The following is a 55,734-nucleotide window of genomic DNA, read 5'->3' as shown; positions in this document are numbered from 1 at the left end:
GATGCGGTGTGCAGCGCGACCACGTCGGCCGGCCGCATCCCGAGCAGCGCAGCCACCTCGGCCAGGTCGTCGCCGTCGTAGCGGACGGGAACCTCGACGACGCGTGCGTCCGCGGCGTGCGGCGGCTCAGGGACGGTGTGCGCGAGCCAGTTCGTGGCGACGCTCAGCGGGAGCACGGAAGGGTCGACGGTGACGCCGATGGTGCGGGCTGCTGGCACCAGGTCGATAACGCCGGCCGGACGGGTGCGTTCGAGCGCGCGGTAGAGGGCGAGCACCGCATCCAGGTCGTCGAGTTCGGCCAGGAGGCCGCGGTCTCCGTTCTGGAGGACGCTGACGGTCATCGCCACGCCTCGACGCGCACGCCGGCGTCGGTGAGCGCGGCCCGGACGGCGGCGGCCATGGCGACGGCTCCCGGGGTGTCGCCGTGCACGCACAGCGAGTCGACCCGCACGGCGATGTCCGTGCCGTCCGCCGCGACGACGCGGCCGTCGAGCGCGAGGCGCAGGGCGCGTTCGGCGATGGCGACGTCTCCGGACAGGACGGCGCCTGGCTCGGTGCGCGGCACCAGAGTGCCGTCCGCGCGGTATCCACGATCGACGAACGCCTCGTTGACGAAGCGGAGGCCGGCATCCTCTGCCGCGTCCGCGATGGCGGAGCCGGCGAGGCCGAGCAGAGGAAGCCCACGGTCGAAGGCCGCGACGGCGCTCGCTACTGCCCCCGCCTGCTCGCGGTCGGTGACGATGCGGTTGTAAAGGGCGCCGTGCGGCTTGACGTACGAGACGCGCGTACCCGCCACCCGCGCGATGCCGCTCAGCGCGGCCAGCTGGTAGAGCACCTCGTCGTGCAGGGTCTCAGGAGGCACATCCATGCTGCGGCGGCCGAAACCGGCGAGGTCGCGGTATGAGACGTGCGCGCCGATCGCGACGCCGTTCTCCGCGGCGAGCCTGCAGGTGGCGAGCATCGTGGATGCGTCGCCGGCGTGGAAGCCGCACGCCACGTTCGCGCTCGACACCAGGCGGAGCATCGCCGCGTCGTCGCCCAGGGTCCACGCGCCGAACGACTCGCCGAGGTCGCTGTTGAGGTCGATCGAACGTTCCACCCCTCCATTGTGTCGGCTGGTCGCGTCGCGCGTCACGCCTCCTGGTCGTCGTTGTAGCGCGAGAGCATGCCTGCGAAGGCGCGTAGTTCGTCGGCCGTCCAGCCGGACAGGCGCGTGGTGAGGGCCGCCTGAACCGTGCTCGCGGCGTCGCGCAGGGCGGCTGTGCCCGCATCCGTGAGGCGGAGCGCCAGGCCGCGCGACGCATCCGGTTCGGCGGAGACGACCAGGCCGAACTCGGCGAGCGCGGCGAGCTGACGGGAGACGGTGGAGCGGTTGAGCTGGAAGTGCGCGGCGATGTCGACGGCGCGGCAGCCGGGGTTGGCGCCGATGTAGTTGAGGAGCGACTGGTCGACGAAGGAGAGTGCCTCGTTCTCGCGGCGAACCCTCGCCGTGCCGCGGCGGGCGACGGTGGTCAGCTGGGCCCCGATGCTGGCGATGATGTCGTCCCGGTCGGGCTGCTGCTCTGGATGCGTGGTCACAGCTCCAGGATATCTGTTGCATTATGCAACGCTGATTGTGCAACAATGGATGTTGCATAGTGCAACTATGTATCTCCCGCTCTTCTCCCTCCCCCAGCAGAAACGAGACAGCACCGGTATGTCCACGCACCGCATCGCTCCCATGCCCGTCCACCAGCGACGGTCGATCTGGCCGCCTGCCTCGTTCTGGAAGGCCCTCGGATCGCACCTGCTCATTCCGCTGTTCCTGGCCGCAGGCATGGCGCTGGCGTATCTCGGCGCCTTCCACCAGCCGGAGCCGCACGACCTGCCTGTCGCCATCGTCGGCACGGGGCCTGCGGCGGACGTGTTCGCGCAGACCCTCAACGACAAGGCGGCGAAAGAACTCGATGTGACCACCGTCGCCGACGCCTCGACCGCACGCGCGAAGGTGAAGAGCCAGGAGCTCGCTGCCGCGTACGAGACGGACGCCACCCACGCCACGATCATCGTCTCGACGGCGAGCTCGGCGACCACGGCAGAAGCGGCGACCAAGCTGTTCCTCCCCATCGCCTACCAGCAGCACCTGCCCGTCACCATCGACGACGTGCGACCAGCCGCGGTCAAGGACGGCACGGGCCAGGGCCTGTTCTTCCTGCTCGTGGCCCTCAGCGTCGGCTCGTACGCCAGCGCCATCGCGGTCGCCGCCGTCACCGCCAAGCTCGGGATGGGCTGGCGCATCGGGATCGCCGCGGGCGTCGCCCTCGTGGTCGCCGGGATCGGCGTCGTGGTCGCAGGCCCGGTCTACGGCGTGCTCTCCGGGAACGAGTGGAGCATCTGGCTGCTCGGCGCCCTGTATGTGTTCAGCATCGTGACGATCGGCATCGGACTGCATCCGGTGCTCGGAAAGTGGACGACGCCCGCGCTCACGATGCTGTTCGTGATGCTCAACTTCACCAGCTCCGGCGGGATCTTCGCCGCGTCGCTGTCTCCCGCGCTGTTCGCAGGGCTCAACACCTTCTGGAACGGGGCGGCCTGGCTGGATGCGGCCAGGGCCCTGACCTACTTCCCCGGCCAGGCGTTCGGCTTCGACGGTCTCCGGCTCGCGCTCTGGGCGACGGCGGGGATGGCGCTGATCGGCGTGACCCACCTGCTCAGCGCGCGGAAGCGGCGCCTCGCCGACGAGCAGCGCCTCGTCACCGCCGCCGAAGAGGAGTCGGTCATCGCCGCCTGACCTCTGCCCCCCCTGACCCCGCAACCATCGAGCCCGGACTTGTTCAGGCGACACGCCGAGGTGTCGACGGAACAAGTCCGGGCTCGATTGCTTGGGGCCGGGCGGGGGTCAGGGGGTGGGGGCAGCAGCGGCGGCGCGGGCGCGGTGGGCGCGGACCTTGGCGCGGTTGCCGCAGCGCTGCATCGAGCACCAGCGGCGATTGCCGGAGCGGGACGTGTCGAGGTAGACGAGGTCGCAGTCGTCGGCGGAGCACTCGCGGATGCGACCGTCGGCCTCCGCGGAGAACAGGCGGACCGCATCCCTGGCCACTGTGGCGAGCGCCTGATGCGGGCGGGCGTTGGTGCGCCCGGCCTGACGGCCGCCGCCGGCCAGCACGGGCGGGATGTCCGGGGTCGCGGCGAACAGGTTGACGACGTCGACATCCTCAGGGCGAAGCGTCTCGCCGATGCTCTGCTGCCTGGCCAGGCGGCCGATCGCGGAGCCGAGGTCCGCCGCATCCCGGAACTCGCGGTCGCCTGCGGTCGGAGCGACCTCGGGGAAGCGGGCGGTCAGCCAGTCGTTCAGTTCTTTGGCATCATGGACTGTCTGCCATTCGCCGCCGTCCTGGTCGAGTCCTCCGGTGTAGGAGAAGTCGAGCGCCAACGCGCCGGAGTCGAACCAGAAGTGCTGGCCATCGGCCGAATCCATCCACTGTCCGGTGCCGTTGGGGAGTATCGCAGCGATCGCCATGTAACCAATATAGTCGGTTACGCGGTGCCGGATGGGATACTGAGCGGATGGCCGCCACACGCCCGGATCCGACCCACATCATCGACGGCAGCGTCGTGCGCCTGCGGGCGCTCAGTCGCGAAGACCTGCCCGACCTGTTCGACGCCATCGGGCATCCGGAGGTCTTCGCAGGCGGCTGGGGAGGCGGCCCGGCCGCATACCGCGACACCTACGAGGAATGGCACGAGTTCATCGTGAAGTACCTGCAGTGGGGCACAGGCAACGTGACGGCGGTCTGCCTGCGCAACGACGGCGACCGCATCGTCGGCACGACCACGCTCGGCGACTTCGACCTCGTGAACGAATCCGCCCACATCGGCTGGACGGCGTACGCACCGGAAGTCTGGGGCACCAGCGTCAACGCGGAGACCAAGCGCCTGCTGCTCGGAACCGCGTTCGACAACGGCTTCGAGCGCATCAAGCTGCAGGCCGACGTGCTCAACGCCCGTTCGCGCGCGGCCATCGAACGCCTCGGCGCGAAGCCGGAGGGCGTCCTCCGCCACATGCAGCGGCGCGCAGACGGAACCTGGCGAGACACCGCGGTGTTCTCGATCCTGCGCGAGGAGTGGCCGGAGGTGCGGGCCGGTCTGGATGCGCGACTCGCCGCGGCAGACGCCTAGGCGCCCTCAGCACCCCAGTGCGTCAGTGCCCCTGCTCGCTCGCCGCTGACGCCGCCATGCGGCGCTGCGCCGCCGAGACCTCGCGGTGCTGCCAGGAGATGAGGTTCGCCGCGTCGAAACGGCGAGAGCACGCGCCGCAGGCGAGCGCCCGCGCTGGTTTGCGGTAGCGGTAGTGCGTGTGGCCGCGCGGGCAGGTGCCGACCCAGGGCGCGAGGTCGTCCGCGATCGCTCCTCCGTGCAGCCGCTTGCCTTCGTAGCCGAGGTCGATGGCGGTCGAGCGCCAGCGAGGGCCGTGCCCGGCGCGGGAGCCGGCGAGCGCGTGAGCGACCTCGTGCAGCAGGATCTGGTGGATCTCGTCGTCGTCGTAGCGGGCGGCCAGGTAGCGGGAGACCGTGATGCGCTTCGCCGTGTAGTTGCAGAGGCCAGCACGCGTTTTCGCATTGTCGAAGTCGAACGTCCACACGGACGGGTCGAGATGGAGGGCGATCAGAGCGTTCGCCCAGCGCCTGACGCGTTCCAGATCAGCCATCAGTGCCCACCACCGGGTGGATGCGCTCGACGGCCGGACAACTCATGCCAGAATCCTACGCGCGTTTCGCGCCGCCCTTCCAGGGCAGGGAGAGCACACGGAGCCGTGCTCAGCGCGCGTCGTCGTGCGAGGTCTCCTGCGGCTCCGGCGCGCGGTTCGCGGCGTCCGGGCCGCGCCGCTCCGAAGCCGCAGCTGCCGCTTCGTCCTTCTCGCCGCGGTGTGCGTCGGCGAACGACTTGACCACCGCGACGGCGATCAGCGAGCTCTCGATGTCGCTCGGCGACGCCCCCAGCTTCTCCCGGAGGAAGACCGCTGCCGTCACATCGGCGAGCGCGTTGTCGTAGTCCTCAGCGTCGAAGTACGCCTTGCCGCGGTTCTGGGTGGCGAACGCCTCGAGCGCCGTCCACTCGTGCGCGTGCGCCTCGTCGACGCATCCGGTGAGCTCGGTGATCGCCTCGTCGAGCTTGCCCTGGAACTGCAGGACCTGCGCCCTGCGGACGCGCGCTCCGAGCAGCTGCTCCCTGTCGCCGGTGAACCGCGCCTGGCGCACCGCCTCGTTGCCGACCTGCATCGCCTCGTCCAGCCGGCCGAGCAGACGCAGCAGCACGGTCTTCTCGTTGAGCGCGCTGAGACTGCGCAGGCCGCCGAGTTCGTCGAGCCTCAGGCCGGCCGCACGCAGGTCGACGCGCTCGCGCAGGGTGGTCGGGTCGTAGCCGAGGATGATGCTCAGGGTTCTGCTCCAGGTCGTGTAACCATCCCAGACTAACGCGACACGTCGATCAGCCGGGGTGCTTGACGGATTGGGCAGGGGTCAGAGCGACCTGGATCAGCTTGTCGTCGCCGGAGCGGGGGTCGCCTCTGCCGTCGGTGTTGTTCGTGAGCAGCCACAGCGTGTCGCCGTGCGCGACAGCATCCCGCAGCCGTCCGAAGTCGCCGTCGAAGAACGGTTCGACGGTCACAGGCGCGCGACCGGCGGTCGACCAGATCGTCCAGAGCCGCTGGCCGCCGAGCCCCGCCATGAAGATCGTGTCGCCGACGATGGCCAGCCCGCTCGGGCTCGCCTGGTCGGTCGGCCACTGGTAGACGGGGTCGGTGTATTTCGGTTCTCCGCCGATGCCCTCGACGTTCGGCCAGCCGTAGTTCGCGCCCGGCGTGATGATGTTGAGCTCATCCCAGGTGTTCTGACCGAACTCGCTCGCCCACATCGTGCCGTGCGAATCCCAGCCGATGCCCTGCGGGTTGCGGTGCCCGTACGACCAGACGGGCGAGCCGGGGAACGGGTTGTCGCCTGGGACGCCGCCGTCCGGCGTGACGCGCAGGATCTTGCCACCCAGCGACGCGACGTTCTGCGCGTTCGCCGGGTCGGAGGCGTCGCCTGCGGTGATGTAGAGCATCCCGTCCGGCCCGAAGGCGAGGCGTCCACCGTCGTGGTTGGACGCCTTCGGGATGCCCGTGACGAGGTTCTCCGGCGCGCCGATCGCGTAGCTGCCTGGCACGCCGGTCAGCGGCATCCGCACGACGCGGTTGTCATCGGAGGTCGTCTCATATGCGTAGAGATACCGCGGCGCGGACTCCTTCTGCACGGCCAGGCCGAGCAGGCCGCCCTCACCGGAGTGGACGACGCCCGGCACGGTGCCGACGGTGCGCATCCCGCCCTGCGGCAGCCGTTCGAGCACGGTGCCGCTGTCGCGCTCGCTGATGAGCGCGGAGCCGCTGGCGAGCGGCACGACCGACCACGGCGCGTTCAGGCCGGTCTCGAGCACGGTCGTCTGCCCGGACGGCTGCCACGGGATCGCAGGGATGGCCGGGATGCTCGTGGTGGGCGACGGCCGAGGAGTCGGGGTCCTGGTCGCGGTCGGCTGCGGCACGGGCGCCGGCGCCGTGCACGCGACGAGCGCACCAGCGACGGCGACGACAACGGCGGCGAGCACCGCCCTCCGCCGGAGCGACCGGACACCTGCGGCTCGGTTCATGGCGCTGCCTCCCTCTCGACTGCGCGGACCGTGGGGTCATGGTAACCCCACGGTCCGAGCGGCCGTTCAGGCTGTGCGCTACGCCCTGGCGCGCCTGCGGCGGGCGACGAAGGCCGCGCCGATCAGCATCAGCAGCGCTCCCCAGGCGGCGACGAGGAGGTAGTCGCCTGCCGAGCCTGTCGCGGCCAGGCCGCCTGCCGCCGAGGTCGCGCCAGGGCCGGGCGCAGGGGCGGTGGTGAACGTCGGGTCGGGAGTCGGCTTCGGCGTCGGCGTCGTGCCTGGGCCGCCAGGCTCGCCGGGTCCCGACGGGTCGACAGGCTTGTTCACGACGACCTGCGAGCAGGCGGCGTCCGGCTTGCCCGTGCACGTTCCATCCGTCGTCGGCGGCTTCCACGGTCCGACAGGCGGCGTGCTGACGGTGGCGATGTTGGCGTACGTTCCCGCCTTCGCGAAGGTGAGCGTGACGTGCAGGTCGACGGATGCGCCCTGCTTCAGCAGCGCGATCGGCCAGCTCACCACACCGTTGCTCTCCGTGCCGCCCTGGTCGGCCGAGACGAAGGTCGATCCGGTCGGCAGCGTGTCCGTGACGGTGAACGCCGTCGCGTCGAGCGCGCCCTGGTTGGCGACGGTGATCGTGTACTCGACCGCGTCCTTCTCCATGACGCTCAGGGCCCTGGCCGTCTTGCCGATCGACAGCGCCCCGAACTCGTAGGTGTTCGTGATCGTCGTCGTCTGATCGGCGGGGACAGCGCCTGCCTGCTCGGTGGACAGGATGTGGATCGTGCCCGCCGAGATCGAGCGATCGGCCTCGCCGTAGCTACCCGGTGCTCCGTGCTCGGCTACCGTGCAGTCTGCGCCGAGCGGGATGCCGTCGATGCGGGCGGTGAGCCCGGTCGCGGTCGCGAGCGAGAGCTGAGCGGCGGCTCCGAGATCGACGGGCGCCCCGGCGACCGTGCAGACCACGTCGGCCAGGAACTCGGCCGGTGCTGCGGCTGCCGCCGACCCTGTGACGACCTTGTCGACCTGCAGCGGACCGGTGACGATCGTCACGCCGGCCTTCACGGGAGCACGGCGCACCGTCCCTCCGCCGGTCAGCGCTGCCGTCGCACCGAACTGGTTCCACGCGTACGAAGCGCCGGACGCGATCGAGACGGGAGCCCCATCCGGAGCCGCGGCCGTCGCCGGGCGGTTGATCGTGCGGTACGTCGCGCCGACGGTGGCGCCGGGCGCCAGCGTGCCTGCCGCCGTCGTGGTGAAGTCGAGCGTCACGCGGATGCCGGTCACGGCCGACCAGTCGCCGGTGTACGCGGTGGACGGCGTCCACTCGGACGCGACGGGGTTCGCAGAACAGGTCGGGTCGCTCGGCCAGGCCGTCGCCCCAGCGCCGACGCAGACGTCCGGCGCGGTCGTGACCTCCCAGGTGGTGATCGTGCCGACCGGCGCGTCGGCGACGAGTCCGTATGCGGGGTCGAAGACCGGGCGGTAGGTGGAGCCGCGGCTGGAGCCGGTGGCGAGCATCCGGTCGCCGGGCGTCGGGAGCGGTTCGACGAACACGAGCGCGTCGTACGTCACCGTGCCGCTGTTGATCGCGCGCAGCCGCCACTGGTCCGTTCCGCCGACCACGGTGTTCGCCGCACACGGGGACACGTAGTATCCGTCCGCATCCGGGGTGCAGGTGGCGCCGGAGTTGGTCACGTTGACCGCGCCCGTGACGATGCCGTCGACCACGTCACCCTTCACGCCCTTGCTCGTGTAGAGCGACGGGCCGGAGATCGGCTGTACGTAGTTGCTCGTGCCGCAGGCGTCGGCCGCGAGGCCGGAGAGCACTCCCTGGCCGTTGCCCGAGGTGTTCGTGCACGCATCCAGGGTCTGCGCCGTGCTGACGGAGAACTGGTTGACCGCCTGCTGCGAGCCGGTGAGTCCCGGCTGCAGCATGAGGTTCAGCTGCACGGTGAACCGCTCGCCAGGAGACATCCGCGCACCACCGGCAGGCCAGGTGAGGATGAGCTCTCCCGTCGCGGGGTCGATGGCGGCCGCCGGGGTGACGGAGAGCGTTCCGCCCGGCGTCGTCGCGTACGTCGGAGCCTCGCCGTCCCAGACGAGCGAGCTCGGCAGGGTGTCGACGAGCTTCGTGACGTCGACGAAGCCTGTGCCGGTGTTGGCGAAGGTCAGCGTCCAGACGTTCGGGTCGCTGACGCTCACCGTGTGCACGCCATTCTCCGGCGTCTTCGAGACGTCGAGGTTGTGCGTTCCGGTCAGCAGGGCGATGCTCGCGGAGGCGTCGTCCGTCCTGTCCGCGTACACGGCGGGGTTGTCCGTGCGGTGCGTCAGAGCCGTCACGGTGTCCGCCACCGTGCTCGGGAAGACGATCGCGGAACCGTCGCGTGCCGCATCCCGCAGTTGCACGTGCAGGACGGCGCTTGCGGTGAAGTTCGCCGGGATCGTGCTGCGGCTGAACAGTCCGCCGTCCGCCCGGCTGAACACGAACCGGATGCCTGTGATCTGGTCGACGGCGGTCGTCGGCAGCGAGGCCGTCGCGGCGGTCGTGCCGGTGATCCAGGTGGCTGTCCCTCCCGTCTGCACATCCACCCGTACCTGATCGGCCCCTGCCGGCAGCGCGACGTCGCCTGCGGCAAGGCCGGTGAGCGCGAACTCGTTCCAGAACGCCTGATCGACATCCGCGATGGTGAGCTGGTGCGTTGCGGCGGTCGCCTGACCCTGGTTCGCGGTGAGCGTGACGGCGACGGGTGCGTGCCTGTCCTTCTCCAGCACGGACGGCGTCGAGAAGCTCTTCGACGCCTGGACGTCGAGCGTGGCGGTCGTGAGCGTCAGGCCGGCGTTGTCGCTGTCGCTCGGCTGCGAGCCCTGGCCGGTCGGGTAGAGCACGGGGTCGTAGCCCTGCGCGAAGGCGTAGTTGTCGACACGGAACGCCTTCACCTCCGCTGAGGGGACGCTGCGCTGAGTCACCCGCACCTGCGTGCTCAGGATCATCGAGAGCTTCTGACCGCCGGCGATCGACCCGCCGTCCGCCGCGGGGTCCGTGCCCTGGTAGACGACGCTGACGCCGACCACATCCACGAGGTCGGCTGCCTGCAGCACCACGGCCTGGATCATCGGGATCGACGTGGTGCTGAGCGTGCCGTCTGCCGCTCGGTGCCACAGCGTCACCCGCGATGCGGAAGGGTCGACCTGACCTGCCGGGATGGCGAACGCGATCTTCGTCAGATTCAGCCGCTCGAACGGGCTGGCCGCGCTGTAGCTCGCACCCGCGAACGGGTCGGTCGCCCAGGCGTTCGCAGCGGAGAGGCAGTCGCCCATGGATGCGCTGTCGCACGGCGAAGGGTCCGTCACTCTGATGTACGAGGCGCGGGCTGCTGCGGCGTTCGTGGCCGTGATGGTGAAGTCGTTGCGCGGGTAGTCCCCCGCATCCACGTCGCCTGCCTTCGGAACGACCATCGTCGTGTGCTCACTCGTCTTCGCGACGTCCACCAGCGGCGGCTGGTCGATCAGGGCGATGTTGTCCGCGGCGTTCACCGGGCCGACCGGCGTCCCGTTGTGCACGCCGGAGGCCGAGCTGCGGTTCCAGACGGTGCCTGCGGTCGGGTCGTTGAACTCCGTGTTCGCTGTCGCGAACGGGTGGGCGAGGTCGGCGGGGTCGCGCTGCAGGTTGCGGAGCTGCCAGACCAGGCCGAAGCTGCGCGACTGACCGAAAGCGACGGTCGCGATGCCGGAGCCGACCGGAGGAGCACTCGGGTCGGTGGACGCTGCGCGGGCTGCGTCGTTCGGGGCGACGGTGATGCGGACGCCGGTGGTGTCGCGCAACTCGGTCTGGCTCAGGTCGTATCCCTTGAAGCCGGTGCCGTTCATCCAGGTGCCGCCGGGAGCAGCCACCAGGTTCCATGCGTTGTCGTGGTACAGCCAGACCTCGGTGACCGCATCCCACTTCAGCAGGGGCTGGGAGGCGAAGCTGACCGGCGCGATCCGCACCAGGTCGAACGCCTGGAACACGGTCTGCGACGGGTCGGTCTCGTTCGACGCAGGGTCGGAGATCGTCACAGAGCTGTACCCGGTGTCCGTGACACCCCAGGAGAGCACGGTGCCTGCCCGCTGACCGGACTGCGACGGCAGCTCTGTCAGGTCGCCGGTGAGATCCTGCTTCGTCCACTTCTTGGCGGTGCCGAGCGAGCCGGTTCCGCTCGTGCTCCTGATGGCGGCGTTGGCGTTTGCGGTCAGCACGTCGCTCACGACGGGAGGCGCACCGGTGATGACGCCGGACGCGTGCGACTTCGCCTGGTTCTGGTAGGTGCTTGCTGCGGCGTCGGCGACCGACGTCGTGCCTGTGCCGTCGCGCAGGTCGGCTCGCGCCTGGGCGGTGACGTTCGGGCTCACCGTCGTCCCCTGCGCGAAGCCGGCCGGGTTGGCGAAGGTGAAGCGCAGGCCGGTGATGCTGCCGACGAGTCCGGCGGGAAGGGCGGCGCTGTAGTTCTGGGCGGCGGCCGTCGCATCCACCACGGTCAGGACCGTGTATGTCGTGCCGCCGTCCGTCGAGTACTCGACGGTCATCGTCGAGCCGAGCGGCACCTGCGTCGGAGCGATCGCGATCGGATTGAACGCGTTGTAGAAGTCGTTGGCCGTTCCCTGACGCCAGGCGTCCTCGACCACGATGGTGTTCGGCCGCACGTATGCGGAGTCCGTGGACGTGGTCGCCGGGAGCTTAGCCACGACGGTCGAGCCAGGGGACACGGCGCCGGACGGCGAGATCGACTTCGCCAGCTTCAGCGAGATCTCCGGGTAGAAGATCTTGAGGGGCGCCGTCGCTGTCTTGCTCGCTGTTCCCGCCGGGTTCGTGCCGGTGACCTTCACAGTGTTCGTCACGTCCGCGGGGCTGTCGCTCTCGGCGACGTAGTCGGCGGCGGGGGCGATCAGGAACTGCGCGCTTGCGATGGCGCCGACCGCGACGGAACCGGTGTACGTCAGATCGAGGCCGGTGAGGTGGGCTCCGCTGGGAGCGGCGGGAGGAACGGGTGTCGCGCCGTCGAGGAACGGAACCGCGGCGCTGCTGCCGTCGGAGTAGAACCAGACGACGGATGCGCCCGTCGCACCGGACGGGTACGACAGCGGCGCCGCGAAGCCGCCGAAGCCGAGCGAGGCGGTGAAGAAGTCGCGGTCGCCGAGGGTCAGCGAGGTGAGCGGGCCGTTCGAGTCGTTCTTGCCCGTGATCGAGGCGGTGGCTGTGGTGCCGGCGGGGATGCGGCTGGGCGCGATGGTCTTCCCAGCGCTGACGACGACGTTCAGGCCGCCGGTGGTGAACGGTGCCTGCGCAGTCTTTGAGACTTCCGGCTTGCCGGGAACGGTGACGGTGCCTGTGACCCTGTTGGTGACGGTCGCACCACCCACCAGGGATGCGGAGGTGATGCGGTTGTCTGCGCGCTGGGCGACGGCGATGCCGACGCTGCCTGGTGCGCCGTTCGCGGCGATCGTGGCGCCGGTGCTGCTGGCGTAGCTGAACCGGAGGCCGGCCACGTCTGCCTGGGCGATGCCGGCGGGAAGCTGGATGTCGGCGGCGGAGGTCGGAGGGCCGGTCTGCCACTTCCAGGCGTTGGAGCCGCTGTCGTACACGTATGCGTCGACCTGGACCAGGTCGGCGCCCGCCGGAAGACTCACAGCGCCGAAGCCGGCGAAGTCGACGATCGCGAACGGGTTGGACGTGTCGAGGCCCGTTGCACCGTCCTGGGCGGTGGTCGGGTCCTGCACGGCGAGCTTCTCGGCCGGAACGTTCGAGGTGTTCTGGCTGGTCAGGGTGATGGTCGAGGTCGCGCCAGGCGCGAACTGCTGGTTCGCAGGGGCCCAGGTCTTCCCGACCTTCTCGTCCACGGAGACCGGGATGTTCACGGTCACGTCGGCGGAGCCACGCGCATCCGGTGCTGTCGAGGACGTGCCGAGTGCGGTGTTCGTGACCGCGACGCCGTTGTACGCCCAGTCGGGCGCGAGGTTCTGCGGCGCCTTCATGGTCACCGTCACGCGGTACGTGCCGCCTGCCGGGATCCCGACGCCGCCGGCGACCGTGTCGGTGAAGAGCACGGTGAGGACGCACGACGAGGTGACGGTGTTCGTGCACCCGGTGAGCGTCTTGGTGAACGGCTTCGAGCTCGGGGAGACGCTGGTCTCCAGGATGCTGAACCCGGCGAACTGGGCGGGGAGCGCATCCACCAGCTTGGCGTCGACGCAGTCGTTGTCGTCGCAGCCGACCATCACCGTGTATGTGAACTCCGACCCGTTCGTCACGGCGACCGCAGCCTTGCCGTCGACGGACTTGTCGACGGTGAGGGATGCGGTCGCCGCGAACGCCGGCCCCGCGACCACGCTGCCGCCGACGAGGGCGACGACGAGTGCCACGGAGACCGCACCGAGGCGCTTCAGTCGCCCGAAGGCGAGAGCGCTGCTGTCTCGATGCTTTGCTGTGGAGCTGCTGAACGGAATTCGGGCATGACGGAAGGCGCGACGAATCACAGAATCGGGTCTCTGTTCCGCGGAAGCCGGGTAAGCACGCGCGATCGAGCCGATTCGGGTCAGCTCGGGCGGCGCGACCCCCGGTTCGGGTTCCGGGAGTTTCTTCCGCCCTTCATGTATATCTACTCAGGCCGTGGAGTGGAAGGACCGTTGTACCCCACTTTCTGGGTACAGTCCCCCTAAATGCGGACACCGCCGGGGCGTGTGTCCCGGCGGTGTCGTGGTGTCGTGCTGCGCTGGATGCGCCGTGTCGTCAGTCGACGACCTGCACGTCCTTCCAGAACGCGACGTAGTTGCTGAAGTCCGAACCGACCCGCTCGAACGAGCTCGGGTACGGCGTCGGGTAGCTCCACGCGCGGTCCTGCAGCAGGGAGTCGCCGTCCTTCACGGAGAAGTACTGGCACTCGCCCTTCCACGGACAGGTGTACGGAGTGTCGCTCGGAACCAGCAGGTCGGCGTTGACGCTCGCCGGCGGGAAATACCAATTGCCCTCGATGCGGATCAGCTCGGATTCCGGAGCCTCGGCGATCACGGTGTCGTTCAGAACAGCTTTCATGGGATCAAACCTCCTGATGAGCCGAACACGGTGTCCTGCTGGATCATTCCGCGGCCGGCCGCCCTCGGAGCACCGTCACAGCCGTCTCGCTGTCGAGGCGCCCGAGTGGGGCGATGTCGGCCGGGGTGCGTCCGGCGGCGACGTGCTCCTGACCGGAGGCGGACGCCGTCAGCAGGTGCGCGACCGCGCCGCGCAGGCCGGTGAACGCTGCACACGCTGCAGCGGCCTCCGGCGAGCTGTAGTCGATGCCGACGCCGGCGAGTGCATCCACGATCGCCCCGGCGGCGAGCTGATCCTCGACGGCGAATCGCACGGCGCCCGAGGTGGTGGTCCCTCCCGCGGCGACGATCGAGACCATCGCGCGTCGTCCGAGCCTGACCTGCTCGGCCAGCACCCAGGCGGCGACGGCGGAGGCGGTGGTGAGGCCGCCGAGGATCACGGAGGCGGCGTCGGGGAGTGGTGGGAGTGCATCCAGGGTGGGTGCGGCGGCGGGTGCGGCGGCGGGCGCCGCGCCCGCCGCCGTCGCCGGCGGGAGGACGTCGACCCAGATCACGATGTCGGCGTCGGAGGCGACGGCGGTCGCGCCGTCCGCTGCCCAGTCGAATCGGATCTGATACTTGGCCTGCGCGTGGGCGGGGCTGATGGCCGGTTCGGTGGATGCGGTGGATGGGGTCGCGAGCTCGGTCACCGGGACATCGTAGCCCGGCGGCCGAGCGGTTTCGCGTGTGGGTCGTCCGGTGACGGGCGGCGCATCTGGCGGCGGATCAGCTCGAAGTCGTGGCGGGTGATCTCGATGAGCCCGCGACGGAGCTGATAGCCCCAGTCCGGCTTGTCCCTGGTGAAGTCGAGCACGGGAAGCAGCGGGCGGATGGGTGTGGCCTCTGCGTCGTGCTCCCACTCGACGCGGCGGCGCCACGGCTTGAAGTCGGCGGCCGGTCCCCGCATCGACGGGCCCTGGGTGGTCTGGTAGATCTCGTCGTCGGCGATGCGGCCGATGGCGGTGAACTGCTTGAGCGGCTCGCCGTCCGGGAAGGCGGTCTTGGGCGAGTAGTAGACGAAACCGTCCGCCTGGTGCATGCGTTCGAGCGGCGCCTTGGCTCCGTGGTTGACCTGGGCGATGCCCGCGGCGACACCCCGCAGCACGTGGTCCTGCTGCACCACACCCAGCCAATAGCGGATCGCCATGTTCCAGTTGTAGCGCACGCCCCCGTCAGCGCTCCTCCCCCGCCGCGCCAGCCGTCGAGTTATCCCCAGTTTCCCGGGTGCGCTCGACGCACAGGGGACGGTCCCGCGAGACTGGCACGGAAGAAAACCCCCGCCGATGTCGATTCCTGGCCAGGTCGTTCGACGTGGAGGTAGAGGGCGGAACAGGCCGCCGGAACCGACGCGGATGCGCCGGAGAAACGAAAGGGACACCATGAAGTACATGCTCATCCTCAGCGCGGACGAGAACACCGAGGCGGGCGGCACCCCGAGCGAGGACGACCTCAACGCCATGGGCGCGTACAACGACGAACTCGTCAAAGCGGGCGTGATCCTCGCCGGCGAGGGTCTCCACCCCAGCTCGGAGGGCGCACGCATCGAGTACGCGGGCGACGAGCGCACGGTCGTCGACGGCCCGTTCACCGAGAGCAAGGAGCTCATCGCCGGGTTCTGGATCATCCAGGTCTCCAGCAGGGAGGAAGCGCTGGAGTGGGCACGGCGTATCCCGCTGACCACCGGCAGCGTGCAGGTGCGCAAGGTGGTCGACATCGCCGAGTTCGATCAGGACAACGTGTACGTGCAGAAGGAGAAAGCCTGGCGCGAGGCCGGCGGCGAGCCGCGGACGGCATAGCGGATGACGGACGGGGGCAGAACGCTGGACGGAGACGGAGCGCCGGCCGCGGCAGGCGGGACGGCGCGTGACGACGCGCTCCGCACGGTCGAGGCGGTGTGGAGGATCGAGTCCGGCAAGCTGGTGGCCGTGCTCACCCGGCTGGTGGGCGACGTCGGGCTGGCGGAGGAACTGGCTCAGGATGCGCTGGTCGCCGCGCTCGAGCAGTGGCCGGAATCCGGCGTGCCACGCAACGCCGGTGCGTGGCTCACGGCGGTCGCCAAGCGCAGGGCGATCGACGGCTGGCGACGCCAGGAGCGCCTGGGCGACCGGTACGCCCAGCTCGCCCACGACCTAGAGACCGAGCGTGGGGCTGACGATCCTGCCACGCTCGCGGAGGAGACCATCGACGACGACCTGCTCCGGCTCGTCTTCATCTCCTGCCACCCCGTGCTCACCAAGCCGTCGAGGGTCGCGCTCACGCTCAAGCTCCTCGGCGGGCTCTCGACCGAGGAGATCGCCCGCGCCTTCCTCGTGCCGCCGCCCACGATCGCGCAGCGGATCGTGCGCGCCAAACGCACGCTGAGCGCGGCTCGGGTGCCGTTCGAGGTGCCGGACAGGTCCGAGTTCCCCGCCAGGCTCGGCTCGGTCCTCGAAGTGATCTACCTGATCTTCAACGAGGGATACTCGGCGACGGCAGGGGACGACTGGATGCGGCCGAGCCTCTGCCAGGAGGCGCTTCGCCTCGGCCGGGTGCTCGCCGAGCTGACCCCGCGAGAGCCGGAGGTTCACGGGCTGGTCGCGCTCATGGAGTTCCAGGCGTCCAGGCTCGGCGCACGCACCACCCCGACTGGAGAGCCCGTGCTGCTGCAGGACCAGGACAGGTCGCGCTGGGACCGCATCCTGATCAGCCGCGGCGTCGACGCGTTGCGTCGGTCGGAACGGCTGGACAGGGGGCGCGGTCCGTACGCCCTGCAGGCGGCCATCGCGGCCTGCCACGCGACGGCTCCGACCGCGGACGCCACGGACTGGGAGGAGATCGTCGCGATCTACAGCGCGCTCTCGGAGCTGCAGCCGAACGCGGTCGTCGAATTGAACAGGGCCGTGGCGCTGTCGATGGCGTACGGGCCGGAGGCAGGACTCGACGTTGTCGACCAGCTGGTGATCGACGGGGCGCTTGGCAGCTACCACCTGCTCCCCACCGTGCGGGCGGACCTGCTCTTCCGGCTCGGGCGGAGGGCGGAGGCCAAGCAGGAGTTCGAGCGGGCCGCGGCTCTCACGGGGAACGAGCGGGAGCGCGCGCTGCTGCTCGCCAGGGCCGAGGAATGCTGACGGGAGCTGCGGCGAGCTCCAGCGTGCTGACGGGAACAGCGGAGTGCTGACGGGCTCTGGATGCGCGACACTGGGGGGATGAGGGTCCTCCTGAAGTTTCTCCTCGACTGCGATCCCGATGCTGCGTGGCGCGCACTGCAGAGCCCGACGGCGTTCCGCGAGGTCTCTCTGCCCTGGGTGGACTTCCGGTCTGACGAGCCGACGGGGTTCCCCACCGTGTGGGGAACGGGTGAGCACCGCGTGGCCGTGCGGGCGTTCGGGGCGTTCACGGTCGGCACGCAGGCGATCAGGCTGAGCGCCAGCGAGGTGCGCGAGCCGCTGCGCGTGGCGAGCGGCGGGCGCGTCCGCATCCTGCGGGACAGCGGGGGCGGAACGGGCGGGCTGCTCTCGGCCATCCCCCACCTCGACCACCGGATGGCGATCGCACCGGACCCAGCCGGTCCGGACGCCGACGGCAGGCTGCGCACCCTCTACCGGGATCAGCTCATCGTGAAGGCCGGCGTCCTCACGCCGGTCGCGTGGTACACCATGTGGGCGTTCTGGCAGTGGCGCGGGGTGCGGCTGCGTCAGCTCGCGCCGACGTGGGCGTACGACCCGCCGATGCACGATGCCGGGGCCGCAGACGTCGACGCGCGAGATGATGATGGTCCGGAGCATCCGGGGAGCGAGCAGGAGGAACAGCCATGACGATCGAGACACCGCAGGCGGCCAGGGCCGTGACCGCTGTGCAGACGGCGGACTGGCGGCGGCGGGTGTTCGGGATGTACGCATCCGTGCGGCGGATGGCGGCGACGGACCCTGCGACGGCGCACGCGCACTGGATCTCCTGCCGCAACGACCTGTTCTCCTCCCACCCGGCCACACCGCTGCTCCCCGAGGACAGGGACACGTTCACCGGGCTGCCCGTGGTCGCGTACGACCCGGACTGGCGGTACGAACTGCCGATCATCCCCGCGACGGACGCTCGACGGATGGACGTCGAGACCGGCACGGACGGCGTCGTCCCGTTCGACCTTCTCGGTGCCGTGCACGTGCCGTTCGTCGGATCCCTCGACGTGTGGCGGCTCGCGTCGTACGGCGGTGGGATCTTCGTGCCGGTGAAAGACGCCCTCGCCGGAAAGCCGGGCGGCACGTACGGCGGAGGGCGCTACCTGATCGACACCGTGAAGGGCGCCGATCTCGGCATCGACGCGGACGACGAGGCGACGCTCGTCCTCGACTTCAACTTCGCGTACAACCCGTCCTGCGCATACGACCCGGCCTGGGCGTGCCCGCTCGCGCAGGCGGGCAACACACTCCCCGTCGAGGTCCCCGTCGGCGAGCGCTACAACGCCGAGCACTGACCGCGAAGGGCGACGCCGCCTGCTACGCCCTGGTCACCATCGTGAGCCGCTGGGTCGGGCGGGTCATCGCCACGTACAGCGACGCCGCACCGCGCGGAGACTCCCCCGCCAGCGCGTCAGGATCGGCAAGCACCACCGCGTCGAATTCGAGGCCCTTCGCCTCGTAGCCGGTCAGCACCGCGATCGGCTTCGACAGGCCGGCCGCTCCCCGTGCCGCCTGGTCGCCGAAGCGGTTCGTGACCGCCGCTGCCACCGCATCCACTGTCGCCGATGTCGCGATCACCGCCACCGTGCCTGCCGCGTCGATGCCGCGGTCGTGGCCGACAGCGTCCGCCACCGCATCCGGGAGCAGGTGGGCCGCCGCGGAGACCCTGCGGATGGGCCAGTCGCCCTCGCGCACGGCCCGCGTCGGAGTGATCGGCAGACCGGCCTTCGTCGCCAGGTGCTCCGCCTCCCTGGTGATCTGGGCAGGCGTGCGGTAGTTGACCGTCAACTCCTCCAGACGCCAGGCGTCCCTGAAGGACGGCTGCAGCGCGTCCGCCCAGCTCGTCGCGCCGGATGCCGACGCCACCTGGGCGATGTCGCCGACGATCGTGAACGACTTCATCGGGCAGCGGCGCACCAGCATCCTCCACTGCATCGGCGAGAGCTCCTGCGCCTCGTCCACCACCACGTGCCCGTACGTCCACAACCGGTCGGCCGCCGCACGCTCCGCCGTGGTGCCCGTGTCCTCGCGTTCGGCGAAACCGTCAGCCAGCTGCTCGGCGTTGACGAGCCCCTTCACGCCCATGTTGCGGATCGCGGCCTTCGCGTTCTCGATGTCGCGCTTGCGCTGCCGTTCCCGCTCCCTCGCGCTGTTGTCCGGTCGTCCGGGAAAGTCGCCGAGCAGGTCCGCCGCCTCGTCCAGCAGCGGGATGTCCGACACCGTGAACGGCGCGCTGCGCTCGCGGAACAGCGCGGCGCGCTGCGCATCCGACCAGCGCGTGGTCAGCTCAGCGAGCCAGGCAGGACGCGCGTACAGATCCTGGAGGAACTTCTCGGGGGTGAGTGGCAGCCAGGCCGTATTGAGCAGCACGCGCACGTCGTACGACGTGCGCAGGTCTTCGTGCAGCACCTTCAGATCGGCCTCGTCGATGGTCGACCCTCCTGCACGGAGCTGCGCCGCGAGCTGGTCGACCAGCTCGCCGAGCGCGTGGCGCACGAACGTGACCCTCGCCACGTTGTGCGGCTTGCCCGTGCGCTGGGCGCGGGCGATCGCGCGCTGGATCAGCTCCGGCTGCACCGTCAGCCGCTCGTTGTCGACCACGACCACCTGCTCGGCGTCCGGCGCCTTCTGCCGCGAGCGCACAGCGCGCGACAGCAGCCGCACCATCTGCGATGAGCCCTTCAGCTTCGCCGCCTCCGGTTCGTCGTCGCCGACCGCATCCACACCGGGATAGATGCCGCCGAGCGTGCGCAGCACGACGCCCGTCTCGCCGAGCGAAGGGAGCACCGCCTCGATGTAGCGCAGGAACGCCGTCGACGGGCCGACGACCAGCACACCGGATGCGCTCAGCCGCTGCCGGTTCGCGTACAGCAGGAACGCGGCGCGATGCAGCGCCACGGCGGTCTTGCCCGTGCCTGGGCCGCCCTGCACCACGAGCGCGCCGCGGAGGTCGGAGCGGATGATGCGGTCCTGCTCGGCCTGGATCGTGGCGACGATGTCGTGCATCCGGCCGGTGCGCTGCGCGGTGAGGGCCGCGAGCAGAGCACCCTCGCCCTGCACCTGCTCGCGGTCTGCCCCATCGCCGTCGAGCAGGGTCTCGTCGAACACCTCGTCGTCGACGCGCACGACCTCGCGGCCGGTCATCGTCAAATGCCGCCTGGCGCGGACGCCCATGCGCTCGCTCGCCGTCGCCTGATAGAACGCGCTCGCCTGCTGGGCGCGCCAGTCGACCAGCAGCGAACGCTGGTCGTCGTCGCGCAGCCCGATGCGGCCGATGTAGCGGTGGGCGGAGCCGTCGACCGGCTGGTCGAGCAGCAGCCTGCCGAAGACCAGGCGGGAGTCGACCTCCCGGAGCTGGGTCAGCTGGTCCTCGTAGAGGCGGGCGAACGCATCCCGTTCGCTGCGCGCCTGATGGTTGCTCCCCACGCTCTCACGCCGCACCCGAGTGAGTCGATCCTCGGTTTCTGCACGAAGCGCATCCAATCGCTCATACAGTCCGGAGACCACGGCGCGCTCACGTTCGAGTTCCGATTCCTGCACGCAGACCACCCTCTCGATTCGGGCCGAAAGTCTACTTCCTCCAGCCGAGAAGTCGCCTGTGCGTGATTCCCAGGCTGGTCAGGTAGGCTTTCAGTACTTGCGAGTCCGTGTCGGACTCCCTGCGTCGCAGAACGCACCACGCACAGCGCCGGGCAGCAGCCCCGCCTGCGTCACTTTCTACGGCGAACGATCGTGCCGCTCGGCACCTTCGCCACTACTGCCCCGAACCCGCATCGCATGGATGCCCGGGGTCCTGATGCCCGAAAGGCACCACCTTTGTCTCAGAACACTTTCGCCGGTCTCGGCGTGCCAGCTCCGCTCGTCGCCGTGCTCACGGCAGACGGCAAGATGGAGCCGTTCCCCATCCAGGCCGACACCCTGCCTGACACCCTGGCCGGACGCGACGTCCTCGGCCGCGGCAAGACCGGCTCCGGCAAGACCATCGCGTTCGCGCTGCCCATGGCTGCGCGCCTCGGCACCAAGCTCGCCGGCGGCAAGCGCCGCTCCGGCCGCCCGCTCGGCCTGGTGCTCGCACCGACCCGCGAGCTCGCCACCCAGATCTCCGCCACGATGCAGCCGCTCGCCGACGCGTACGGCCTGAAGACCACCACGATCTTCGGCGGTGTCTCCCAGCAGCGCCAGGTGGCGGCGCTCAAGGACGGCGTCGACATCGTCGTCGCCTGCCCCGGACGCCTCGAAGACCTGATGAAGCAGGGCTTCGTCTCGCTCGACGCCGTGGAGATCACCGTGCTCGACGAGGCCGACCACATGGCCGACCTCGGCTTCCTGCCGGTCGTCACGCGCATCCTGGACAAGACGCCGACCGGTGGCCAGCGCCTGCTGTTCTCGGCGACCCTGGACAACGGCGTCGACAAGATCGTCAAGAAGTTCCTCAGCAATGAGGTGCTGCACTCGGTCGACGACGCCACCAGCCACGTGGATGCGATGACCCACCACGTCTTCGAGGTCGACTCCCTCGAAGCCAAGAAGGACCTGGTCGAGAAGCTCGCCTCCGGCGCGAGCCGCCGCATCCTGTTCACCAGGACCAAGCACCACGCGAAGAAGCTCGCCAAGCAGCTCACCGCCTCCGGCATCCCGGCCGTCGACCTGCACGGCAACCTGTCGCAGGTCGCCCGCGACCGCAACCTCGCCGCGTTCGGCGCAGGGGATGTGCGCGTGCTGGTGGCCACCGATGTCGCCGCCCGCGGTGTGCACGTCGACAACGTCGAGCTGGTCGTGCACGTCGACCCGCCGATGGAGCACAAGGCATACCTGCACCGCTCCGGCCGCACCGCCCGGGCAGGAAGCTCCGGCGACGTGGTGACGGTGATGCTGTCGTCGCAGAAGTCCGACGTGAAGACGCTGCTCCGCAAGGCGGCCATCGACGTCTCCCCGCAGACGGTCACCGCAGATTCTGCCGCGGTCGTCACCCTCGTCGGTGAGACGGCCGCGTACGTGAAGCCCTCTCCGAAGGAGGCCGTGCAGCAGCAGCGCGGCGGCGGTCAGTCCCAGGGCGCGAACGCGCAGCGCAAGCGTGCGCAGCGCGACGGCGGAGCCGACGGCGAGCGCGCTGGACGCGGCGGCGGTCGTGGTCGCGGAGGACGCGGCGGCGACGCAGCGCGCGGCAGCGACGCTGGACGCGGCGACGGTGGACGCGGTCGCGACGGCCAGGTCCGTGACGGCCAGCGCAGCGCATCCGGCGAGGCCGGGCGTCCGCGCCGCGACCGTTCAGGGCGCGCCGCCGGCGCACGCGGCGCAGCGGCCACGACCTCCCACGGGTCGGGCGCCGGCGCGTCTGGCGGACAGCGTTCCGGCAGCGCATCCGGCGGCCAGCGCTCCGGCGGCGGCCAGCGTAGCGGCAACGGCGGCGGCCTGCGCGTCGGCAGTCTCGTCGGCGGCAGCACGCAGCGCGGCAACGGCACGCGCCGCGCCCGCGGCTGATCACCCGCAACAGGCTTGGATCGAGCCCAGCCTTCTCGCGGTCCTGAGGTCCACTGAGAAGGCTGGGCTTTGTTCGTTTACCGGGGTCATCCCCACGACGGACAGGGTTGCATCCCTGGGCCGACTCGGGGCGGACCGGACGCGGGAGAGGCTGGAAGCCGACCCGAAAGGACCCCGTGAACCGGAGAACCATCATCACCACACTCGCCGCCGTCGCGCTGGCCGCCACGATCGCCGGATGCACGTCCGCAGGTCCTGGCACGGCAGCCGGCCTGGGATCCGTGCCGCCGGTCACGAACCCCTCGGAGCTCGGGCCGGACGACGGCTACATCCCGGTCGGCGAGACCGTTGCGCTGACCGACGATGTGCCAGCCGTCACGAAGCTCGACCCTCAGCTCCGGGATGCGCTCGACCGCGCCGCAGAGGACGCCGCCGACCGCGACGTCGCCTTCACCCTCACCGACGGCTGGCGCAGCGAGCGCTACCAGCAGTACCTCTTCGACCAGGCCGTCACGAAGTACGGCAGCGAGGAGGAGGCGAGCAAGTGGGTGAAAAGCGGCGACCAGTCGAAGCACCTCCGTGGCGATGCCGTCGACATCGCCACGGCGGACGCGATGGACTGGCTCAGCCGTTTCGGCGCGGAGTACGGACTCTGCCAGGTGTACGCGAACGAGGCATGGCACTTCGAGCTGCTCGGTGACGGGTCTGGGGAGTGCCCCGCGCAGCTCACGGACGGGACCGCCGGCTGACGCAGCACCCGCATCCCGAGCGATAATCGTGCAATGCGCACCTTCGAGACCGACCGCCTCGCCCTCCGCGGATGGGAGGCCGCTGACGGCGACTTCGCGTTCGATCTCTACTCCCGGTGGGAGGTGCAGCGCTACATCGGCCGTGAGCCGAAGGTGCTGACGGACCCGGCGCAGGCTGTCGCCCTGATCGAACGCCTGCGCGGCCACGAGCATCCGGTGCACGGCTACTGGGTGATCGTCGAGCGGGATACGGGTGCGCAGGTCGGCACCGTCCTGCTCAAAGCGATCCCCGCATCCGTCGGCGTCGAACGGGACGACACCGAGATCGGCTGGCATTTCCACCCCGACGCCTGGGGGCAGGGCTACGCGACAGAGGCGGCGGCGGTCGTGCTGCGTCACGCGCTCGACTCCGGCATCGACGAGGTGGTCGCCGTCACCGCGCCGGACAACGTCGCCTCGCAGGGCGTGTGCCTGCGACTCGGGATGCACGCCCACGGTCTCAGTGACCGCTACTACGACGTGACCTGCGCCCTGTACTCCACGCGCGCCTGAGGCGCCAGAGAACCGTCAGGCGAACGACGGCCGAATTCTCGCGAATCGCCCTATCCCTCTGCGCGCATCCGGTCGTATCGTCGGAGCTGGCAGCACCGTCGCCGTCGTCCTGCAGCGAGTTCGCACAGCACCGAACCCAAGGAGAGCGCACATGCCGTACATCACCACGTCAGACGGAACCCAGATCTACTACACCGACCAGGGCGAGGGGCAGCCGGTCGTCCTCAGCCACGGCTGGCCGCTCAGCTCCGACGCCTGGCAGGTCGAGCTCAAGCTCCTCGCCGACAACGGCTACCGCGCCATCGCCCACGACCGCCGCGGACACGGGCGCTCGTCCCAGCCGTACACGGGCAACGACATGGACACGTACGCCCGTGACCTCGCCGAGCTGGTCGAGCAGCTCGATCTGCACGACCTCGTCGTGATCGGGCACTCGACCGGTGGGGGCGAAGTCGTCCGCTACGCTGCGCAGCACGGAGTCGGCAGGGTGGTGAAGGTCATCACCGCGGGGGCCGTGCCGCCGATCATGGTCAAGTCGGACAGCAACCCGGACGGCACCCCGATCGAGGCGTTCGACGAGATCCGTGCCGGTGTGCTGAAGGACCGGTCGCAGTTCTACCTCGACCTGGCGATCCCGTTCTACGGAGGGAACCGCGACGGAGCGCAGGTGTCGAACGGAGCGACATACGACTTCTGGCGCCAGGGGATGCTCGTCGGCCTGACCGCCGCGTACGACTGCGTCAAGGCGTTCTCGGAGACCGATTTCACCGACGACCTGAAGGCGCTCGACGTCCCCATCCTGATCGCGCAGGGCGACGACGACCAGATCGTGCCGATCGCCGACGCTGCGCACAAGGCGATCGACCTGGTGGCGCACGGCACGCTGAAGGTGTACCCCGGCGCCCCGCACGGCATCTACGGCGCGTACCAGGAGGCCCTCGACAAGGACATCCTGGCGTTCATCGCCGGGTGAGTCCCGCCGCGCTGACCTGTGCCGGTCGGCGCGGCACAGGTCAGGTGTGCGGCCCGTCCTGCGACTGAACGATCTCCAGCCAGTTCTCCGGCACCCGGCCCGCGGGGCCGGGGACCGGCTGGGACGCCGGCCTGCTGTCCGGCGGCGCGAGCCGCGGGCCGGAGACGAACCGCTGCTCTGTGTAGTCCCAGAACCAGTCCTCGCCAGGCTCGAAGCTCTGGATGATCCTGTGTCCGGTCTGCTCAGCGTGCGCGGTGGCGTGGCGGTTGATCGAATCGTCGCAGCAGCCGATGTGCCCGCAGGCTGCGCAGCGGCGGAGGTGCACCCACCAGCTGCCGTCGCGGTCGCACTCCACGCATCCCGTGCCGGACGGCGGAACGCTCTGGTCGATGGCTTGAAAGCCGCCGCTGCCGTCGTGATCGTCCCTCGTGCCGTGGCTGTCGCTCATGCTGCATCCCTTCGCTCTGTTCCGCTCTTGACGCTGCCCGCTCTCGACGCTGCCCGCTCTCGACGCCGTCCCGCTCTAGACGATGCGCCCCACCGAGGCAAGCGCGGCCTTGAGCAGCACTCCCCTGCCGCCCTCCATCTCCTCGGACACCGTGGGAGACATCGCCTCCTCCGGGGTCATCCAGGTGAGTTCGAGCGCATCCTGCCGCGGCTCGCAGGTGCCCGTGACGGGTACGACGTACGCCAGAGACACCGCGTGCTGCCGGTCGTCCGTGAACGGCGTAACGCCCGGCATCGGGAAGTACTCCGCCACCTGGAACGGGATGGGGCTGGCAGGGAGCTGCGGGAACGCCATCGGCCCGAGGTCCTTCTCCAGGTGCCGGAACAGCGCCTCGCGCAGCGTCTCCCCGTACATCACGCGGCCGGACACCAGGGTGCGGGTCATCTCCCCCACCGCGTTGGCGCGCAGCAGCACTCCGAGCTCTGTGACCTGCCCGAGCCCGTCGACGCGCACGGGCACGGCCTCCACGTAGAGCAGAGGGAGGCGGCGACGCACCTGCTCCAGCTCGATGTCGCTCAGCCAGGCCGGCCCATGCTGCCGGCCATCGTCCGGCAGCGGATCAGGTGTCGGGTCTGGGGTGCGCACGCTCATGCACCGATCCTACGGAGTCGCACGATGCACAGACACCCACGCAGCCGGATGCTGTGGAAAAGGCACGAGATCGCCGCGCTATGGAGGAATCGCGCGTGCGATCACGCCAGAATGAAGGATGCCATTCCCGACCCCGGAACTCCGCATCGACAGGGACGCGGTGCTGTGGTCCGCGTCGGAGCGCGACAGAGCCGGCCGCCCGCTGCTCGTCCTCCTGCACGGCTACGCCTCGGACGAGGCCGACCTGTTCGGCATCTCCGCCTACCTGCCGCTCGAGCCCGTGATCGCCTCTGTGCGCGCACCGATCCCCGAGGGCCAGGGGTTCGCGTGGTTCTCGCGCTACACGAACGTGCCTGGCGACCCGCTCGCCGCGAACGCGGACGCCGCCGCCCTCGCCGTTCTCGACTGGCTCGACGAGCAGCCGCAGACCCCGACGGGGCTGCTCGGCTTCTCCCAGGGAGGGGCGCTCGCGCTGCAGCTCCTCCGGCTCGCGCCGGAGCGCTTCGAGTACGCCGTTCAGCTCTCCGGCTTCGTCGTCCACGGCGAGCAGGCGGGGGATGCGGAGCTCACCGATACCCGAGTCCCTGTGTTCTGGGGGCGCGGCACCCTCGATGAGGTGATCTCGTCCGACGCCGTCGACCGCACCTCCGACTGGCTGCCGGAGCACTCGACCCTGGATGCGCGCATCTACGAGGGGATGGGGCACAACATCTCGTCGGCGGAGCTGGCGGACGTGTCCGCGTTCATCCGGAGCGTCCTGCGGGGCTGACCGCGCGCATCCATTGGTTCGGACAGTCCACGTCGGCGGTCCACGATGTCGGCGGTCGGGTGTTGGATGGAGGGATGAGCGACGTGCTCGAACGGTTCTCCCCCGCCACCCGTGAGTGGTTCAGCGGGGCCTTCGACGCGCCGACGCCCGCCCAGATCGGGGCGTGGGATGCGATCTCCCGCGGCAGGCACGCGCTCGTCATCGCGCCGACGGGCTCCGGCAAGACGCTCGCAGCGTTTCTCTGGGCGATCGACAGGCTGGCCGCCGCCGACCGCGCGGCCGATGGCACAGCATCGAAGGGCACGCCCGGCCCAGCCAAACGCGGCACCCGCGTCCTCTACATCTCACCGCTGAAGGCGCTCGGCGTCGACGTGGAGCGCAACCTCCGCGCTCCGCTCGTCGGCGTCACGCAGACCGCCAAGCGGCTCGGGGCCGAGCCGCCGCACGTCACGGTCGGCGTGCGCTCGGGAGACACCACCTCCGCCGACCGTCGCGCACTCGTCTCCACTCCGCCGGACATCCTGATCACCACGCCGGAGTCGCTGTTCCTCATGCTCACCTCGGCGGCGCGCGAGACGCTGGCCGGCGTCGAGACGATCATCATCGACGAGGTGCACGCCGTCGCGGCCACCAAGCGCGGCGCCCACCTCGCCCTGTCGCTCGAACGACTGGATGCGATGCTCACCACCCCGGCGCAGCGGATCGGGCTCTCCGCCACGGTCCGGCCGCCGGAGGAGGTCGCCCGCTTCCTCGGCGGGCGCTCGCCTGTGGAGGTGGTCGCGCCTCCGTCCGGCAAACGGTTCGATCTGCGCGTCGTGGTCCCCGTCGAGGACATGAGCGAGCTCGGCACGTCGACGTTCGCGAGCGACAACGACGACGGCTCCGCCCCGCAGGCCGGTTCGATCTGGCCGCACGTCGAGGAGGCCATCGTCGACAGGGTGCTGGAACACCGGTCGTCGATCGTGTTCGCCAACTCCCGTCGCCTCGCCGAACGACTGACAGCACGTCTCAACGAGATCTACGAGGAGCGCATCCTGGGCGGTCGAGACGCCGGGATGCCGGACGGCTTCGTGCCGCAGACCCGGCCGCCTGCCGAGCTGGCGGGCGCGTCCGGCCAGACCAGCGGATCGCGTGGCCAGCAGGAAGCTCTCGCCGACGAGCCTGGCTCGCTCGTGCTCGCCCGCGCGCACCACGGGTCTGTCAGCAAGGAACAGCGCGCCATCATCGAGGACGACCTCAAGGCGGGGCGGCTGCGCTGCGTCGTCGCGACGTCGAGCCTGGAACTCGGCATCGACATGGGCGCCGTCGACCTCGTGGTGCAGGTGGAGTCCCCGCCGTCCGTCGCGAGCGGGCTGCAGCGGGTCGGTCGCGCCGGACACCAGGTGGGCGAGGTGTCGCGCGGCGTGGTGTTCCCCAAGCACAGGGCCGACCTCATCCACTCGGCCGTCGCCAGCGAGCGGATGACCTCCGGCCTGATCGAGACACTGCGGGTCCCGGCGAACCCGCTCGACATCCTGGCGCAGCAGACCGTCGCGGCGACGGCGCTCGAACCGATCGACGCCGACGAGTGGTTCGACACCGTCCGCCGCAGCGCGCCGTTCGCCACCCTGCCGCGCAGCGCGTACGACGCCACGCTCGACCTGCTCGCCGGACGCTACCCGTCCGACGAGTTCGCGGAGCTGCGGCCGCGCATCGTCTGGGACAGGGATGCCGGAACCCTCACCGGCCGTCCAGGAGCGCAACGGCTGGCGGTGACGAGCGGCGGAACGATCCCGGACCGCGGCCTGTTCGGCGTGTACATGGTGGGCGAGAAGGCCAGCAGGGTCGGCGAGCTCGACGAGGAGATGGTCTACGAGTCGCGCGTCGGAGACGTGTTCGCGCTCGGATCGACGAGCTGGCGCATCCAGGAGATCACGCACGACAGGGTTCTCGTGACACCAGCGTTCGGGGAGCCTGGGCGGCTGCCGTTCTGGAAGGGCGACGGGCTCGGGCGGCCGGCGGAGCTCGGTCGCGCCGTCGGCGAGTTCGTGCGCGAGGTGAGCAGCGCGTCCGACGCGGACGCCGAACTGCGCTGCGTGGAGGCGGGGCTCGACAACTGGGCCACCGGCAACCTGCTCGCCTTCCTGAAGGAGCAGAAGACCGCCACGGGGCACGTGCCGACCGATCGCACGCTGGTGGTCGAGCGCTTCCGCGACGAACTCGGCGACTGGCGCGTTGTCCTGCATTCCCCGTACGGAATGCAGGTGCACTCCCCGTGGGCGCTGGCGGTGCAGTCGCGGGTGCGCGACCGGTACGGCATCGACGGAGGGGCGATGGCGGCGGACGACGGCATCATCGTTCGTATTCCCGACACGGAATCCCAGCCGCCGGGCGCCGAGCTGTTCGTGTTCGAGCCGCAGGAGCTGGATGCGCTGGTCACCGAGGAGGTCGGCGGCTCCGCCCTGTTCGCCGCCCGCTTCCGCGAGTGCGCGGCCAGGGCGCTGCTGCTGCCCAAGTACAACCCCGGCAAGCGGTCTCCGCTCTGGCAGCAACGGCAGAAGGCGTCGCAGCTGCTGGATGTGGCGCGCAAGTATCCGAGCTTCCCGATCATCCTCGAGACGGTGCGCGAGTGCCTGCAGGACGTCTACGACCTGCCGGCGCTCGACGACGTGACCCAGCAGATCGCTCAGCGCCGCATCCGGCTGGTGGAGGCGAGCACGGAGTCCGCGTCGCCGTTCGCCCGCTCGCTGCTGTTCGGGTACGTCGCGGCGTTCATGTACGAGGGAGACAGCCCGCTCGCCGAGCGCCGCGCCGCCGCGCTGTCGCTCGACGCCGGACTGCTCGCCGAGCTGCTCGGACGCGCCGAGCTGCGCGAGCTGCTCGACCCTGCCGTGATCGAGCGCGTGGAGCGCGAGCTGCAGCGGATCGCGCCCGAGCGCAGGGTGCGCGGGATCGAGGGCGTCGCCGACCTGCTCAGGATGCTCGGACCCCTGTCTGCGGAGGAGGTCGCAGAGCGGCTGCAGGGCGCTCCGGCGGCGGAGGTAACCGGTGCAGCGGTCGCCGCTGCAGCGGTCGCCGCTGCAGAGGTAGTCGGAGCAGAGGTCGCGGCTGCCGAGACCGCCGGTGCCGGTGACGCCGCCGACGAGCCGCCGTCCCCTCCCCCAGCCGACGTCGCGACAGCGGCCGCTCACCTCGCCGCACTGGTCGACGCCAAGCGCGCGCTCTCCGTGCACATCGCCGGTGTGCAGCGCTTCGCCACGATCGAGGACGCCAGTCGACTGCGCGACGCGCTCGGCGTCCCGCTGCCGATCGGCGTGCCCGTCGCGTTCATCGAGCCGGTGGACGACCCGCTCGGCGACCTGGTCAGCCGGTTCGCGCGCACGCACGGCCCGTTCGTCACGGCGGACGTCGCGGAGCGGTTCGGGCTCGGCACCGCCATCGTCCACGACGCGCTCCGCCGCCTGGCGCACGACAGGCGCGTGGTCGACGGCGAGTTCCGTCCGCACGCGCACGGCTCAGAGTGGTGCGACGCCGAGGTGCTCCGCCGGCTGCGGCGCATGTCCCTCGCAGCGCTCCGCCACGAGGTCGAGCCCGTCGACACCGTCACGTTCGCCCGGTTCCTGCCCGACTGGCAGCACATCGGCGGAACCCTGCGGGGCGTGGATGCTGTGGCGTCGGTGGTCGAGCAGCTCGCCGGGGCGCGCATCCCGGCCTCGGCGTGGGAGTCGCTGATCCTGCCCAGCAGGGTGAGCGACTACAGTCCGGCCATGCTGGACGAGCTGACGGCGACCGGCGAGGTGATCTGGGCCGGAGACGGCGCTCTGCCCGGCAGCGACGGCTGGATCAGCCTCCACCTCGCCGACTCGGCGCCGCTCACGCTCGCCCCGGAGGGCGACCACGAGACGGACGAACTGCAGCGGGCCGTCCTGGACGCGCTCGGGTTGGGCGGCGGCTACTTCTTCCGGCAGCTCTCCGACGCGCTCGGCGCCGCCGCTGGATCGCCGGTCGACGACACGGCGCTCGTCACCGCGCTCTGGGATCTGGTGTGGGACGGGCGGATCACCAACGACACGCTCGCTCCGCTGCGCACGATGACCGGCGCATCCGGAGCCCACAAACGGCCGAAGCAGGCGCCGAGGTCGCGCCTCTACCGAGGGCGCACCGCCGCCCGCTCCGCGATGGTGACCAGGATGGGCCCGCCGACCGTCGCCGGTCGCTGGTCGCTGCTTCCGGAGCGCGACCTGACCTCGACGGTGCGCGCGCACGGGCAGGCGGAGACGCTGCTCGACCGCTACGGCGTCGTCACGCGCGGCTCGGTGATGAACGAGGGCTCCCCCGGCGGCTTCGCCCTGGCGTACAAGGTGCTGAGCGGGTTCGAGGAGACGGGGCGGGCGCGACGCGGCTACTTCGTCGAGACCCTGGGCGGCGCACAGTTCGCGACGGGAGCGACCGTGGACAGGCTGCGCTCGTTCGCCAGGGACCACACGCAGGATGCTCCCCTCGAGGCCGTCGCGCTGGCCTCGACGGACCCGGCCAACGCCTACGGGGCCGCGCTGCCGTGGCCCGGCGTGCCGGGAGACGCAGGCACCGGCCATCGGCCAGGGCGCAAGGCGGGCGCGCTGGTCGCGCTGGTCGACGGCGCGCTGACCATCTACGTCGAGCGCGGAGGCAAGAGCCTGCTGTGCTTCGCCGACCAGGAACAGCCGGATGCGCGTCCCGTGCTGCTCGCTGCCTCCCGAGCTCTGGCGGGGCTGATCACGCGCGGCCGCGTCGACAAGCTCGCGATCGAGACGGTGAACGGGGCGTTCGTGCTCGGCACCCCGCTCGGCGACGCCCTCGGCGAGGCGGGTTTCCTGCCGACGCCGCGCGGGCTGCGGCTGCGGTCGTGACGGGGAGCGCTCATGCCTGAGGGCGACACCGTCTGGCGTGCGGCCAAGCGGCTCGACGCGGCGCTGGCGGGAAAGCTGCTCACCGAGACGGACTTCCGGGTGCCTGCGTACGCGACCGTGGATCTGTCCGGCCGAACCGTCGACACGGTGGTCAGCAGGGGAAAGCACCTGCTGATGCGGGTGGGGGACGCGACTATCCACAGCCACCTCAAGATGGAGGGGTCGTGGGAGCTCTACGCACCTGGCGCGCGCTGGCGGCACCCGGCGTTCGAGGCGAGGGCGGTGCTGCGGACGGAGGACGTGGCCGCCGTCGGCTTCCTGCTCGGCATCCTCGAGGTGATCCCGCGCGACAGGGAGGACGACGTGGTCGGCTACCTCGGCCCCGATCTCCTCGGGCCGGACTGGGACGCCGACGAAGCCGTTCGGAGGCTCGCCGCGCATCCTGAGCAACCTGTCGCCGTCGCCCTGCTGGACCAGCGCAACCTCGCCGGGCTCGGCAACGAGTACGTGAACGAGCTGTGCTTCCTGCGCGGAATGCTGCCGACGCGGCCGGTGGCCGAGGCCGACATTCCCGCCGCGGTCTCTCTGGCGCGACGGCTCATCCTCGCCAACCGCGACCGCTCCACGCGGGTGACGACGGGCGACACCCGCCGCGGCCGCACGAGCTGGGTATACGGCAGGCGCGGCGAGCCGTGCCGTCGCTGCGGCACGCGCATCCACCGGTCGGCGCTCGGTCGCACCGACCTGGAGGAGCGCGTCACCTACTTCTGCCCGTCCTGCCAGACCTGAGCCGGCCACCCACACCGCCGAGTCCGAAGTTGTTCAGGCTGGGCGCGGCGTGTCGCGCGAACAACTTCGGACTCGATGGTTGCGGGGCTAGGGGGGGCTAGGCCGCGAGGGACTCGGCGGTGCGGAGGGTGGAGAGGGCCTCCGACCAGGACTCGACCTGGTCGAAGAGCGGGGTGAGCGCAGCCTCCTGCTGAGCCGTGGGGTTGAGCGACCAGTTCTCGAAGTCGTGCGCGAGGCTGAGGCCGACGTGCGCGCTGACGGTCGCGACCTGGAGCTGCGACAGCACCAGGCGCAGGTGCTCGACGGCACGGGCGCCGCCGAAGACGCCGTAGCTGACGAAACCGGCCGCCTTGTTGTTCCACTCCGCGCCGACGAAGTCGATCGCGTTCTTGAGCGCGCCCGAGGTGCTGTGGTTGTACTCGGGGGTCACGAAGATGTAGCCGTCGAACTCGTCGATCTTCGCCGCCCATGCCTTGGTGTGGTCGTTGGCGTACTGTCCCATCGCGGCGGGCATCGCCTCGTCGAGGTGCGGAAGGTTCCAGTCCTTGAGGTCGACCAGCTCGTACTCGACGCCGTCGCGCTTGGCGGCGTGGTCGTAGACCCAGCGGGCGACGGCCTCGCCGTTGCGTCCTGGGCGGGTGCTGCCGATGATGATCCCGATCTTCGTCATGTCAGGCCTTTCGTGTTGATGACGTGTCACCTAACGCGAACCCGGGATGCGCGCAGAACATTCCCGGACCTGACACGAATTGCCGGACGCGGCCGTCGCTGAGACGGTATCGGCGTCTTCGCCTAGAAGAAGTCGCCGCCACCGCCGAAGTCGCCACCGCCGCCGAAGTCGCCGAAACCGCCCCCGTTGTCCCAGCCGCCGCCGTCCGCGGAGACCGTTCCAGCGTCGCCGCCCCAGCCACCGGCGTCGGAGGAGCCCGCGTCGCCGGAGCCAGGATCACCCGAGCCGGTATCGCCAGAGCCTGCATCGCCGGAACCGTCACCGCTGTCGCCCGAACCCGCATCCGCCTGCTGGTCGGCAGGCGACGGCAGGAACGCGCTCATGATCGTGGAGCCGATGACGTAGCCCGCGACGCTTCCGAGCAGCGAACTGGCGAACATCCCGCCGAAGCCGATGCCGCCGCGCCCTCCGCCCATGCTGCTGCCGAGCGAGCGTTCGAGTGTTCCCGGCTGGCGCAGCTCCGCGCGGGTGGCGGACTGGGCGAGCGACCGCGGGTCGTCCGCCCGCGGCTGCTCGCCGGCCGGGGCGTTCTGCGACAGCTGCTGGAACAGGAGCTGTCGCTGCTCGGGCGTCAGCTTGGTGAACGCCTCCTCGTGCACCTGCTCGATGGTCTCAGGCGGAGCCGTGCGCAGCAGGTAGCGGTAGCGCTCCACGGCGATCTCGTCGTCGGAACGCTGGGCGGTCGCCGCCGGCGCGGCGGTCGCAGCCTGCGCAGGGGATGCGGGCGCCGGGTATCCGCCGGCGGTCGGACGCTGCGCGGGAGCCTGATGCTCCTCGCGGCCGAAGAGACGGTCGAGGAATCCCATGGTGATCTCCGTTCGAGGCGACGCGGGTACGTCGACGGGTGTGTGTGAATCCGTACAGAAAGTGTCCTGGCATCGGCTGTGCGGCGGCTGTGTCCCCCTCCGTCCCTGCCACGCCGGCCCGCACCGGGGCCCGGATATGCTCGACACGCACGACCGCACGCGAACGGTGCAAGCGGGAAAGACGAGGGACGGCATGGCCAGGCGAGACGAACCGAGCGACACCCGACTCCCCGACGACGCCACCCCCGACGAGCGCAGGGAGGCCGGCGACCGGCTGCGCGAGCGCATCTACGCCACCTTCACCGCCCTCGCGATCCTGATGGCACTGAACGGGCACGGCGACGGTCTCGATCCGCTCAACGTGCTGCTGACGCTGCTGATCTCGGTCGGCGGGGTGCTCCTCGCCGGTCTCGCCTCCGATCTGATCTCGCACATGATCGTGCACAACACGGTGCCGAGTGCGCGGGAGTTCCGGCACATGGTGGCTGTCGCATCCAGAGCCCTGACCGTGATCGCCGTTCCCGCCATCATGCTGCTCATCGCGGCGGGCGGCGCGGTCACCGTGCACACCGCGATGACGGTCGGGGTGGTCGCGCTCATCGTCTCGCTGGCGGTGATCGCGCAGCTCGCGGTGAAGCGCACGAACCTCAGCTCGGGGAAACGCATCCTGGTGCTCGCCGCGATCGTGGCGCTCGGCGTCGCGGTGGTCGCGTTGGAGCAGTTGGCGCACTGAGCCGCGCCGCGCCGCGCCGACCGCGCGACGACACGAGGTGGCGCACTGAGCCGCACTCCCCGCCGCAGCGCGGGCGTGGGAGGATGACGGGTATGTCCTCCGTCCGCCAGAGTCCCGACCCGCGGAAGCTGAGCGACGACGAGATCGAGCTCTTCAACGCGTTCTACGTGATGCGCAGAGGCTTCGATCGCACCCTCGACGCCCAGCTCCAGCGCGATCACGGCATCTCCATCTCGGAGCTCGAGGTGCTCATGGCGCTCGTGCGCGCTCCCGGCAGGCGGCTCCGCGTGCGCGAACTGGTCGACGTCACGGGCTGGGAGAAGAGCAGGGTCTCGCACCAGGTGACCAGGATGGCCGCCCGCGGCTTCGTCGAGCGGCAGGAGTGCGCGGAGGACAGGCGGGCGAGCTACATCCACCTCACCGGGGACGGCCGACGCGTGGTGGTCAGGGCACTCCCCGAGCACACCGCGACCATCCGGCGTGTGCTGTTCGACGCGCTCACCGATGCGCAGCAGGCCGAGTTCCTGCAGATCTCGCGGAAGATGATCGCCGCGAACGAGGCGGAGAACCCTGGCGTAGACGACTGCGCAGGAACGGACGCGGAGGAGTCGCATCCCGAGCCAGCTGCTGAAGAGGTTCGCAGCGCCGCGGCGTCCTGATCGGCGCCGGACTGGGAGGCCGTCGCAGAAACCCTGACGATTCGTCGAGAAATGCATGGATAGCCAGGGCTCTCGCAGGGTTCGCCCCCTAGCGTTTCCGTGTGCGACGCCCAACCTTCCCCAGCCCCGAGGAGCCCCGCGGCCCTCGCGAGCCCCACGATGACCGCGAACCGGCCACCGAGGTCTTCGGACGCGTGCCCCAGCAGGACCCGCGGCGACCGGTCCGCGCGACGCGTCCGGCCGACAGCAGGTACGGCGGCAGCGCTGCGGGAGGCGCAGCCGGCGGCGGGATGGACGAGCTGTTCGGCGGCGCGAACGGCGGGTCGGGCCGCGGTCGTGGCGGCTCTGGCGATGGCGGTTCAGGCGGCAACGGCTCAGGCGGCGACGGCGGCTCTGGCGGCGATGGCCCGGGCGACGGCGCCCAGGGCGGAAGCACCCCCGGCGGCCGCAAGCCGCGCAAGCGCCGCAGCCGCACCAAGCGCATCATCGGCTGGACCGCTTTCGGCCTCGCGGTGGTCCTCGTCGTGGTCGGCGGATACGCCGCATACAGCTACTTCCGCTTCGTCAACAACGTGAAGCACGTCGACGTGATCTCCGAGTCGAACAAGCCGAAGAACGACGTCGACGGCTCTGCCCAGAACATCCTGCTCGTCGGCGACGACCACCGCCCGGACGGCGCATCCCAGGCCGAACTCGACCAGCTCGGCACCACCGACGACGGCGGGGGCACGAACACCGACACGATGATGGTCCTGCACATCCCGGCGGACGGTAAGTCCGCGACCCTCATCTCGCTGCCGCGCGACTCCTGGGTGGATGTGCCCGGCCACGGCATGAACAAGCTGAACGCCGCCTTCTCGCTCGGCGGAGGGGCGACCGATGCGACGAGCGGCGCGAAGCTCCTCATCCAGACGGTGCAGAACCTCACCGGTCTGACGATCGACCACTACGTGCGCATCTCCCTGCTCGGCTTCTACGACATCGCGCAGGCGCTCGGCCCCATCCAGGTGTGCCTGAACGCGGCGGTCGACGACCCGTTCTCGCAGGCCAACTTCCCGGCAGGGGTGTCCACTCTGGATGCGCACCAGGCGCTCGCGTTCGTCCGCCAGCGTCACGGTCTGCCGCAGGGCGACCTCGACCGGGTGGTGCGCCAGCAGTACTTCCTGTCGGTGGAGGCGCACAAGTTCCTCTCGGCCGGTACCCTGCTGAACCCTGGCAAGCTGTCGAAGGTGCTGGATGCGGTCAGCGGCTCCCTGGAGACAGACCCCGGCCTCAACTTCCTCTCCCTCGCGGCCCAGATGCAGGGGCTCACCGGCGGCAAGATCCAGTCGGCGACCATCCCGATCTCCGGCACCCCGACGATCACGGTCGACGGAGAGGATCTGTCGATCGTCGAGGTGGATACGGCGGCCATGCCCGCGTTCATCCAGAGTCTGATGGGCACGCCGGACGCCTACGACAAGGCGACGGCGGCGAAGCCGGCAGACACCACCGTGACGGTGCTGAACGGCGGAAGCACCAACGGCGCGGCCGGGACCGCGACGGCCACCTTCGCCGCGGCGGGCTTCAAGACAGGGACGGCAGGGGATGCGAACACCCAGCAGACCACGGTGATCCAGTACCCGAGCGGCCAGGAGTCGCAGGCGAAGGCCGTCGCGGCCTACCTGCCGGGCGCCTCGGTGCAGCAGACCTCGTCGGTGTCCGGTGTCACGGTGGTGCTCGGCGACGACGGGATCATGCCCGCCGCTCCCGCCGCGGGCGGCGCACCGGCGTCTGGCGGAGCGCCTGCGCCCACCCCGTCGTCGCCCGCGAAGAACTACAGCGACACGGTCTGCATCAACTGACCCCTAGTCGAACAGCCGCCGGAAGACGTTCGTGTCGGCCAGGTCGACGAGCTCGTCGCCGCGGCCGGACATGATCGTGCGGAGCGCGTAGAGGGTGAAGCCCTTGACCTGCTCCGCGGTGATCGCGGGCGGGATGGACAGCTCCTGGCGGGCGGTGACCACATCCACCAGGGCTGGGCCGTCGTGGTCGAATGCGGCGCGGAGGGCGCCGGGCAGGTCGTCCGGCTTCTCGACCCGCTGGCCGTGGATGCCCATCGCGTTTGCGACGTCGGCGAAGTTCGGGTTGTCGAGCCCTGTGCCGAAGTTGACGAAGCCAGCCGCCTTCATCTCCACCTCGACGAAGTTCAGCGACGAGTTGTTGAACACCACGATCTTCACCGGCAGCTTGTTCTGCCGCAGCGTGAGCAGTTCGCCGAGCAGCATCGCCAGGCCGCCGTCTCCGGCGAGCGCGACCACCTGTCTGCCGGGGAACGCAGCCTGTGCGCCGATGCCGTGCGGCAGGGCGTTGGCCATCGTGCCGTGCGAGAAGGAGCCGATCAGCCGGCGCTTGCCGTTCATCGTCAGGTAGCGGGACGCCCACACCACAGGGGAGCCGACGTCGGGGATGAAGACTGCGTCGTCCGTCGCGAGCTCACTGATCAGCTTGGCGACGTACTGCGGGTGGATGGGCGTGCGGTTGCGGTCGTTCGTCGCGAGGTCGTCGAGGCTCTTGCGGGTCTTGACGTAGTGCGCGGTGGACGAGTCGAGGTGCTTGGTGTCCGTGCGGTCCTTCAGCAGCGGGAGCAGCGCATCCACGGTGTCGCGGACGCTGCCCACCAGCCCGAGGTCGACCGGCGTCCGCCTGCCGAGGTTCTCTCCGCGGATGTCGACCTGGATGATCTTCGCCTTCGACGGATAGAACTGCTGGTACGGGAAGTCGGTGCCGAGCATCAGCAGCACGTCGCAGCTCTCCATCGCCCGGTAGCCGGAGGAGAACCCGAGCAGGCCGGTCATGCCGACGTCGTACGGGTTGTCGTACTCGATGAACTCCTTGCCGCGCAGCGCGTGCACGACGGGTGCCTTCAGCTTCTCGGCGATGGCGACGAGCTGTGGATGCGCGCCCTCCACCCCCGCTCCGCCCAGGATCGTGACCTTCTTGGCCGAGTTCAGCAGATCGGCCGCCGCGCTGAGCTCCTGGTCGGTCGGCCGGGTGACGCGCGGCGAGAAGGTGATCGGTGCGGACTTGCGCCGCCCCGTGCTGTCCTTGAGGAAGATCTCGCCGGGGATGACGACCACCGCGACGCCTCTGCGCTCGATAGCGGTGCGCATGGCGATCTCGAGCACGCGGGGCAGCTGCTCTGGGACGCTCACCAGCTCCGTGTACACCGCGGCCTCGCGGAACAGGTCTTGCGGGTGGGTCTCCTGGAAGTATGTGCTGCCGATCTCCGGACCGGGGATCTGCGCCGCGATGGCGAGTACGGGCACTCTGCTCCGGTTGGCGTCGAACAGCCCGTTGATGAGGTGCAGGTTGCCAGGCCCGCAGCTGCCGGCGCACACGGCCAGCTCACCGGTCAGCGCAGCCTCGGCCGCGGCGGCGAACGCTGCCGCCTCCTCGTGGCGCACGTGCTCCCATGCCACGGACCCGTCCCTGCGCAACGCATCCGTGAACCCGTTGAGCGAATCGCCCGGCAGCCCGTAGACCCGTTTCACCCCCGCATCCTTGATGATCTCCACGATGGTGTCGGCGACGGTCGGCATAGTGCGCTCCCTCGGAATCGGTCGGATGACTCCAACGTACGCCGGGCAGGGGTGGATGCGGGAGAGGGGCTGGGACGATGTGCAGCGACGGTGGCAGCGACCGCCTGAGCGACCGCCCGAGCGACCGCTCCAGCTCGGCTCAGCTCAGTTCGCCGGTCGGCGCCACCCGCACCAGACCGGCCGCGGCCTCGGCGAGCGCTGGGTCGAGGGCGATGAGCGCATCCGCCTGGAGTTGCGTCACGGCGATGTACTCGGCGTTGAGGGTGTCCGGCAGGCCGAGGCCATCCGCGATCTTCCAGGCCGTCGCCTGCGAGACGCGGTCGCTCAGGTAGCGGATGCGCAGACTGCGCAGGTGGTCGAGGCGTCGGGAGGCGTCCGCCCTGGTGAGGTCGCCGCGCGCGACCGCCTGGTACAGCGCCGTCAGCACCTGAGACTTGAGCAGGGCGGGAGCGACGAGGCTGTGCGCCGCACCGACCGCTGCAGCGCGCTCCGCGAGGTCGAGCGCGGCCGGAGCGTCGATCACGTACCTGGTCACGGCCGCAACGCTAGGACAGTGGATGCGCGGGAGCAAGATCCCGCTTCCATCGCCCCCGCATCCGTTGCCCCCGCATCCACCCCCATCCATTGCCCGCGGGCCCGGTTGCGCGCACAATCACTCCATGAGCAACGACGTGGATTACTTCGAGATCGGGTCGCTGGACCCGGAGGCGAGCTCCGCCTTCTACTCCGGCCTGTTCGGGTGGCAGATCGGGCCGCCGTCTTCCGCCGGATACCGCATGGTCGGCGGAGACGCCGGCGGACTGTGGGACACCAGCGCGGTCGGCGGCGGATCGTGGGCGGTGTTCTACGTGCACGTGGACGATGTCGCCTCGGCCGTCGAACGCGCGGAAGGCCTGGGGGCGACCGTCGTCCTGCCGCTCGTCGACAACGGGTCGATCCAGTTCGCACACCTGCTCGATCCGTCGGGTAATCGGTTCGCCGTGTGGAGGCCGAACAACACCGAGTGAGGAGCGGCGGGTCCGACAGACAGGTCGTTTCGCTAGACGAGCCGGTCCGCGCGGACATCCGGTCGATGCACGTAAAACTCGATTACGGTGTGCATACCCCCGTCACTCCCCTCGCGAATCCTCGTCGAGGTCCTCATCAGGAGACCCTCATGGTCAAACAGGCGCGCGCCCAGGCAACCAGAGACGCCATCATCCTCGGAGCATCAGAGACCTTCGAACGCTCCGGATACGGCCTGGCCTCGATCGCGGACATCGCAGCGGCGTCGTCGGTCACCAAAGGCGCTCTGTACTTCCACTTCCAGTCGAAAGACGACATCGCGCGCGCGGTCATCGAGGAACAGCACGCCAGGGCGTTCTCGTCAGGGGCCGAGATCCTGGGCAGGAACCTTCCCGCCCTGCAGACGATGATCCTGCTCTGCGCAGGGCTCGCGCATCAACTGCTCACCGACACCGTGGTGAAGGCCGGCATCCGGCTGACCACGGACAGGTCCGGCTTCGAGCGGCCCGTCGACGGACCGTACGACGACTGGCTGCGAACCTTCGAAGAGCTCGCCGTGCGTGCGATCGCCGAAGGGGACATCTCCGACACCGTCGACCCCGAGATGCTCGCGCACTTCCTCATCCCGACCTTCACGGGCGTGCAGCTCGTCTCCGAGACGCTCACCGACCGCGCCGACCTCCTGCAGCGCGTCACCGAGATGTGGATCGTGATCCTTCCGGGAATCGTGCCGGCAGAACGGTATGCGGCACTGTCCACGCTCCCCCAGCTCGTCGCTGGAGCCTGAACCCCGTCCCGCCGTTACACTGACTGCGGGGGATCGCCGCTGAATCATCGGGCGACCAGCAACATCAGGGGAGGCCGAGAATGAGCGCACGGAAGACCAAGGGCAAACGCGCGGTGATGCGCATGGTCTACATCGACTTCTGGTCGGCGCTCAAGATGTCGTTCCTCGTCGCCCTCGTCCTCGCCGTCATCACGGTCGTCATCGCCCTGCTCGTGTGGAGCGTCCTCGACAGGCTCGGAGCGATCGGCTCCCTCCGCGACTTCCTGGAGAGCATCGCCGGGTCGCAGGGCTCCGCCCTGGTCGCCGACCTGACGTTCGCGAACGTGATCACCTTCACGCTGGTGGTGGCGCTGCTCGAACTCATCGTGGTGTCGGCGCTCGGTGCGATCTTCGCCGCCCTGTTCAACCTCGCCACCCGCGTCGTCGGCGGGTGGAAGCTCACCTTCGGGAGCGACTGAACTCCAGTCCGCCGACCAGCAGGTCGACGCCGAACCCGAAGGCGGCGGCCGGGTCGTCCTCGTCCAGCGGGGAGACGGCCGCGCCGGCGGCGAGGACGCCGATGCTGTCGTACTGCATCCGCTGCTGCTCGTGCGAGACGTGTCCAAGGATGAAATGCAGCAGCGCGGTGGCCGCCCTGCGGCTCGTGTCGTCGTCGAAACCGCCGAGCGCGACGGCGGACGCGAGCCTGTCGACGGCTTCCGTCGAGCCGAGGCCGAGCGCGAAGGTGCTGGAGACCACCTCGGCGCCGTCGCGGTATGCGAGGAGCGCATCCCGGAGTGAGGCGGCTTCTGTGCGGGTGGCGTGCATCCAGCCGGGGGCGGTGGTGTCTGCGGGGGCGGTGGATGTGGTGGGGGCTGCACCGCCCTCGACGCGTGCGGTGCTGCCGGCACGGGATGCGAGAGCCGGGCGGCCGTTGGCGACGATGCGGTCGGCGAGCTCGGCGAGGAGGGTCTGCTTGTTCGGGAAGTGCCAGTAGAGGGCGCTCGGCTGCACGTCGAGGGCGGAGGCGAGGCGGCGCATGGTGAGGTCGGGCAATCCGTGGTCGTCGAGGATGCGCAGGGCGGTGCGCGCCACGTCGTCGCGGGTGTGCCGCCTGCCGGTGCTTTCCGTTTCCGTCACGACGCCAGTATAGTGAACGCTGTTCAGGTGAACGGTGTTCAGGTGACACCGTTGATTCTCGTCCAGACCGTGAGGAAACCGCCCGTGTCACGATCATCGTCCCTCCGCATCGACGCGACCGACATCGCCAGGATCGCCGTCTTCGCCGCCATCGTCGCCGTGCTCGGCCTGCCGGGAGGCTTCTCGGTGTTCGGGGCCGTGCCGATCACAGCGCAGACGCTCGGTGTCATGCTCGCGGGCGCCATTCTCGGCCCGTGGCGCGGCGCCCTGTCGATGCTCGTGCTGCTCGCGCTCGTCGCGGTCGGCCTCCCGTTGCTCTCCGGTGGACGCGGCGGCATCGGCGTCTTCGTCGGCCCGTCGGCCGGATACCTGCTCGGCTGGGTGATCGGCGCGTTCGTGATCGGCGCCATCGTGCACGCGGGTGGTCGCACCCCGACCTGGACGCGGACGTCCATCGGGGTGGTCGTCGGCGGCATCGTGACGATCTACGCGTTCGGGATTCCGGTGCAGGCGCTCGTCACGCGGCTCCCCCTCGCGGAGACGGCACTGCAGAGCACGGTGTTCCTGCCTGGCGACCTCGTGAAGGCGGCACTCGCGGTGATCATCACGATGACGCTCGTGCGGGCGTATCCGCGAGCGTTCCGCTCGGCTGGACTGCGCGCGCCGCGGGCGGCGGCGGACGCGGATGCGACCGGCGGTGCCAGCGCCACGAGCGCCACCAGCGCCACCAGCGCCACCAGCGCGACCAGCGCCACCAACGCCACCAACGCCGAGGCGACGCGCGACGACGCAGAGGTGTCGTGACGGCCGGGAGGATCGTGCCCCTGCGCTCGCGGTCGGCAGGGGCGGCGACAGGGCCGGCGGCGTCCCGCGAGCTGGTGGAGCGCATCCACGCGGTGCGTTCGGAGGGCGACATCCCGCTCGTCGGCGACGACCGGTGGCCGGCGGAGCAGTGGCAGCGAGTGCGCTCGCTCGCGGAGGCGGCAGGGCCGCTCCCAGGGATCGCGTGGGCGACGCTGACGTCCGGCAGCACGGGCGCGCCGCGGATCGTGCTGCGGAGCGCGGACTCGTGGGCGGCGTCGTTCGGCTCGGTCGACGACCTGCTCGGCGTGCGCACGGGCGACGTGCTCGCGTTGACCTCGCCTTCCGCATCCTCCCTGTCGCTGTTCTCGATCGCCCGGGCGATGGACGGCGGACCGGAGCTCGCCCTGCCGAGCGGGAACGCGCTGGTGGCCGCCGACGTCGCGGACGCCACGCTGTTCCACGGGACGCCGCGCGCCCTCCGCACCATCCTCGACACCGACGCGGCGCCCCTGCTGCGCGCAGCGCTCGTCGGTGGCGCCGACCTGGATGCCTCCACCCGATCGCGTGCGGAGGCTCGCGGCATCCGCGTGGCAGCGTACTACGGCGCCGCTGAGCTGTCGTTCGTCGCCGTCGATCGCGGCGACGGACTGCGGCCGTTCCCCGGCGTCGACGTGGAGGTGCGGGACGGGGAGCTGTGGGCACGGTCGCCGTACGTGGCCGCTGGATACCTCGGCGGGGACGGCCCGCTACGGAGCGACGGCCCCTGGCGCTCGGTGGGCGACCGGGCGGAGATCGTCGACGGGCGCATCCGGCTGCTCGGGCGGGCGGACGACGCGATCATCACAGCAGCGGCCACCGTCATCCCGGCCGAGGTGGAGGCGGCGTTGCGTTCCCTGCCGGGGGTGACGGACGCCGTGGTGTTCGGGATGCCGAACGCGGGCGTCGGCTCGCTGGTGGCCGCGGTGCTGGAGACCGCCGCGGGTGGTGAGAGCATCGCCGTGCTGCGCGAGCGGGCCCGCGCCGTTCTGGCCCCGACGCACCTGCCGCGCCGGTGGTTCGTCTCCCCCGCGTTCCCGCGCACCGCCACCGGCAAACCCGCGAGGGCCGAGCTGGTGCGGAGCGTCGCCGCCGGAGAGGTGGTCGTTCCGTGAGCGCCGACCCTGTGAGCGCCGACCCTGTGAGCGCCGCCCCTGTGATCGTCGCCGCCAGGCGCACCCCGATCGCCACGCGAGGGCGCGGTCTCGCGGGCGTCACGGTCGACCGGCTGGCTGCGCCTGTGCTCCGCGCCCTCCTCCGCGACGGAATGGATGCGATGCCCGCGGCCCGCGCATCCACTCCCATCGCGGACGTCGTGCTCGGCAACTGCATGGGCCCGGGCGGCAACCCCGCCAGGGTCGCGGCGCTGCTCGCCGGGCTGGGGCAGGAGGTTCCAGGAGCCACCGTGGACCGGCAGTGCGGCAGCGGACTGGCCGCCATCATCGATGCCGCCACCGCGATCCGCGCCGGCGACGAACGGGCACGCATCGCGGGCGGGGTGGAGAGCGCGTCGACGGCGCCGGTGCGGTCTGTCGACGGCGTCCCGTACGACAGGGCGCCGTTCGCGCCCACCGGGTTTCCCGACCCTGGCATGACGGAGGCGGCAGAGCACCTGGCCGCCGTCGACGGAATCTCGCGCGAACGCCAGGACGCGTACGCGATGCGAAGTCGTCGTCTCGCCGCCGCGGCCGCGGCACGCGGCGGGTTCGACGCCGAGCTGGTGAATCTGGAGGGGGTCGCACTGGACGAGCTGGTCGGCGCATCCGCCGCGGACGAGAGGGCGATGGCCAGGTTCCGTCCGCTGTTCGACGGCGGAACGCTCACCGGAGGCAACTCGTGCAGGGTGAGCGACGGCGGGGCGGGCGTCCTCGTCGTGCCCCGAGGCGCATCCATTGCCGCAGGGGTGCCTGGGCTCGCGCTGCGCGCGCACGCGATCGTCGGCTGCGATCCCGCGCTGCCCGGCGTCGGCGCTGCGCCGGCGATCCTGGAGGCGCTCGCTCGCGCCGGCCACGGGATCGCCGACGTGACGGCGTTCGAGATCGTCGAGGCGTTCGCGGCGCAGACCATCGCCGTGCTCGACCGGATCGGCGTCCCCGACGACGACGAGCGCGTCTGCGCCGACGGCGGGGCGCTCGCCATCGGGCACCCGTGGGGTGCGAGCGGGGCGGTGGCGGTGGTGCGGCTGTTCAGCAGGCTGGTGCGATCCGGAGCGCCGACCGGCACGATCGGAGTCGCTGCGGCATCCGTGGGCGGCGGGATGGGCGTCGCCGCCGTCTTCGAGGTGGTGCGATGACCGCCGGCAGCCCCGAGGGAGCTGCCCTCGAGCGCGCCATCCGCCTCGACAGCGCCACCGTGCGCCTCGGCGACACGCTCGCACTCGACGATGTGACCGTGGCCATCGACGCCTCCAGGGTCGCGGTGGTCGGGGCGAACGGGTCGGGCAAGTCCACCTTCGCGCGCCTGCTCGCCGGGCTGGTCTCCCCCACCGCGGGCAGCGTGAGCGTGCACGGGCTCGACCCGAACAGGCAGGCGGCACAGCTCAGGAAACTCGTCAGCATGGTGTTCAGCAACCCGGACGCGCAGATCATCATGCCGACCGTCGCCGAGGACGCCGCCTTCTCCCTCCGAAGCGAGCGACTGCCCCGCGCGGAGTCGGCGGAGCGCGTCGCGGAAGCACTCGACCGGTTCGGGCTCACCGAGCTCGCCGACCGGGCGGCGCACGACCTGTCCGGAGGGCAGAAGCAGCTGCTCGCCCTGTGCGGGGCGTTCATCCGACGGCCCCAGCTCGTGATCGCGGACGAGCCGACCGCCTACCTCGACGCCCGCAATGCCAGACGGGTGGCGGAACACCTGTTCGAGGATGCAGGGCACCGCCTGGTCCTCCTCACCCACGACCTCCGGCTGGCGGAGCGGTGCGACCTCGCCGTGCTCTTCGACGCCGGACGGATCGCGGCGGTCGGCGCTCCGTCCGACGTGATCGCCGAGTACGAGGCGAGCCTGAGGTGGTGAGCCTCCGATGGTGACCCTCTACCGGCCGGGCGACGGCTGGATGCACCGCGCCCCGGCCGGCCCGAAGGCCACCGTGCTGCTCGCGGTGGTGCTCGCCGTGTCGTTCCTGCCGTCTACCTGGTGGGCCGCCAGCGTCGCCGCGGCGGTCGCCGTGCTCGGCTACCTGATCTGCGGGCTCGGGCTGCGCGAGCTCGGCCGGCAGGTGCTCGCGGTGCGCTGGGTGATCGTCATCACCCTCGGCGGTCAGCTGATCTTCCTGGACGCCGAACCCGCCGTCGCCAACACGGCGCGCGTGCTCGCGGCGATCCTGCTCGCCGGGATGCTCGTGCTCACCACGCGCGTCGCCGCCCTCCTCGACGCGTTCGAACGCGGCCTGCGCCCGTTCGAGCGACTGGGGGTGGATGCGCAGCGGATCGCCCTGCTGCTCGCTGTCACGATCAACACGGTCCCCGTGCTGGCCAGGCTGGCGACCGGGGTGCGGGAAGCGCAGCGCGCCCGCGGCGCGAGGGCGGGTATCGTCGGTTTCGTGGTTCCGTTCCTCGTGGTCTCGCTGAAGCACGCCGACGACCTCGGCGACGCGCTCACCGCCAGGGGCGTGCGATGACGGGGATGCGCGTGCTCGGGCCGACCGTGGACGACCAGACCAGGTGCATCCACTATCGGACGGACCTCGACGTGATCGCGATCCGGTTCGCCTGCTGCGGCGAGTACTACCCGTGCCACCTCTGCCACGCGGAGACGGCGGACCATCCGGCCGAGCAGTGGCCGCTCGACCAGCGCGACGAACGCGCGGTGCTGTGCGGGGTGTGCGAGCACGAGCTGACGATCGCGGAGTACCTGCGGGTGGAGGCGTGCCCGGCGTGCGGCGCCGCGTTCAACCCGGGGTGCAGGCTGCACGTGGAGCTGTACTTCCAGGTGGCGTGAGCAGGGGCCGCCCTCGAAAGGACGGCCCCTGCTCCGGTTGTGCCGCTAGGCCTGCGACCCCCGTCGGCGCGCGACGATCAGCAGCACGACGAACCCGCCGAGGATGCCGAGCAGCGCCGCACCGAACGCCGGCGCCAGGTCGGCGCCCGTGTTGGCGAGCCCGGACTGGATGACGCCGTTGCCGCCGCCAGCCGTTCCGGTTCCGCCCGTGCCGGGGTCACCGGGCGTGCCAGGCGTGCCAGGCGTGCCAGGCGTGCCGGGCGTGCCAGGCGTCCCAGGGTCGCCTGGGCCGGTCGCCGCCGCCACCGTGATCGCGGTCCAGCCGAGCACGTTGCCGTCCGCGTCGAGCACCGCGATCCGGTGCGCGCCAGCCGGCAGGTCGGCCGGCAGGGTCACCTGCACCTGACCGCTCGCCGGCACCTGCATCCATCCGCCACCGAGGTTCTGCGGGGTGGAGTGCACCCACACGGAGACCCACTTACCGGAGAACACAGCACCGATGTTGATGGTGATCTTGTCGCCGGGGTGGAACACGCCATCCGTGCCGCCGATGGCCTGGATGAGGTCCTTGAGCGCGTCGATGAACGCCGTGATCGCAGCAGGTACAGGCGGAGTGGTCGGCTTCGGGTTCGTGCCGGGGTCGACCACATCGGCCACCAGCAGCGGGATGCGCACCGTCGTGCCCGAGTCAGGCGCGCGCAGCACGAGCACGCTCGCACCTTCCGCGTCCGCCGGGACCGCGAAGCTCACGGTCGCCGCACCGTCCGCGTCCACTGGGACGGAGGCGAGCGTCGCCGCGCTGCCCTGCCACGTGAGGTCCAGCGAGGTGTTCGCCGGGCTGCCCAGGGAGGTCAGGTTGAGCTTCGACACCTGGAACGTGACCTGCTGGCCGCGGTCGAGGGTGCCGGTCGGGACGCCGGAGACGGCGACCCCTCGGCGCTCGAAGCTCGGCGAGAGCGGGCTGTTCGCGGTGATGTAGGAGATCCAGGCGTCGCGGTCGATCAGACCGGAGTCCTTCGTGTTCGTCCCTGCTGCGAAGGCGCGGAAGTTGTCCCCGCCCTGCAGGAGGAAGCTGAACGAACCGATGCGGTAGGACTTCGCCGGATCGATCGGCGCACCGTTCACCAGGATGCTCGTGATGCGGTCACCCGCAGCCCGCGCAGCATCGTAGGTGTAGCTGACGTTCTTCGACAAGCCGAGGTTGAGGAACGCACGGCTCGGGATGCTCCCGTCGGCATTCGTCTGCCACTGCTGCTCCAGCGCCTGCTTGAACTGCGCGCCGGTGAGGGTCGTGGTCCACAGGTTGTTCACGAACGGCAGCACCGCGTTGGCCTGCGCGTACGTGACCGACCCGTCGGCGCCCTTCAGCAGCTCGGCGCGCAGCCCACCGGGGTTGACGACGCCGATCTCCGCACCACCGAGCTCGGGCGAGGAGAGCGTCGACACCAGCGAGTCGGCGACCAGGTTGCCGAGCGTGGACTCGGACATCCTGTCGTCGCGTGCTCCGCCGATGTACGCGGTGGTGATGTCCGCCGTGACAGAACCGATCTTCTGGTTTCCGATCACCGCGGCGTCGGCGAGCGCCTTGTCGACGATCGCCTTCACAGCGGCCACCCGCGGATATGCGGCGACGAGGGCCTCATCGGCGTCGGTCGTGCGTGCCACGTTGGCCGCCGTGTGACCGGTGACCTTCTTGGTGTCTCCGTCGACCGACAGGGTGATCTGACCGATGTTCTCGCCGTAGCTTCCGGTCTGGACGATCGGACGGGTCGCGCCCGCGACACCGGGGACCGGTGCATCCCACGCGTACTGCTTGTGGGTGTGGCCGGTGAAGATCGCGGAGACCTTCGCCGACGTCTTGGTCACGATGTCCGCGAAGGCGCCGCCTGCGGCGACCTCCTTGTCGAGCGTCGCGCCGTCCGGTGTTCCGAAGCCGGCGCCCTCGTGGTATTCGGCCACGATGACGTCGGCCTCACCGTTGGCGGTGTCGCCGTCCGTCAGCTTGGCCGCGACGCGGTTGACAGCAGCGACAGGGTCGCCGAAGTCGAGCGTCGACACCCCGCCCGGCGACACCAGCGTCGGCGTCTCCTGCGTGACCGCGCCGACCACAGCCACCTTCAGCCCGTCGACCGTGAAGGTCGCGTACTCCGGCAGTGCCGGGGTGGTCGTGCCCTTCGTGTAGACGTTCGCACCGAGGTAACGGAAGTCGGCCGCGTCCTTCACCCGGCCGGTCAGGTCGGAGAAGCCCTTGTCGAACTCGTGGTTGCCCACGGCGCTCGTCTTCAGACCGAGCGCGTTGAGCACGTCGATCGTCGGAAGGTCGCCTGCGGAAGCTGATGCGAACAGGGAGGCGCCGATGTTGTCACCGGCGGACAGGAACAGGGTGTTCTGCTCCCCGGCCGCCGCGCGCAGCTTCTCGATGGTTCCGGCGAACTTGACCGTGTTGCCGTCGATACGACCGTGGAAGTCGTTGATGTTCAGCAGGTTGATGGTCTTGGCGCCCGCTCCGAGTCCCATGCCGACCACGATCGGGTCGTGGTCGCTCGACCGGTACTGGTCGGCGGCGTAGAAGTTCGTCGCGTTGTAGTTGTATCGGCTGTACTCCAGTGCGATGGACTCGCCGGAGTTGATGTTCCAGACGTCCGCTCCTGTGATGACCGCGTTCGCCGCCGGCGACGCGAGCACGTGGTCGAGAGAGCCGACCGTTCCTCCGAACGAGTACGTCTGCTTCGTGGTGCGGGTGTGCACCTGGTCGATGTAGCCCGCGTCGGTGATGACCTTGATCGGGTCCTCGTTGAGGTACGCGTTGAAGTCGCCGATCAGGAGCACCTTGGTGGAGCCGAGTGTGGACTTCAGCGTGTCGGCGAAGCCGACGAGCGCGTGCGCCTGGGCCACGCGGGAGGCGTTGGACGCGCCCTGCCCGTCGCCCTGGTCGGCGTCCGCCCCCGTGCCGGAGCCCTTCGACTTGAAGTGGTTCACGACAGCGATGAACGCGGCGGAGTCCGGCGTGCCGACCTTCTTGAACGCCTGGGCGAGCGGCTGACGCGCATTGGCGAACGCCGCATCCATCAGGATGCGCGAATCGCCGACCGGCACAGCGTGCGCCTTCTTGTAGATGAACGCGGTGCGGATGACGTCCTCGCTGGACGGGACGGCCGCGGGAGACGGCACGAACGCCCAGACCTGGCTGCCCGCGGCGGCGTTGAGCGCTGCGACGAGCTTCGAGAGCGCATCGTCGCGGTTCAGACCGAACCTGGCCGAGTTCTCGATCTCCTCGAGCGACACCACGTCGGCGGTGAGGCCGTTGATGGCGGCGACGATCTTGTCCTGCTGGCGCTTCAGGTTCGCGGCGTCCGCTGCTCCGCGGGCGTCGCATCCACTGTTGACCGTGATCTTGTTGCCGTCGCGGTCCGTGTAGAACGTGCAGCCGCTGAGCTGGTCGCCGGTGGTGGTGAAGTAGTTCAGCACGTTGAAGGTGGCGAGCTTGAGGTCGCCTCCGACGTTCTCGGGAGCGGCGGTGCGGGTGTTCCCGAACGTGACGGGCTGCACCGTGGCGGCGGTGGCCGGGGTGAGTTCGGAGGTCGGCTGGAACTTCCACACATTGTTGCGGAAGTCGAGGACCACCGGCTTCGTGAACGTCACCGGCGCTCCGACGCGCACGGGTGCGGTTTGCGACAGGTACGGCAGCGGCTTGGCCTTGTTGGCCGCGCTGAGGAAGTTGGTCGATGCTCCGTCGTCGAGCGTGACGGCGCGCGCCGCGTTGCCCGCGACGGCGGCCGCGTACTCCGGAGTGCCGGGGCGTGCGGTCTCCGTGGCCTGAATCAGCGGCTTGTCGCCCGCCGCGAGGCCGACCTCGCCGTACTGGTTGGTGGAGTAGACGTCGGTGACGGTGAACGCGCCCTGCGGTGCGAGCAGCATGCCCTCCAGGCTTTCGCGCTGCGCATCCGTTTCCGGCAGACCGATCGTGGCGGGGCTCGGTGCGGTCTTGCCGGTCGCGTCGAGCGCGACGACAGCGGCCGCGGAGGCCGGGGTGATCTCGGTCAGGCCGGCGAACTCGCTGACAGCGCCCGTGACCTGCACATAGTCGCCGATGGCGACGGCCGCTGTGGCTGCGGTGCCGTAGACGTAGACAGCGTCGGAGGCCGTGTGGGTCGCGAGGTCGATCGCGCCGCCGGTGCCAGGGGTCTGGAGGAAGAAGCCGTTGAAGCCGCCCGTGGCGTACGCCGCCGTGACGAAGCCGCTGGTGGTGACGGTGGTTCCGGCCTTCGGGCTGGTGTCGCCCGTTCCCTGGACCTCGGCGATCGGGATGCTGTCCTCTGCCGGAGGCCCTGGGTCGGTTCCCGTTCCAGGGTCGGTGCCGTCCGGCGCCGGCTCCGTTGCGGGGCCACCGGCAGGGTCTGCAGAGCTCTGCGGCGTGATCGTCGCGGTGAGGCTCAGGTCGGCGCCGTTGTCGTCGCTGTCCCAGAAGCCGGTGCGCACGAGCGACTTGACGTCCGTGTTGCCGGTCGGCGCCGTCGCCGCCTTCGTCTCGAACGTGTTCGACGTGCCGTAGCCGACGAGGTCGACGATCTGCGAAGCGTTCTTCACGTCGCCGACAGGGGGCGTGACCGGCGTCGCCGTCGACGCCAGGAGAAGCGTGCCGCCCGCACCGCCTGGATTGAGGGTGCCCGTCGCATCCGCGGCGGGAAGGGCGGCACCGTTCGCGCCGTTGCTGCTGCCCTTGACGAGGTAGTAGCCGTATGGTGCGATGCTCCCGCTCAGCGCCGTGAGGCCTGAGGCCGCGCCGGTGCCGGTCGCCGGTCGGTACTGCACCGACCAGCCGTCGACGGACACGGGCTGGGTGGTGGGGTTGTACAGCTCGACGAACTTGTTGGCGTACGCGGCGCCCGCGCTGCCGCCGGACAGGTACACCTCGTTGATGACGACGCTGGTGGCATCGGTGCTGGCCGTGGCCGGCAACGCCGTGAGAGGGGCGGCAGCGAGACCGACCCCCACAGCGGCTGCGGTGGCGATCTGCCACGCTCTGCCGAATCTTCTAGACATGCTTCTCCTTGGTCGGAAACGGGTCGGACTGCTGAGCCCTCGCACACCGTATGGAGCGCAGTGGGCCGGACTCTGACTCCTGAGTGAACGTACAGAAAACGTCACCCGTTCGAGGGTGCTCATCCGAGCACGGAGGGGAGCAGCGGGCGTCATATCTGACATTGCACCAGGCGCCACCTACACCCTGCCCTGCGGTCCGGCATGATGGCACCATGCGGATCGAAGAGATCGCCCAGTTCAGGGCACTGGCGACGGACGGGCATCTCGCCGACGCCGCGGACACCCTCGGCGTGTCCCAGTCGACCCTGTCGCGCTCGATCGCCAAGCTCGAAGCGGAGATGGGCGTCGAGCTGTTCGACCGCAAGAAGAACCACTACGAGCTGAACCAGTACGGCGAGATCCTCCTCGCCCACGGTATCCGCGCCCAGGCGGAGCTTGAAGACGCCCGCGCCCGCATCGACGCCCTCCGCGACCCGTCGGCGGGAACGGTGTCCGTCGCGTACGTGTCGTCGTTCGGGAGCTGGCTGATCCCGCGGGTCGTCAGCGAGTACCGCACCCTGTTCCCCGACATCCGGTTCGTGCTGCGCGGCGGCACGGCGGACACCGTGCTGGATGCGCTGCGCGAGGGCGCGGCGGACCTCGCGTTCCTGAGCCCTGACCCGCGCGACCGCGAGATCGAGTGGCAACCGCTGACCGCGGAGCGGCTGGCGGTCGGCGTGCCGGACGCGCATCCCCTGGCGGGGCGCGACGTGATCGACGCCGGCGCCCTCGAGCCGTTCGAGTTCGTCGCGCTGCGCACGGGCTCCGGCCTGCGGCACATCGCCGACGCGTACTTCGCCCGCCGCGGGATCGTTCCGAACATCGTGCTGGAGGTCACCGAGCTGGTCACGCTGCAGGCGCTGGTGCGCGACGGGGTCGGCATCGCGCTGCTGCCGGACTCGTCGACGGAGCCGGGCGTGACGCTCGTCCCGCTCGCGGAGGAGGCCGTCCGGGTGATCGGGCTGGCCAGGAATCTGGCGCGCAGCGAGTCGGCAGCGGCGTCGCAGTTCGCGCGGTTCGTGCGGGAGGAGCTGGGGCGGGACGAGCCGGCCCCTGTCACACCGTCAGCGTGACCTTCCGCAGTCCGGCCGGGTTGTCAGGGTCGAGGCCTCTGCTCAGCGCGAGCTCCAGGGCGATGCGCTGCATGGGCACGATCTCGCGGAGCGGAAGTAGTTCGGCGTCCCGTTCGTCCAACCGGATGCGCGCGGTCGCGTCGCCGATCAGTCCCGGCCCCAGTTCGATCACCGTTCCGCCGAGCGCGGCAGCGGCGGCGGCGAACGACAGCACGGAATCGCGTCCGGCCGGGCTGCCGGTGAGCGCGATCACCACCGTGCCGGGGACGACCTGACCGAGCGGGCCGTGCGTCGCGTCGGCAGCGCTCCATCCCGAAGCGGCGATGGCGTTGGTCTCCATCAGCTTCAGCGCGCCCTCGCGCGCCGATGCCATCGAGTATCCGCGGCCGACGACGAGGACGCGGTCGACGCCGTCGACAGTGGCGATGGCGCTCGCCACGGCATCCGGTTGTGCCAGGTCCGCTGCCACAGACGCTGCGATGCTGCGCACGCGCTCGTCCAGTTCCGCCCAGCCCGTTCCCGTCGCTCGGTGCAGCGTCAGCGCGAGCGCGAGGAGCTCGGCGGTGTACGTCTTCGTCGCGGCGACAGAGGTCTCCGGCCCCGCCACGAGCGGGACGTGGATGTCCGACGCATCGGCGAGCGCGCTGCTCTCGTCGTTCGAGAACCCGGCGACGGGCACTCCCGCCGAGGCGAAGGAGGCGACGGTCGCCAGGAGGTCGGGCGAGCTGCCGGACTGCGAGACCGCGAGCGCCACGGAGCGCGGGTACGCGAGCTGGGTGCCGAATCCGGTGACACTCGCCGGCGTCGCCAGCATGGCAGGGATGTGCAGCAGGTTCTGAGCGAGGTACTGGGCGTACATCGCCGCGTGGTCGCTCGACCCTCTGGCAGCGAAGACCAGCAGCTCCGGCCGCGTGCCGGCGATCAGTTCTGCGGCAGCGTCGATCGCGTCGCGGGCGCCGAGGAGGTCGAGCCAGCGGTCCGGCTGCTCTGCGATCTCCGCGCGCATCCGGTGGCCGGGAACGGCGACCCCGCTCACGAGCTGAGGCCGGTGATCATCGCGACCAGCTCGTTGTGCGTGGTCTCGTCGATGCGCTTGGTGCCCACCTGGGTGCCTCGCCGCAGCACCGTCACCCTGTCGGCCACGCGGAACACCTGCTCCATGTTGTGGCTGACGATGAGCACAGCGGCGCCGCGCGCCTTCAGCTTGAGGATCAGCTCCTCCACCTTGGCGGTCTCCGCAACGCCGAGGGCGGCGGTCGGCTCGTCCATCAGCACCAGGCTGCTCGCCCAGTGCGTCGCGCGGGCGATGGCGATGCCCTGCCGCTGGCCGCCGGAGAGATCGCTCAGCGTCGCGCGCGCCGACGGGATGCGCACATCCAGTTCGTCGACGAGCGCCTGCGTGCGCGCGGCCATCGTCTTCCTGTCGAGGGTGCCGAACGGCTTACGGCGGAGCTCCCTGCCGAGGAACAGGTTCATGTACACGGGCTGCAGGTCGACCAGAGCGAGGTCCTGGTAGACGACCTCCACTCCCCTGGCCCTGGCATCCGACGGGTCGCGGAAGCTCGCACGCTCGCCGTTGACCCAGATCTCGCCATCGGTCGGCTGGTACATGCCGGAGATGATCTTGACGAGGGTCGACTTGCCTGCGCCGTTGTCGCCGACGAGGGCGACGATCTCGCCCGGCTCGATCTCGAGGTCGAAGCGTTTGATCGCGACGATGCCGCCGAAGTGCTTGGTGATCCCGTCGAGGCGCAGCGGCTTCACCGTCGTGCCGTGTGGGGCTGTCGTGGGGGTCATGCTGTCCTCCCTGTCGCGGCGAGCGCGGATGCGGTGGTGATGGGTGCCGAACCGTCGGCCGACCAGATGCCGGCGACCGTCGGTCTGCCTGTGCTGAGTCCGGCGATCCCCGCGGTGAGGCCGCGGGTGACGAAGACCTGCGGCCGGAAACCGAACAGGACGGTATCGCCCGGCTGAACGGCGCGGCCGCCGAGCGGGATGGTGGCGTAGTAGTCGATGGCGTCCGCTGCCGGCATGTCGACCAGCAGCTTCCTGGCGGATGCGGTGTCCTCTCCCTGCCCGACGATCAGCGCGCTCGTCGTCGTTCCGCCGAGGACGGGGTCGACGTAGAGCCCGCCGCCGAACACGTATGCGTCGTCGTTCCAGAGGTGCGACACCTCGGAGACGTATGCGATGGCCGGCTCCTCGACCAGGTCGTAAACGGCGTGCAGCGGCGTCGTCCCCGTCAGGCCGTGACCTGGTTCCACCTGCGTCGCGCCGGCGGCGGCAAGGGTTTCGAGCACGGACACCGATGTCGTGCCAGGTGCGTTCACCTGGACGCCCGTCCGGCCTGCCGCTTCGAGCGCGCGCAGCGCCGTGGTCAGGGTTCCGAGGTTGGGGGTGGATCGTGCCGTGCCCGTCTCGGCGTCGAACAGGGTGGCGGGGAACGTCGTTATGCCGGCGAAGCGCACTCCGTCGATGGCGTCGATGCGGTCGGCGGCGGCGACGACGTCCGCCGCATCGAACCCGCCCTCGTGGCCGCGGTAGAACCGATCGCCAGGCGCCGCGATGCGCAGCAGCACATCCTGCACCCTGCCACGGGCGGCGGCTGCCGCACCCGCTTCACGCGCCTTCTGCTCGGAGAACACGGTCCAGTAGAGCGGTTCGAGCGCCGCGGCGTCCGCCGCGCGGTGCCGGGGGATCTGCACGAGATGGCCGAGATGGCCGGTCGGCAGGCCGCCGCTCGCGGCCGCGACGGCGCATTCCAGGTCGACGCCGACGGCGTGAGCGATCCCGCCGGCCACGATGGCGCGGGATGCATCGGGGTTGCGGCCGATCTGCTTGGTCATGGCGAACGGCGTCAGACCGAGCCGCGCGGACTCTGCGGCGAGCGCGGAGGCGTTGCGCTGGACCGCATCCAGGTCGATGACGAAGGTGTTCGGCGGGATGGCGCCGCTCTGGTGGAGGTGCGTCGCCGCGTCGAGGAGCGCCTGGTTGCGGCGCCGAAGGAGGTCGAGGAACATCGTGTGTCGTCCTTACTGTCTTCCCGGTCTAGTTGCTCTTCTTGGCGCGGAGGGAGAGCGAGACGGCCACCAGGATGATCGCGCCGCGCACGATCATCTGCTGCGCCACGGTGAGTCCGCCGAGCAGCAGGCCGTAGTTGATCATGCTCATGAAGAGGCTGCCGACC

General features: G+C 70.4%; 50 protein-coding genes (2 of these 50 cut by a window edge). 26 read left to right on the top strand and 24 right to left on the bottom strand.

Annotation, left to right across the window (positions count from 1 at the left end; genetic code table 11):
* The 3 genes in view from pxpB to ACIRCZ_RS16190 are tightly spaced (at most 32 nt apart) and all read right to left on the bottom strand, a layout consistent with a single transcriptional unit that may run on beyond the window.
* Nucleotides 1-341, bottom strand: partial view of a 5-oxoprolinase subunit PxpB gene (pxpB, locus tag ACIRCZ_RS16200; protein WP_055896318.1) — the 5' portion only. The gene continues 277 nt to the left of window position 1, outside the view; 341 of the gene's 618 nt are visible here — the first part of the coding sequence; its start codon is at nt 339-341; its stop codon lies off the left edge, out of view.
* Nucleotides 338-1,099, bottom strand: coding sequence for a LamB/YcsF family protein (locus ACIRCZ_RS16195; RefSeq protein ID WP_402854820.1), 762 nt, complete (start codon nt 1,097-1,099; stop codon nt 338-340). The genes pxpB and ACIRCZ_RS16195 overlap by 4 nt, the downstream gene beginning before the upstream one ends.
* 32 nt (nt 1,100-1,131) lie before the next feature.
* Complete coding sequence (locus ACIRCZ_RS16190; RefSeq protein WP_402854818.1) at nt 1,132-1,578, bottom strand: MarR family winged helix-turn-helix transcriptional regulator; 447 nt, start codon at nt 1,576-1,578, stop codon at nt 1,132-1,134.
* Between the two features lie 67 nt (nt 1,579-1,645).
* On the opposite strand from ACIRCZ_RS16190, the gene ACIRCZ_RS16185 reads away from it, so the two are divergent.
* The gene (locus ACIRCZ_RS16185; RefSeq protein WP_402854816.1) at nt 1,646-2,770 is read left to right on the top strand and encodes a hypothetical protein; all 1,125 of its coding nucleotides are present in this window, start codon (nt 1,646-1,648) and stop codon (nt 2,768-2,770) included.
* A 108-nt stretch (nt 2,771-2,878) separates the two neighbouring features.
* Here ACIRCZ_RS16185 and ACIRCZ_RS16180 read toward each other — a convergent pair whose 3' ends face one another.
* A complete protein-coding gene (locus ACIRCZ_RS16180; RefSeq protein WP_402854814.1) occupies nt 2,879-3,499 on the bottom strand; it encodes a CGNR zinc finger domain-containing protein in 621 nt (206 codons plus the stop codon).
* Nucleotides 3,500-3,546: 47 nt separating this feature from the next.
* On the opposite strand from ACIRCZ_RS16180, the gene ACIRCZ_RS16175 reads away from it, so the two are divergent.
* On the top strand, nt 3,547-4,158 hold the full coding sequence (locus tag ACIRCZ_RS16175; protein ID WP_402854812.1) for a GNAT family N-acetyltransferase: 612 nt from the start codon (nt 3,547-3,549) through the stop codon (nt 4,156-4,158).
* A gap of 22 nt (nt 4,159-4,180) precedes the next feature.
* Here the strand turns inward: ACIRCZ_RS16175 and ACIRCZ_RS16170 are convergent, their stop codons facing one another.
* The 7 genes from ACIRCZ_RS16170 to ACIRCZ_RS16140 form a co-directional block, all read right to left on the bottom strand.
* Nucleotides 4,181-4,687 (bottom strand): SprT-like domain-containing protein, encoded by a 507-nt coding sequence (locus ACIRCZ_RS16170; protein ID WP_402854810.1) that lies wholly within the window; start codon nt 4,685-4,687, stop codon nt 4,181-4,183.
* Nucleotides 4,688-4,796: 109 nt separating this feature from the next.
* Nucleotides 4,797-5,294, bottom strand: a complete 498-nt coding sequence (locus ACIRCZ_RS16165) for a hypothetical protein (RefSeq protein ID WP_235500459.1) — start codon at nt 5,292-5,294, stop codon at nt 4,797-4,799.
* Nucleotides 5,295-5,466: 172 nt separating this feature from the next.
* On the bottom strand, nt 5,467-6,660 hold the full coding sequence (locus ACIRCZ_RS16160; protein ID WP_402854808.1) for a PQQ-dependent sugar dehydrogenase: 1,194 nt from the start codon (nt 6,658-6,660) through the stop codon (nt 5,467-5,469).
* Between the two features lie 78 nt (nt 6,661-6,738).
* Nucleotides 6,739-13,056 carry a DUF5979 domain-containing protein gene (locus ACIRCZ_RS16155; RefSeq protein ID WP_402854806.1) on the bottom strand — a complete coding sequence of 2,106 codons (6,318 nt, stop codon included), beginning with the start codon at nt 13,054-13,056 and terminating at the stop codon, nt 6,739-6,741.
* Nucleotides 13,057-13,423: 367 nt separating this feature from the next.
* Nucleotides 13,424-13,726 (bottom strand): DUF427 domain-containing protein, encoded by a 303-nt coding sequence (locus ACIRCZ_RS16150; RefSeq protein ID WP_055894656.1) that lies wholly within the window; start codon nt 13,724-13,726, stop codon nt 13,424-13,426.
* 43 nt (nt 13,727-13,769) lie between these two features.
* Nucleotides 13,770-14,414 carry a hypothetical protein gene (locus tag ACIRCZ_RS16145; protein ID WP_402854804.1) on the bottom strand — a complete coding sequence of 215 codons (645 nt, stop codon included), beginning with the start codon at nt 14,412-14,414 and terminating at the stop codon, nt 13,770-13,772.
* Complete coding sequence (locus tag ACIRCZ_RS16140; RefSeq protein ID WP_235500458.1) at nt 14,411-14,911, bottom strand: EVE domain-containing protein; 501 nt, start codon at nt 14,909-14,911, stop codon at nt 14,411-14,413. Before ACIRCZ_RS16140 ends, ACIRCZ_RS16145 begins: the two co-directional genes overlap by 4 nt.
* Nucleotides 14,912-15,143: 232 nt before the next feature.
* On the opposite strand from ACIRCZ_RS16140, the gene ACIRCZ_RS16135 reads away from it, so the two are divergent.
* The 4 genes from ACIRCZ_RS16135 to ACIRCZ_RS16120 all read left to right on the top strand — a co-directional run bounded on the left by ACIRCZ_RS16135 (nt 15,144) and on the right by ACIRCZ_RS16120 (nt 18,214).
* Nucleotides 15,144-15,560 (top strand): YciI family protein, encoded by a 417-nt coding sequence (locus ACIRCZ_RS16135; RefSeq protein ID WP_055894651.1) that lies wholly within the window; start codon nt 15,144-15,146, stop codon nt 15,558-15,560.
* 3 nt (nt 15,561-15,563) lie between these two features.
* Nucleotides 15,564-16,871 carry an RNA polymerase sigma factor gene (locus tag ACIRCZ_RS16130; protein WP_402854801.1) on the top strand — a complete coding sequence of 436 codons (1,308 nt, stop codon included), beginning with the start codon at nt 15,564-15,566 and terminating at the stop codon, nt 16,869-16,871.
* A gap of 78 nt (nt 16,872-16,949) precedes the next feature.
* Entirely contained in the window at nt 16,950-17,558 is a 609-nt protein-coding gene (locus tag ACIRCZ_RS16125; RefSeq protein ID WP_235500457.1) for a hypothetical protein, read from the top strand.
* Nucleotides 17,555-18,214 carry a DUF1684 domain-containing protein gene (locus ACIRCZ_RS16120; protein WP_055894650.1) on the top strand — a complete coding sequence of 220 codons (660 nt, stop codon included), beginning with the start codon at nt 17,555-17,557 and terminating at the stop codon, nt 18,212-18,214. The genes ACIRCZ_RS16125 and ACIRCZ_RS16120 overlap by 4 nt, the downstream gene beginning before the upstream one ends.
* Before the next feature lie 22 nt (nt 18,215-18,236).
* On the opposite strand, the gene ACIRCZ_RS16115 is transcribed toward ACIRCZ_RS16120, so the two are convergent.
* Nucleotides 18,237-20,459, bottom strand: coding sequence for a HelD family protein (locus ACIRCZ_RS16115; protein WP_402854798.1), 2,223 nt, complete (start codon nt 20,457-20,459; stop codon nt 18,237-18,239).
* A gap of 276 nt (nt 20,460-20,735) precedes the next feature.
* Here ACIRCZ_RS16115 and ACIRCZ_RS16110 point away from each other — a divergent pair, with 276 nt between their 5' ends.
* The 4 genes from ACIRCZ_RS16110 (at nt 20,736) to ACIRCZ_RS16095 (ending at nt 24,674) form a co-directional block, all read left to right on the top strand.
* Nucleotides 20,736-22,400, top strand: coding sequence for a DEAD/DEAH box helicase (locus ACIRCZ_RS16110; protein WP_402854796.1), 1,665 nt, complete (start codon nt 20,736-20,738; stop codon nt 22,398-22,400).
* 176 nt (nt 22,401-22,576) lie between these two features.
* The gene (locus tag ACIRCZ_RS16105; protein WP_402854794.1) at nt 22,577-23,149 is read left to right on the top strand and encodes a M15 family metallopeptidase; all 573 of its coding nucleotides are present in this window, start codon (nt 22,577-22,579) and stop codon (nt 23,147-23,149) included.
* A gap of 33 nt (nt 23,150-23,182) precedes the next feature.
* A complete protein-coding gene (locus ACIRCZ_RS16100; protein WP_402854792.1) occupies nt 23,183-23,701 on the top strand; it encodes a GNAT family N-acetyltransferase in 519 nt (172 codons plus the stop codon).
* Between the two features lie 151 nt (nt 23,702-23,852).
* Nucleotides 23,853-24,674 (top strand): alpha/beta fold hydrolase, encoded by an 822-nt coding sequence (locus tag ACIRCZ_RS16095; protein WP_055894640.1) that lies wholly within the window; start codon nt 23,853-23,855, stop codon nt 24,672-24,674.
* Between the two features lie 40 nt (nt 24,675-24,714).
* On the opposite strand, the gene ACIRCZ_RS16090 is transcribed toward ACIRCZ_RS16095, so the two are convergent.
* Entirely contained in the window at nt 24,715-25,122 is a 408-nt protein-coding gene (locus ACIRCZ_RS16090) for a UBP-type zinc finger domain-containing protein (protein ID WP_402854790.1), read from the bottom strand.
* A gap of 75 nt (nt 25,123-25,197) precedes the next feature.
* Complete coding sequence (locus ACIRCZ_RS16085; protein WP_055894637.1) at nt 25,198-25,773, bottom strand: NUDIX hydrolase family protein; 576 nt, start codon at nt 25,771-25,773, stop codon at nt 25,198-25,200.
* A 118-nt stretch (nt 25,774-25,891) separates the two neighbouring features.
* On the opposite strand from ACIRCZ_RS16085, the gene ACIRCZ_RS16080 reads away from it, so the two are divergent.
* The 3 genes from ACIRCZ_RS16080 to ACIRCZ_RS16070 all read left to right on the top strand — a co-directional run bounded on the left by ACIRCZ_RS16080 (nt 25,892) and on the right by ACIRCZ_RS16070 (nt 32,199).
* Nucleotides 25,892-26,542, top strand: a complete 651-nt coding sequence (locus ACIRCZ_RS16080; RefSeq protein WP_055894636.1) for an alpha/beta hydrolase — start codon at nt 25,892-25,894, stop codon at nt 26,540-26,542.
* A gap of 74 nt (nt 26,543-26,616) precedes the next feature.
* Nucleotides 26,617-31,410 carry a DEAD/DEAH box helicase gene (locus ACIRCZ_RS16075; protein WP_402854787.1) on the top strand — a complete coding sequence of 1,598 codons (4,794 nt, stop codon included), beginning with the start codon at nt 26,617-26,619 and terminating at the stop codon, nt 31,408-31,410.
* Nucleotides 31,411-31,422: 12 nt separating this feature from the next.
* Nucleotides 31,423-32,199 carry a DNA-formamidopyrimidine glycosylase family protein gene (locus ACIRCZ_RS16070; RefSeq protein ID WP_055894633.1) on the top strand — a complete coding sequence of 259 codons (777 nt, stop codon included), beginning with the start codon at nt 31,423-31,425 and terminating at the stop codon, nt 32,197-32,199.
* 97 nt (nt 32,200-32,296) lie between these two features.
* On the opposite strand, the gene ACIRCZ_RS16065 is transcribed toward ACIRCZ_RS16070, so the two are convergent.
* Together ACIRCZ_RS16065 and ACIRCZ_RS16060 are read right to left on the bottom strand one after the other, a co-directional pair.
* Nucleotides 32,297-32,869, bottom strand: coding sequence for an NADPH-dependent FMN reductase (locus ACIRCZ_RS16065; RefSeq protein ID WP_055894631.1), 573 nt, complete (start codon nt 32,867-32,869; stop codon nt 32,297-32,299).
* A 122-nt stretch (nt 32,870-32,991) separates the two neighbouring features.
* Nucleotides 32,992-33,735 (bottom strand): hypothetical protein, encoded by a 744-nt coding sequence (locus ACIRCZ_RS16060; protein ID WP_402854784.1) that lies wholly within the window; start codon nt 33,733-33,735, stop codon nt 32,992-32,994.
* 193 nt (nt 33,736-33,928) lie between these two features.
* Between ACIRCZ_RS16060 and ACIRCZ_RS16055 the strand changes: the two genes are divergently transcribed.
* From ACIRCZ_RS16055 to ACIRCZ_RS16045, 3 genes are all read left to right on the top strand, one after another.
* The gene (locus ACIRCZ_RS16055; protein ID WP_055896307.1) at nt 33,929-34,468 is read left to right on the top strand and encodes a hypothetical protein; all 540 of its coding nucleotides are present in this window, start codon (nt 33,929-33,931) and stop codon (nt 34,466-34,468) included.
* Nucleotides 34,469-34,560: 92 nt separating this feature from the next.
* Nucleotides 34,561-35,127, top strand: a complete 567-nt coding sequence (locus ACIRCZ_RS16050) for a MarR family winged helix-turn-helix transcriptional regulator (RefSeq protein WP_402854782.1) — start codon at nt 34,561-34,563, stop codon at nt 35,125-35,127.
* A 101-nt stretch (nt 35,128-35,228) separates the two neighbouring features.
* A complete protein-coding gene (locus tag ACIRCZ_RS16045) occupies nt 35,229-36,971 on the top strand; it encodes an LCP family protein (RefSeq protein WP_402854780.1) in 1,743 nt (580 codons plus the stop codon).
* A gap of 3 nt (nt 36,972-36,974) precedes the next feature.
* Here ACIRCZ_RS16045 and poxB read toward each other — a convergent pair whose 3' ends face one another.
* Entirely contained in the window at nt 36,975-38,708 is a 1,734-nt protein-coding gene (gene poxB, locus ACIRCZ_RS16040) for a ubiquinone-dependent pyruvate dehydrogenase (protein ID WP_055894624.1), read from the bottom strand.
* A gap of 139 nt (nt 38,709-38,847) precedes the next feature.
* Nucleotides 38,848-39,243, bottom strand: coding sequence for a hypothetical protein (locus tag ACIRCZ_RS16035; RefSeq protein ID WP_402854776.1), 396 nt, complete (start codon nt 39,241-39,243; stop codon nt 38,848-38,850).
* Between the two features lie 124 nt (nt 39,244-39,367).
* On the opposite strand from ACIRCZ_RS16035, the gene ACIRCZ_RS16030 reads away from it, so the two are divergent.
* The 3 genes from ACIRCZ_RS16030 (at nt 39,368) to ACIRCZ_RS16020 (ending at nt 40,958) form a co-directional block, all read left to right on the top strand.
* Entirely contained in the window at nt 39,368-39,715 is a 348-nt protein-coding gene (locus ACIRCZ_RS16030; RefSeq protein ID WP_402854774.1) for a VOC family protein, read from the top strand.
* Nucleotides 39,716-39,864: 149 nt separating this feature from the next.
* Entirely contained in the window at nt 39,865-40,500 is a 636-nt protein-coding gene (locus ACIRCZ_RS16025) for a ScbR family autoregulator-binding transcription factor (RefSeq protein ID WP_055894619.1), read from the top strand.
* An 80-nt stretch (nt 40,501-40,580) separates the two neighbouring features.
* Nucleotides 40,581-40,958, top strand: a complete 378-nt coding sequence (locus tag ACIRCZ_RS16020; protein WP_055894617.1) for a DUF3566 domain-containing protein — start codon at nt 40,581-40,583, stop codon at nt 40,956-40,958.
* Here the strand turns inward: ACIRCZ_RS16020 and ACIRCZ_RS16015 are convergent.
* Nucleotides 40,939-41,619: a TetR/AcrR family transcriptional regulator C-terminal domain-containing protein gene (locus ACIRCZ_RS16015; protein WP_402854771.1), complete on the bottom strand. Its 681-nt coding sequence runs from the start codon at nt 41,617-41,619 to the stop codon at nt 40,939-40,941. The two genes, ACIRCZ_RS16020 and ACIRCZ_RS16015, sit on opposite strands and share 20 nt — an antisense overlap.
* Nucleotides 41,620-41,703: 84 nt before the next feature.
* Here ACIRCZ_RS16015 and ACIRCZ_RS16010 point away from each other — a divergent pair, with 84 nt between their 5' ends.
* The 6 genes from ACIRCZ_RS16010 to ACIRCZ_RS15985 are packed head-to-tail and all read left to right on the top strand — an operon-like array spanning nt 41,704 to nt 46,392.
* Entirely contained in the window at nt 41,704-42,423 is a 720-nt protein-coding gene (locus tag ACIRCZ_RS16010) for a biotin transporter BioY (protein WP_402854769.1), read from the top strand.
* A complete protein-coding gene (locus tag ACIRCZ_RS16005) occupies nt 42,420-43,574 on the top strand; it encodes an AMP-binding protein (RefSeq protein WP_402854767.1) in 1,155 nt (384 codons plus the stop codon). Before ACIRCZ_RS16010 ends, ACIRCZ_RS16005 begins: the two co-directional genes overlap by 4 nt.
* Nucleotides 43,571-44,752 carry a thiolase family protein gene (locus ACIRCZ_RS16000; RefSeq protein WP_402854765.1) on the top strand — a complete coding sequence of 394 codons (1,182 nt, stop codon included), beginning with the start codon at nt 43,571-43,573 and terminating at the stop codon, nt 44,750-44,752. The genes ACIRCZ_RS16005 and ACIRCZ_RS16000 overlap by 4 nt, the downstream gene beginning before the upstream one ends.
* Nucleotides 44,749-45,468, top strand: a complete 720-nt coding sequence (locus ACIRCZ_RS15995; protein WP_402854763.1) for an energy-coupling factor ABC transporter ATP-binding protein — start codon at nt 44,749-44,751, stop codon at nt 45,466-45,468. The genes ACIRCZ_RS16000 and ACIRCZ_RS15995 overlap by 4 nt, the downstream gene beginning before the upstream one ends.
* Nucleotides 45,469-45,475: 7 nt before the next feature.
* On the top strand, nt 45,476-46,072 hold the full coding sequence (locus tag ACIRCZ_RS15990) for an energy-coupling factor transporter transmembrane component T family protein (RefSeq protein ID WP_402854761.1): 597 nt from the start codon (nt 45,476-45,478) through the stop codon (nt 46,070-46,072).
* Nucleotides 46,069-46,392 carry a CHY zinc finger protein gene (locus ACIRCZ_RS15985; protein ID WP_402854759.1) on the top strand — a complete coding sequence of 108 codons (324 nt, stop codon included), beginning with the start codon at nt 46,069-46,071 and terminating at the stop codon, nt 46,390-46,392. The genes ACIRCZ_RS15990 and ACIRCZ_RS15985 overlap by 4 nt, the downstream gene beginning before the upstream one ends.
* A 45-nt stretch (nt 46,393-46,437) precedes the next feature.
* On the opposite strand, the gene ACIRCZ_RS15980 is transcribed toward ACIRCZ_RS15985, so the two are convergent.
* Entirely contained in the window at nt 46,438-51,435 is a 4,998-nt protein-coding gene (locus ACIRCZ_RS15980) for an ExeM/NucH family extracellular endonuclease (protein WP_402854757.1), read from the bottom strand.
* A gap of 212 nt (nt 51,436-51,647) precedes the next feature.
* Between ACIRCZ_RS15980 and ACIRCZ_RS15975 the strand changes: the two genes are divergently transcribed.
* A complete protein-coding gene (locus tag ACIRCZ_RS15975; RefSeq protein WP_055894611.1) occupies nt 51,648-52,547 on the top strand; it encodes a LysR family transcriptional regulator in 900 nt (299 codons plus the stop codon).
* On the opposite strand, the gene ACIRCZ_RS15970 is transcribed toward ACIRCZ_RS15975, so the two are convergent.
* The 4 genes in view from ACIRCZ_RS15970 to ACIRCZ_RS15955 are tightly spaced (at most 28 nt apart) and all read right to left on the bottom strand, a layout consistent with a single transcriptional unit that may run on beyond the window.
* On the bottom strand, nt 52,531-53,583 hold the full coding sequence (locus ACIRCZ_RS15970; RefSeq protein WP_402854754.1) for an SIS domain-containing protein: 1,053 nt from the start codon (nt 53,581-53,583) through the stop codon (nt 52,531-52,533). The two genes, ACIRCZ_RS15975 and ACIRCZ_RS15970, sit on opposite strands and share 17 nt — an antisense overlap.
* A complete protein-coding gene (locus ACIRCZ_RS15965) occupies nt 53,580-54,344 on the bottom strand; it encodes an ATP-binding cassette domain-containing protein (RefSeq protein ID WP_055894607.1) in 765 nt (254 codons plus the stop codon). Before ACIRCZ_RS15965 ends, ACIRCZ_RS15970 begins: the two co-directional genes overlap by 4 nt.
* Nucleotides 54,341-55,567, bottom strand: a complete 1,227-nt coding sequence (locus ACIRCZ_RS15960) for an alanine racemase (protein WP_402854752.1) — start codon at nt 55,565-55,567, stop codon at nt 54,341-54,343. Before ACIRCZ_RS15960 ends, ACIRCZ_RS15965 begins: the two co-directional genes overlap by 4 nt.
* A gap of 28 nt (nt 55,568-55,595) precedes the next feature.
* Nucleotides 55,596-55,734 carry the 3' portion of an ABC transporter permease gene (locus tag ACIRCZ_RS15955; protein ID WP_402854750.1) on the bottom strand. The gene runs 842 nt beyond the window's last position, so 139 of the gene's 981 nt are visible here — the last part of the coding sequence; its start codon lies beyond the right edge, outside the window — the gene reads right to left on this strand; its stop codon occupies nt 55,596-55,598.

Origin of the sequence: Leifsonia sp. NPDC102414 (genome assembly GCF_044765685.1) — a bacterium.
Taxonomy (GTDB): Bacteria; Actinomycetota; Actinomycetes; order Actinomycetales; family Microbacteriaceae; genus Leifsonia.
Note: the sequence above shows the minus strand (reverse complement) of the source record. Positions and strands in the feature narration are given on the sequence as shown.

Excerpts from the sequence above, each read along its gene's own strand:
- ACIRCZ_RS16185 (WP_402854816.1), top strand. The coding sequence starts at position 1,646 with ATGTATCTCCCGCTCTTCTCCCTCCCCCAGCAGAAACGAGACAGCACC.
- ACIRCZ_RS16180 (WP_402854814.1), bottom strand. The coding sequence starts at position 3,499 with ATGGCGATCGCTGCGATACTCCCCAACGGCACCGGACAGTGGATGGAT.
- ACIRCZ_RS16175 (WP_402854812.1), top strand. The coding sequence starts at position 3,547 with ATGGCCGCCACACGCCCGGATCCGACCCACATCATCGACGGCAGCGTC.
- ACIRCZ_RS16170 (WP_402854810.1), bottom strand. The coding sequence starts at position 4,687 with ATGGCTGATCTGGAACGCGTCAGGCGCTGGGCGAACGCTCTGATCGCC.
- ACIRCZ_RS16160 (WP_402854808.1), bottom strand. The coding sequence starts at position 6,660 with ATGAACCGAGCCGCAGGTGTCCGGTCGCTCCGGCGGAGGGCGGTGCTC.
- ACIRCZ_RS16150 (WP_055894656.1), bottom strand. The coding sequence starts at position 13,726 with ATGAAAGCTGTTCTGAACGACACCGTGATCGCCGAGGCTCCGGAATCC.
- ACIRCZ_RS16140 (WP_235500458.1), bottom strand. The coding sequence starts at position 14,911 with ATGGCGATCCGCTATTGGCTGGGTGTGGTGCAGCAGGACCACGTGCTG.
- ACIRCZ_RS16135 (WP_055894651.1), top strand. The coding sequence starts at position 15,144 with ATGAAGTACATGCTCATCCTCAGCGCGGACGAGAACACCGAGGCGGGC.
- ACIRCZ_RS16130 (WP_402854801.1), top strand. The coding sequence starts at position 15,564 with ATGACGGACGGGGGCAGAACGCTGGACGGAGACGGAGCGCCGGCCGCG.
- ACIRCZ_RS16125 (WP_235500457.1), top strand. The coding sequence starts at position 16,950 with ATGAGGGTCCTCCTGAAGTTTCTCCTCGACTGCGATCCCGATGCTGCG.
- ACIRCZ_RS16120 (WP_055894650.1), top strand. The coding sequence starts at position 17,555 with ATGACGATCGAGACACCGCAGGCGGCCAGGGCCGTGACCGCTGTGCAG.
- ACIRCZ_RS16100 (WP_402854792.1), top strand. The coding sequence starts at position 23,183 with ATGCGCACCTTCGAGACCGACCGCCTCGCCCTCCGCGGATGGGAGGCC.
- ACIRCZ_RS16095 (WP_055894640.1), top strand. The coding sequence starts at position 23,853 with ATGCCGTACATCACCACGTCAGACGGAACCCAGATCTACTACACCGAC.
- ACIRCZ_RS16090 (WP_402854790.1), bottom strand. The coding sequence starts at position 25,122 with ATGAGCGACAGCCACGGCACGAGGGACGATCACGACGGCAGCGGCGGC.
- ACIRCZ_RS16085 (WP_055894637.1), bottom strand. The coding sequence starts at position 25,773 with ATGAGCGTGCGCACCCCAGACCCGACACCTGATCCGCTGCCGGACGAT.
- ACIRCZ_RS16080 (WP_055894636.1), top strand. The coding sequence starts at position 25,892 with ATGCCATTCCCGACCCCGGAACTCCGCATCGACAGGGACGCGGTGCTG.
- ACIRCZ_RS16075 (WP_402854787.1), top strand. The coding sequence starts at position 26,617 with ATGAGCGACGTGCTCGAACGGTTCTCCCCCGCCACCCGTGAGTGGTTC.
- ACIRCZ_RS16070 (WP_055894633.1), top strand. The coding sequence starts at position 31,423 with ATGCCTGAGGGCGACACCGTCTGGCGTGCGGCCAAGCGGCTCGACGCG.
- ACIRCZ_RS16065 (WP_055894631.1), bottom strand. The coding sequence starts at position 32,869 with ATGACGAAGATCGGGATCATCATCGGCAGCACCCGCCCAGGACGCAAC.
- ACIRCZ_RS16060 (WP_402854784.1), bottom strand. The coding sequence starts at position 33,735 with ATGGGATTCCTCGACCGTCTCTTCGGCCGCGAGGAGCATCAGGCTCCC.
- ACIRCZ_RS16055 (WP_055896307.1), top strand. The coding sequence starts at position 33,929 with ATGGCCAGGCGAGACGAACCGAGCGACACCCGACTCCCCGACGACGCC.
- ACIRCZ_RS16050 (WP_402854782.1), top strand. The coding sequence starts at position 34,561 with ATGTCCTCCGTCCGCCAGAGTCCCGACCCGCGGAAGCTGAGCGACGAC.
- poxB (WP_055894624.1), bottom strand. The coding sequence starts at position 38,708 with ATGCCGACCGTCGCCGACACCATCGTGGAGATCATCAAGGATGCGGGG.
- ACIRCZ_RS16030 (WP_402854774.1), top strand. The coding sequence starts at position 39,368 with ATGAGCAACGACGTGGATTACTTCGAGATCGGGTCGCTGGACCCGGAG.
- ACIRCZ_RS16025 (WP_055894619.1), top strand. The coding sequence starts at position 39,865 with ATGGTCAAACAGGCGCGCGCCCAGGCAACCAGAGACGCCATCATCCTC.
- ACIRCZ_RS16020 (WP_055894617.1), top strand. The coding sequence starts at position 40,581 with ATGAGCGCACGGAAGACCAAGGGCAAACGCGCGGTGATGCGCATGGTC.
- ACIRCZ_RS15995 (WP_402854763.1), top strand. The coding sequence starts at position 44,749 with ATGACCGCCGGCAGCCCCGAGGGAGCTGCCCTCGAGCGCGCCATCCGC.
- ACIRCZ_RS15990 (WP_402854761.1), top strand. The coding sequence starts at position 45,476 with ATGGTGACCCTCTACCGGCCGGGCGACGGCTGGATGCACCGCGCCCCG.
- ACIRCZ_RS15985 (WP_402854759.1), top strand. The coding sequence starts at position 46,069 with ATGACGGGGATGCGCGTGCTCGGGCCGACCGTGGACGACCAGACCAGG.
- ACIRCZ_RS15980 (WP_402854757.1), bottom strand. The coding sequence starts at position 51,435 with ATGTCTAGAAGATTCGGCAGAGCGTGGCAGATCGCCACCGCAGCCGCT.
- ACIRCZ_RS15975 (WP_055894611.1), top strand. The coding sequence starts at position 51,648 with ATGCGGATCGAAGAGATCGCCCAGTTCAGGGCACTGGCGACGGACGGG.
- ACIRCZ_RS15965 (WP_055894607.1), bottom strand. The coding sequence starts at position 54,344 with ATGACCCCCACGACAGCCCCACACGGCACGACGGTGAAGCCGCTGCGC.
- ACIRCZ_RS15960 (WP_402854752.1), bottom strand. The coding sequence starts at position 55,567 with ATGTTCCTCGACCTCCTTCGGCGCCGCAACCAGGCGCTCCTCGACGCG.